This is a genomic window from Brevundimonas sp. AC546, assembly GCF_979258305.1.
Genome location: NZ_OZ409849.1, coordinates 947,419 through 1,001,251, shown reverse-complemented (window position 1 = coordinate 1,001,251; position 53,833 = coordinate 947,419). Strand labels below are relative to the sequence as shown.

The 53,833-nt window shown below is 66.3% G+C and carries 58 protein-coding genes, 2 tRNA genes and 1 pseudogene (1 of these 61 cut by a window edge); 37 read left to right on the top strand and 24 right to left on the bottom strand.

All coding sequences use genetic code 11. The features are described from left to right. Positions 1 to 347, top strand: the final stretch of a protein-coding gene (locus ACZZZD_RS05095; RefSeq protein WP_463433214.1) for a TonB-dependent receptor domain-containing protein. It extends 2,272 nt beyond the left edge of the window; only the last 347 of its 2,619 coding nucleotides appear in the window; the start codon falls outside the window, past its left edge; it ends in the stop codon at positions 345 to 347. A gap of 55 nt (positions 348 to 402) precedes the next feature. Then, on the top strand, positions 403 to 1,119 hold the full coding sequence (locus ACZZZD_RS05090) for a hypothetical protein (RefSeq protein WP_463433212.1): 717 nt from the start codon (positions 403 to 405) through the stop codon (positions 1,117 to 1,119). A 258-nt stretch (positions 1,120 to 1,377) separates the two neighbouring features. Here ACZZZD_RS05090 and ACZZZD_RS05085 read toward each other — a convergent pair whose 3' ends face one another. The 3 genes from ACZZZD_RS05085 to ACZZZD_RS05075 form a co-directional block, all read right to left on the bottom strand. Further along, a complete protein-coding gene (locus ACZZZD_RS05085) occupies positions 1,378 to 1,923 on the bottom strand; it encodes an SgcJ/EcaC family oxidoreductase (protein WP_463433210.1) in 546 nt (181 codons plus the stop codon). 402 nt (positions 1,924 to 2,325) lie between these two features. After that, complete coding sequence (locus tag ACZZZD_RS05080) at positions 2,326 to 2,949, bottom strand: methyltransferase family protein (protein ID WP_463433208.1); 624 nt, start codon at positions 2,947 to 2,949, stop codon at positions 2,326 to 2,328. Positions 2,950 to 2,983: 34 nt separating this feature from the next. After that, complete coding sequence (locus ACZZZD_RS05075) at positions 2,984 to 3,760, bottom strand: COG4705 family protein (RefSeq protein ID WP_463433206.1); 777 nt, start codon at positions 3,758 to 3,760, stop codon at positions 2,984 to 2,986. A 188-nt stretch (positions 3,761 to 3,948) separates the two neighbouring features. Between ACZZZD_RS05075 and ACZZZD_RS05070 the strand changes: the two genes are divergently transcribed. Then, entirely contained in the window at positions 3,949 to 5,388 is a 1,440-nt protein-coding gene (locus ACZZZD_RS05070; protein WP_463432959.1) for an IS1182 family transposase, read from the top strand. Positions 5,389 to 5,509: 121 nt separating this feature from the next. After that, positions 5,510 to 5,857 (top strand): ArsC family reductase, encoded by a 348-nt coding sequence (locus tag ACZZZD_RS05065; protein WP_463433204.1) that lies wholly within the window; start codon positions 5,510 to 5,512, stop codon positions 5,855 to 5,857. Here ACZZZD_RS05065 and ACZZZD_RS05060 read toward each other — a convergent pair. From ACZZZD_RS05060 to ACZZZD_RS05050, 3 genes are read right to left on the bottom strand one after another with little or no spacing between them, the layout of a single operon-like run. Continuing rightward, on the bottom strand, positions 5,850 to 6,659 hold the full coding sequence (locus tag ACZZZD_RS05060) for an endonuclease/exonuclease/phosphatase family protein (protein WP_463433202.1): 810 nt from the start codon (positions 6,657 to 6,659) through the stop codon (positions 5,850 to 5,852). The two genes, ACZZZD_RS05065 and ACZZZD_RS05060, sit on opposite strands and share 8 nt — an antisense overlap. Positions 6,660 to 6,666: 7 nt before the next feature. Beyond that, positions 6,667 to 6,906 carry a DUF2188 domain-containing protein gene (locus tag ACZZZD_RS05055; RefSeq protein WP_463433200.1) on the bottom strand — a complete coding sequence of 80 codons (240 nt, stop codon included), beginning with the start codon at positions 6,904 to 6,906 and terminating at the stop codon, positions 6,667 to 6,669. 19 nt (positions 6,907 to 6,925) lie between these two features. Next, positions 6,926 to 7,423, bottom strand: coding sequence for a hypothetical protein (locus tag ACZZZD_RS05050; RefSeq protein ID WP_463433198.1), 498 nt, complete (start codon positions 7,421 to 7,423; stop codon positions 6,926 to 6,928). Positions 7,424 to 7,651: 228 nt separating this feature from the next. Between ACZZZD_RS05050 and ACZZZD_RS05045 the strand changes: the two genes are divergently transcribed. The 9 genes from ACZZZD_RS05045 (at position 7,652) to ACZZZD_RS05005 (ending at position 14,970) form a co-directional block, all read left to right on the top strand. Continuing rightward, complete coding sequence (locus ACZZZD_RS05045; protein ID WP_463433196.1) at positions 7,652 to 8,041, top strand: DUF6249 domain-containing protein; 390 nt, start codon at positions 7,652 to 7,654, stop codon at positions 8,039 to 8,041. A 24-nt stretch (positions 8,042 to 8,065) separates the two neighbouring features. After that, positions 8,066 to 8,620: an RNA polymerase sigma factor gene (locus tag ACZZZD_RS05040; RefSeq protein WP_463433194.1), complete on the top strand. Its 555-nt coding sequence runs from the start codon at positions 8,066 to 8,068 to the stop codon at positions 8,618 to 8,620. Further along, entirely contained in the window at positions 8,610 to 9,011 is a 402-nt protein-coding gene (locus ACZZZD_RS05035) for a hypothetical protein (protein WP_463433192.1), read from the top strand. Before ACZZZD_RS05040 ends, ACZZZD_RS05035 begins: the two co-directional genes overlap by 11 nt. 59 nt (positions 9,012 to 9,070) lie before the next feature. Then, positions 9,071 to 9,907 (top strand): 3-methyl-2-oxobutanoate hydroxymethyltransferase, encoded by an 837-nt coding sequence (panB, locus tag ACZZZD_RS05030; RefSeq protein WP_159850638.1) that lies wholly within the window; start codon positions 9,071 to 9,073, stop codon positions 9,905 to 9,907. Positions 9,908 to 9,986: 79 nt separating this feature from the next. After that, a complete protein-coding gene (locus ACZZZD_RS05025) occupies positions 9,987 to 10,757 on the top strand; it encodes a tetratricopeptide repeat protein (protein WP_463433189.1) in 771 nt (256 codons plus the stop codon). Between the two features lie 26 nt (positions 10,758 to 10,783). Then, positions 10,784 to 12,163, top strand: coding sequence for a PQQ-binding-like beta-propeller repeat protein (locus tag ACZZZD_RS05020; RefSeq protein WP_463433187.1), 1,380 nt, complete (start codon positions 10,784 to 10,786; stop codon positions 12,161 to 12,163). A 31-nt stretch (positions 12,164 to 12,194) separates the two neighbouring features. Next, positions 12,195 to 13,814 (top strand): ribosome biogenesis GTPase Der, encoded by a 1,620-nt coding sequence (gene der / locus ACZZZD_RS05015; RefSeq protein ID WP_463433185.1) that lies wholly within the window; start codon positions 12,195 to 12,197, stop codon positions 13,812 to 13,814. Positions 13,815 to 13,818: 4 nt separating this feature from the next. Next, a complete protein-coding gene (locus ACZZZD_RS05010) occupies positions 13,819 to 14,286 on the top strand; it encodes an NUDIX hydrolase (protein WP_463433183.1) in 468 nt (155 codons plus the stop codon). A gap of 57 nt (positions 14,287 to 14,343) precedes the next feature. Next, complete coding sequence (locus ACZZZD_RS05005) at positions 14,344 to 14,970, top strand: methyltransferase family protein (RefSeq protein WP_463433181.1); 627 nt, start codon at positions 14,344 to 14,346, stop codon at positions 14,968 to 14,970. On the opposite strand, the gene ACZZZD_RS05000 is transcribed toward ACZZZD_RS05005, so the two are convergent. The 3 genes from ACZZZD_RS05000 to ACZZZD_RS04990 form a co-directional block, all read right to left on the bottom strand. Then, positions 14,967 to 15,782, bottom strand: coding sequence for a LytTR family DNA-binding domain-containing protein (locus ACZZZD_RS05000; protein ID WP_463433179.1), 816 nt, complete (start codon positions 15,780 to 15,782; stop codon positions 14,967 to 14,969). The two genes, ACZZZD_RS05005 and ACZZZD_RS05000, sit on opposite strands and share 4 nt — an antisense overlap. After that, entirely contained in the window at positions 15,779 to 16,459 is a 681-nt protein-coding gene (locus tag ACZZZD_RS04995; protein WP_463433177.1) for a DUF2306 domain-containing protein, read from the bottom strand. The genes ACZZZD_RS05000 and ACZZZD_RS04995 overlap by 4 nt, the downstream gene beginning before the upstream one ends. A 74-nt stretch (positions 16,460 to 16,533) precedes the next feature. Beyond that, a complete protein-coding gene (locus tag ACZZZD_RS04990) occupies positions 16,534 to 17,412 on the bottom strand; it encodes an AraC family transcriptional regulator (protein ID WP_463433175.1) in 879 nt (292 codons plus the stop codon). Between the two features lie 144 nt (positions 17,413 to 17,556). On the opposite strand from ACZZZD_RS04990, the gene ACZZZD_RS04985 reads away from it, so the two are divergent. Then, positions 17,557 to 18,441, top strand: a complete 885-nt coding sequence (locus ACZZZD_RS04985) for an oxidoreductase (RefSeq protein WP_463433173.1) — start codon at positions 17,557 to 17,559, stop codon at positions 18,439 to 18,441. A gap of 9 nt (positions 18,442 to 18,450) precedes the next feature. On the opposite strand, the gene ACZZZD_RS04980 is transcribed toward ACZZZD_RS04985, so the two are convergent. After that, positions 18,451 to 19,206 carry an SDR family NAD(P)-dependent oxidoreductase gene (locus ACZZZD_RS04980; protein ID WP_463433171.1) on the bottom strand — a complete coding sequence of 252 codons (756 nt, stop codon included), beginning with the start codon at positions 19,204 to 19,206 and terminating at the stop codon, positions 18,451 to 18,453. Between the two features lie 186 nt (positions 19,207 to 19,392). Between ACZZZD_RS04980 and ACZZZD_RS04975 the strand changes: the two genes are divergently transcribed. The 3 genes from ACZZZD_RS04975 to ACZZZD_RS04965 all read left to right on the top strand — a co-directional run bounded on the left by ACZZZD_RS04975 (position 19,393) and on the right by ACZZZD_RS04965 (position 21,826). Next, complete coding sequence (locus tag ACZZZD_RS04975) at positions 19,393 to 19,761, top strand: hypothetical protein (RefSeq protein WP_463433169.1); 369 nt, start codon at positions 19,393 to 19,395, stop codon at positions 19,759 to 19,761. Then, on the top strand, positions 19,749 to 20,225 hold the full coding sequence (locus tag ACZZZD_RS04970) for a hypothetical protein (RefSeq protein WP_463433167.1): 477 nt from the start codon (positions 19,749 to 19,751) through the stop codon (positions 20,223 to 20,225). Before ACZZZD_RS04975 ends, ACZZZD_RS04970 begins: the two co-directional genes overlap by 13 nt. 110 nt (positions 20,226 to 20,335) lie before the next feature. Beyond that, a complete protein-coding gene (locus ACZZZD_RS04965; RefSeq protein ID WP_463433165.1) occupies positions 20,336 to 21,826 on the top strand; it encodes a replicative DNA helicase in 1,491 nt (496 codons plus the stop codon). A 24-nt stretch (positions 21,827 to 21,850) separates the two neighbouring features. Here ACZZZD_RS04965 and ACZZZD_RS04960 read toward each other — a convergent pair whose 3' ends face one another. After that, positions 21,851 to 22,177 carry a hypothetical protein gene (locus ACZZZD_RS04960; RefSeq protein ID WP_463433163.1) on the bottom strand — a complete coding sequence of 109 codons (327 nt, stop codon included), beginning with the start codon at positions 22,175 to 22,177 and terminating at the stop codon, positions 21,851 to 21,853. 60 nt (positions 22,178 to 22,237) lie between these two features. Here ACZZZD_RS04960 and alr point away from each other — a divergent pair, with 60 nt between their 5' ends. Further along, positions 22,238 to 23,287 (top strand): alanine racemase, encoded by a 1,050-nt coding sequence (alr, locus tag ACZZZD_RS04955; RefSeq protein WP_463433161.1) that lies wholly within the window; start codon positions 22,238 to 22,240, stop codon positions 23,285 to 23,287. Here the strand turns inward: alr and ACZZZD_RS04950 are convergent. Next, complete coding sequence (locus tag ACZZZD_RS04950) at positions 23,281 to 23,910, bottom strand: Yip1 family protein (RefSeq protein ID WP_463433159.1); 630 nt, start codon at positions 23,908 to 23,910, stop codon at positions 23,281 to 23,283. The two genes, alr and ACZZZD_RS04950, sit on opposite strands and share 7 nt — an antisense overlap. 183 nt (positions 23,911 to 24,093) lie before the next feature. Here ACZZZD_RS04950 and radA point away from each other — a divergent pair, with 183 nt between their 5' ends. From radA to purF, 3 genes are read left to right on the top strand one after another with little or no spacing between them, the layout of a single operon-like run. Next, the gene (gene radA / locus ACZZZD_RS04945; RefSeq protein WP_463433157.1) at positions 24,094 to 25,464 is read left to right on the top strand and encodes a DNA repair protein RadA; all 1,371 of its coding nucleotides are present in this window, start codon (positions 24,094 to 24,096) and stop codon (positions 25,462 to 25,464) included. 31 nt (positions 25,465 to 25,495) lie between these two features. Then, positions 25,496 to 26,092 carry a CvpA family protein gene (locus ACZZZD_RS04940; protein WP_463433155.1) on the top strand — a complete coding sequence of 199 codons (597 nt, stop codon included), beginning with the start codon at positions 25,496 to 25,498 and terminating at the stop codon, positions 26,090 to 26,092. 26 nt (positions 26,093 to 26,118) lie between these two features. Beyond that, positions 26,119 to 27,624 (top strand): amidophosphoribosyltransferase, encoded by a 1,506-nt coding sequence (gene purF / locus ACZZZD_RS04935; protein WP_463433153.1) that lies wholly within the window; start codon positions 26,119 to 26,121, stop codon positions 27,622 to 27,624. A 93-nt stretch (positions 27,625 to 27,717) separates the two neighbouring features. Here the strand turns inward: purF and ACZZZD_RS04930 are convergent, their stop codons facing one another. The 4 genes from ACZZZD_RS04930 to rpsF form a co-directional block, all read right to left on the bottom strand. After that, positions 27,718 to 30,153 (bottom strand): TonB-dependent receptor plug domain-containing protein, encoded by a 2,436-nt coding sequence (locus tag ACZZZD_RS04930; RefSeq protein WP_463433151.1) that lies wholly within the window; start codon positions 30,151 to 30,153, stop codon positions 27,718 to 27,720. 416 nt (positions 30,154 to 30,569) lie between these two features. Further along, positions 30,570 to 31,154, bottom strand: a complete 585-nt coding sequence (gene rplI / locus ACZZZD_RS04925; protein ID WP_135193070.1) for a 50S ribosomal protein L9 — start codon at positions 31,152 to 31,154, stop codon at positions 30,570 to 30,572. Between the two features lies 1 nt (position 31,155). Then, entirely contained in the window at positions 31,156 to 31,434 is a 279-nt protein-coding gene (rpsR, locus tag ACZZZD_RS04920; RefSeq protein WP_008259463.1) for a 30S ribosomal protein S18, read from the bottom strand. A gap of 12 nt (positions 31,435 to 31,446) precedes the next feature. Continuing rightward, the gene (rpsF, locus tag ACZZZD_RS04915) at positions 31,447 to 31,836 is read right to left on the bottom strand and encodes a 30S ribosomal protein S6 (RefSeq protein WP_159851741.1); all 390 of its coding nucleotides are present in this window, start codon (positions 31,834 to 31,836) and stop codon (positions 31,447 to 31,449) included. A gap of 219 nt (positions 31,837 to 32,055) precedes the next feature. Here rpsF and ACZZZD_RS04910 point away from each other — a divergent pair, with 219 nt between their 5' ends. Genes ACZZZD_RS04910 through ACZZZD_RS04900 form a run of 3 tightly spaced genes read left to right on the top strand, consistent with a single transcriptional unit; the run spans position 32,056 to position 34,937 of the window. Further along, positions 32,056 to 33,648 (top strand): carboxyl transferase domain-containing protein, encoded by a 1,593-nt coding sequence (locus tag ACZZZD_RS04910; RefSeq protein WP_463433147.1) that lies wholly within the window; start codon positions 32,056 to 32,058, stop codon positions 33,646 to 33,648. Between the two features lie 4 nt (positions 33,649 to 33,652). Further along, on the top strand, positions 33,653 to 34,048 hold the full coding sequence (locus ACZZZD_RS04905; RefSeq protein WP_463433145.1) for a hypothetical protein: 396 nt from the start codon (positions 33,653 to 33,655) through the stop codon (positions 34,046 to 34,048). Beyond that, positions 34,038 to 34,937 carry an enoyl-CoA hydratase-related protein gene (locus ACZZZD_RS04900; RefSeq protein WP_463433143.1) on the top strand — a complete coding sequence of 300 codons (900 nt, stop codon included), beginning with the start codon at positions 34,038 to 34,040 and terminating at the stop codon, positions 34,935 to 34,937. The genes ACZZZD_RS04905 and ACZZZD_RS04900 overlap by 11 nt, the downstream gene beginning before the upstream one ends. Before the next feature lie 42 nt (positions 34,938 to 34,979). Here the strand turns inward: ACZZZD_RS04900 and ACZZZD_RS04895 are convergent, their stop codons facing one another. Next, positions 34,980 to 35,591 carry a TIGR02466 family protein gene (locus tag ACZZZD_RS04895; protein WP_463433141.1) on the bottom strand — a complete coding sequence of 204 codons (612 nt, stop codon included), beginning with the start codon at positions 35,589 to 35,591 and terminating at the stop codon, positions 34,980 to 34,982. Positions 35,592 to 35,678: 87 nt separating this feature from the next. Here ACZZZD_RS04895 and ACZZZD_RS04890 point away from each other — a divergent pair, with 87 nt between their 5' ends. Beyond that, complete coding sequence (locus ACZZZD_RS04890) at positions 35,679 to 37,685, top strand: acetyl/propionyl/methylcrotonyl-CoA carboxylase subunit alpha (protein WP_463433139.1); 2,007 nt, start codon at positions 35,679 to 35,681, stop codon at positions 37,683 to 37,685. After that, on the top strand, positions 37,682 to 38,077 hold the full coding sequence (locus ACZZZD_RS04885; RefSeq protein WP_463433137.1) for a hypothetical protein: 396 nt from the start codon (positions 37,682 to 37,684) through the stop codon (positions 38,075 to 38,077). Before ACZZZD_RS04890 ends, ACZZZD_RS04885 begins: the two co-directional genes overlap by 4 nt. Here the strand turns inward: ACZZZD_RS04885 and ACZZZD_RS04880 are convergent. After that, positions 38,074 to 38,364, bottom strand: coding sequence for an antibiotic biosynthesis monooxygenase family protein (locus tag ACZZZD_RS04880; protein ID WP_463433135.1), 291 nt, complete (start codon positions 38,362 to 38,364; stop codon positions 38,074 to 38,076). The two genes, ACZZZD_RS04885 and ACZZZD_RS04880, sit on opposite strands and share 4 nt — an antisense overlap. 106 nt (positions 38,365 to 38,470) lie before the next feature. On the opposite strand from ACZZZD_RS04880, the gene ACZZZD_RS04875 reads away from it, so the two are divergent. The 4 genes from ACZZZD_RS04875 (at position 38,471) to ACZZZD_RS04860 (ending at position 42,774) form a co-directional block, all read left to right on the top strand. After that, a complete protein-coding gene (locus ACZZZD_RS04875) occupies positions 38,471 to 38,869 on the top strand; it encodes a DUF1489 family protein (protein WP_463433133.1) in 399 nt (132 codons plus the stop codon). 64 nt (positions 38,870 to 38,933) lie between these two features. Beyond that, complete coding sequence (locus ACZZZD_RS04870; protein WP_463433131.1) at positions 38,934 to 40,280, top strand: MATE family efflux transporter; 1,347 nt, start codon at positions 38,934 to 38,936, stop codon at positions 40,278 to 40,280. Between the two features lie 54 nt (positions 40,281 to 40,334). Continuing rightward, a complete protein-coding gene (metG, locus tag ACZZZD_RS04865) occupies positions 40,335 to 42,038 on the top strand; it encodes a methionine--tRNA ligase (protein WP_463433129.1) in 1,704 nt (567 codons plus the stop codon). 22 nt (positions 42,039 to 42,060) lie between these two features. Next, positions 42,061 to 42,774, top strand: a complete 714-nt coding sequence (locus ACZZZD_RS04860) for a 2OG-Fe(II) oxygenase (RefSeq protein ID WP_463433127.1) — start codon at positions 42,061 to 42,063, stop codon at positions 42,772 to 42,774. Here the strand turns inward: ACZZZD_RS04860 and ACZZZD_RS04855 are convergent, their stop codons facing one another. From ACZZZD_RS04855 to rlmB, 3 genes and pseudogenes are all read right to left on the bottom strand, one after another. Beyond that, positions 42,775 to 43,113, bottom strand: a complete 339-nt coding sequence (locus ACZZZD_RS04855) for a rhodanese-like domain-containing protein (RefSeq protein ID WP_463433125.1) — start codon at positions 43,111 to 43,113, stop codon at positions 42,775 to 42,777. After that, the gene (locus tag ACZZZD_RS04850) at positions 43,110 to 43,931 is read right to left on the bottom strand and encodes a YjbE family putative metal transport protein (protein ID WP_463433123.1); all 822 of its coding nucleotides are present in this window, start codon (positions 43,929 to 43,931) and stop codon (positions 43,110 to 43,112) included. Before ACZZZD_RS04850 ends, ACZZZD_RS04855 begins: the two co-directional genes overlap by 4 nt. A 31-nt stretch (positions 43,932 to 43,962) precedes the next feature. Then, positions 43,963 to 44,846, bottom strand: a pseudogene (rlmB, locus tag ACZZZD_RS04845) (23S rRNA (guanosine(2251)-2'-O)-methyltransferase RlmB). A 148-nt stretch (positions 44,847 to 44,994) separates the two neighbouring features. On the opposite strand from rlmB, the gene ACZZZD_RS04840 reads away from it, so the two are divergent. The 4 genes from ACZZZD_RS04840 (at position 44,995) to ACZZZD_RS04825 (ending at position 48,406) form a co-directional block, all read left to right on the top strand. Continuing rightward, a tRNA-Tyr gene (locus tag ACZZZD_RS04840) sits at positions 44,995 to 45,077 on the top strand. An 80-nt stretch (positions 45,078 to 45,157) separates the two neighbouring features. Beyond that, positions 45,158 to 45,231 (top strand) — tRNA-Gly (locus ACZZZD_RS04835). Positions 45,232 to 45,295: 64 nt separating this feature from the next. Next, positions 45,296 to 46,486, top strand: a complete 1,191-nt coding sequence (gene tuf, locus ACZZZD_RS04830; RefSeq protein ID WP_159844820.1) for an elongation factor Tu — start codon at positions 45,296 to 45,298, stop codon at positions 46,484 to 46,486. A 324-nt stretch (positions 46,487 to 46,810) separates the two neighbouring features. After that, positions 46,811 to 48,406, top strand: a complete 1,596-nt coding sequence (locus tag ACZZZD_RS04825; protein ID WP_463433121.1) for a carboxylesterase/lipase family protein — start codon at positions 46,811 to 46,813, stop codon at positions 48,404 to 48,406. A 3-nt stretch (positions 48,407 to 48,409) separates the two neighbouring features. Here the strand turns inward: ACZZZD_RS04825 and ACZZZD_RS04820 are convergent, their stop codons facing one another. Together ACZZZD_RS04820 and ACZZZD_RS04815 are read right to left on the bottom strand one after the other, a co-directional pair. Further along, on the bottom strand, positions 48,410 to 49,474 hold the full coding sequence (locus ACZZZD_RS04820) for a L,D-transpeptidase family protein (RefSeq protein ID WP_463433119.1): 1,065 nt from the start codon (positions 49,472 to 49,474) through the stop codon (positions 48,410 to 48,412). Positions 49,475 to 49,524: 50 nt separating this feature from the next. Further along, positions 49,525 to 49,686 (bottom strand): hypothetical protein, encoded by a 162-nt coding sequence (locus tag ACZZZD_RS04815; protein ID WP_463433117.1) that lies wholly within the window; start codon positions 49,684 to 49,686, stop codon positions 49,525 to 49,527. 151 nt (positions 49,687 to 49,837) lie between these two features. Between ACZZZD_RS04815 and ACZZZD_RS04810 the strand changes: the two genes are divergently transcribed. From ACZZZD_RS04810 to ACZZZD_RS04800, 3 genes are all read left to right on the top strand, one after another. Further along, complete coding sequence (locus tag ACZZZD_RS04810; RefSeq protein ID WP_463433115.1) at positions 49,838 to 50,998, top strand: GNAT family N-acetyltransferase; 1,161 nt, start codon at positions 49,838 to 49,840, stop codon at positions 50,996 to 50,998. 14 nt (positions 50,999 to 51,012) lie between these two features. Further along, positions 51,013 to 51,927, top strand: coding sequence for a transcriptional regulator (locus ACZZZD_RS04805; protein ID WP_463433113.1), 915 nt, complete (start codon positions 51,013 to 51,015; stop codon positions 51,925 to 51,927). Between the two features lie 84 nt (positions 51,928 to 52,011). Further along, positions 52,012 to 52,899, top strand: coding sequence for a GIN domain-containing protein (locus ACZZZD_RS04800; RefSeq protein ID WP_463433111.1), 888 nt, complete (start codon positions 52,012 to 52,014; stop codon positions 52,897 to 52,899). A gap of 137 nt (positions 52,900 to 53,036) precedes the next feature. Here the strand turns inward: ACZZZD_RS04800 and ACZZZD_RS04795 are convergent, their stop codons facing one another. Next, positions 53,037 to 53,804 (bottom strand): hypothetical protein, encoded by a 768-nt coding sequence (locus ACZZZD_RS04795; protein WP_463433109.1) that lies wholly within the window; start codon positions 53,802 to 53,804, stop codon positions 53,037 to 53,039. Positions 53,805 to 53,833: the final 29 nt, after the last annotated feature.

Genomic DNA, 53,833 nt, shown 5'->3' with positions numbered 1-53,833 from the left:
GGGTCGGCTCGACCAATCTGAACAACATCGGCCGGTCCCTGCCGCGCAATCGCGGGGAGTTCGCCCTGGGCTGGAGCGGCGGCGCGCATGCGGTCACGGCTCTGGTCCACTATACCGACGGCTACGCCAACGACCGCAGCGGGATCACGGACGCCAGCATCGCCAGCCAGACGACGGTCGATCTGCTCTACAGCCGCACCATAGGCGCCGATCTCGATCTGGCGGTCGGGGTGGTCAATGTCGCCGACAAGGCGCCGCCGTTGGCGCAGTTCGCCCTGGGTTACGACCCGGTGGTCGCCGACCCGCGCGGTCGGGTGTTCAGCGTCGGCCTGACGAAGCGGTTCTGATCGTCGGCTTGCGCGGTCAACCGGGCGGTGTATGCATCCCCCTGGGGAGAATCCGATGACCGACGGCGAGACGACGCGCAAACAGGCGATCAAGGACCTGTCGGAGGATACGCTGGGCTTTGGCGGGGCCGAGGTGCGCACGGCGCGCGACCTGCTAGTCCGGCCGCGCCTGGTGCTGCAGGCCTGGATGATCGAAGGGCCGACCGGGGGCGGGCGCTACGCCAAGCCGCTGAAGCTGTATCTGACGCTGAACGCGATCATCATGCTGATCGTCTTTCTGAAGGGCGGGTTGAGCGGCTATCTGGACAGCATGCCGGCGGAGATGCTGAGCCCCCTGTTGGAACAGGCCGGCAAGTCGCGCGACGCCTTCATGGCGGACGCCGACGGATGGATGTCGTTCCTGACCATACCTGTGATGGCCCCCCTCTACGCCTTGGCGGCGATGCCGCTGTTTCGGTTGTGGGACGCTGAAGACCTGGGCCTGCGCCGGGGGTTTCGGGCGTCCTTCGCCTATCTGAACGCCTGGACCGTGCCGATGCTGCCGCTGTCCTGGTTCGTGTTCGGGACGGGGCCGGCCGCCCTGATCGCCAGCCTGCTGATGGTGGTTCTGGGCTTCGCCGCCTTCCTGCGCATGGGACGGGGACGGTGGTATCGCGGGGTCCTGCCGGGCGTCGGCAAGGCCTTGATCCTGTTCGCAGCCATAGGCCTGTCGGGGGCGTTGGGGACGTTGATCGTGACCGTGATCGGTGTGATCGCCGGGGTCGCGGCCTAGGCGGACCACCCCGAAAAAAAGGGTGCAATCTGTGCACTTCGTCTGAAATCGGCGGTGGACGAAATTGCACTGCACCCCGAAAATGAGTGCAAAGTGCAAGAAGGTGCAATTGCCAGAGTGCTGACGTTTCAAAGACCGGCCAAGATTGTAGCGCGATTTGAAGGTGCGTCAGGTCGATTGATGCTGCTGGGTTCCAGGGTTCTGAAAACGCAGCGGATTGGTCGCGGGCTTGGGATGGGAAGCGGCTGCGCCGACCCCTCAGGCGGGTGGCTTTCCCTTGGCCGGATCGAACTGCTGAACGGCCGGGTTAATCTGCACGTTGGCGCCATGGGCGATCCGAAGCCCCGCGCTGGTCCGGTGCAGGACCAGCGACATCCGGTCCTTTGAAGGCGGGACTGCCTGTCCATCCGGCGGCGTGAAGGCGCCCATGTTCCACCGCGCGACGACGATGAGCGCATCGGCGCCCAGGGGCACGATGCTCTCGACCTCTTCGAGGGTCAGCGGCACGCCGCGGAACATCGTCTCCAGATAAATCCGGTGCGCTAGTTCGGCCTGCGGCTTGCCCTGCCAGTGCATGCCGACGATGTTGACCCAGTGAATGTCGTCGGTCGCCAGGCGGAACATTCTGGCGGCGTCGCCGGCGTTCCAGGACGCCTGAAATTCCGTCAGGAGGTCCGTGACCGCCCGCGCGTCATCGGTCGAAGTGGCGGCGGAGGCTGAGGAACTGATCAGTGCGCCCATCGAGGCGATGGCGACGAAGCTGCGGCGATCCATGGCGATCTTCTCCAGGAAAGATTTCACCATACACTGTTATCGACGTGATCCTATTTGCAGAGGGTGCGGTTCGCCGGCCTGACGCGGCGTGGAAAAAACAGGGTGCAATCTGTGCACTTCGTCTGAAATCGGCGGCAGGCGAAGCTGCACTGCAACGGCGAAAAACCGTGCAAGGTGCAAGAAAGTGCACCTCGCAATGGCGTTGACGTTTTCAAAGACCGGCCGGGATTATACGTCGGTTTTGAGGGGTGTCGGGTCGATTGACGATGGTAAGCGTGAAGTGACTGAAAAAGCGGCGGATCGGTTGCAGGACTAGGATGCGAGAGGCGTGAAGGCCGTTGTCGGTATCAACTTGGTCCTATGCGGAATGCGCACCTTAAGACGGACATTTCTAATGTCAGCTAGGGGTGGAAGGCGGCCATTGAAACGCTGTCAGGGTAGCGTGAAGAGCGCCTTAACCCAGCCAACATCTTGCGCGTGTTCCAGGGCCTCGAAGAGTGGAATGACCAGAAGAAACGCGAGCCCATCCCTCAGCGTGGTTAGGAAGAAGGACGGTCGGATCTCCAGAATTTCCTGGTCGCGCCATTTGCTGAAGTCCGGCCAGAAGCGCGGCGTGCGGGCGACATAGTCCGCATAGGGTTCGCCGAAGACCGCACCCAGCCATTCCTCTTCCCGTCGGACCGTTGCGTAGAAGACGGCGTAGGCGATGAGCAGGAAGGTGAAAGACAGGATGATGGAGCCGGTCTGGGCTCCCATGCCGAACGCGCCGATGAAGCTGAATACGTAGAGGGGGTTCCGGCTGATGGAGTAGGGGCCTCGATCAACGATTTCGGCCTTCTTGCGGCCGCCGATGTAGAGCGAGCACCAGGCGCGACCCACGATGCAGACGCCGATCATGGCAAGGCCGACCGCCTCGACGGTTTCATGAAGTCCTTCTTCGCCCTTTAGCGTCCGGGACAGCGCCGCGAGAAGGCAAACGGCGAGGATGCAAGCGGCCAGTACAGCCTTGCGGATCAATTGAACGCGGCGAAGGTGATCGGGATCGACCGTATTCATGAAGGCTCCAGGCTATATCGAAGGGGGCGATAGCTCATTTGTTCGCCACGCTGGTAGCAGAATGATGCCCGGCGCGCTGCGGCAGGACCAGGATCAGAACCACAATCACTGCGGCTAGAACGGCGGAGGCCAGCGGACGGCTGAAGGCCAGACCGCCATGGTCCAGCGGCTTGTCCAGAAAGTCGCCGACTGTGGCGCCCAGCGGCCGGGTCAGGATGAAGGCGGCCCAGAACAGCAGGACCCGGTTCACTTTCGTCCAGAAATAGAGACCCGCAACCACGGTCAGCAGGGCGCCGAATACCATAGCCGCCCCGGCATAGCCCAGCCCGCCCGTATCCGCCGTCCAGTCGCCCAGCGCTGTGCCAAGCGTTTGGGAGAAGGTGATGGTCAGCCAGTAGAACACCTCCTGGCGCGGGGTGCTGATCGCATCGGACGAGATGGATCCTGTGGTCCAGCGCCACGCCGCCAATGAGGCCAGGACACAGGCCAGCAACAGCAGCGAACCGCCGGTATAGCCGATGCCCAACGACCGGGTGGCGAAGTCGGCCAGAGCAGTCCCCGCAGTGGTCGAGGCGATAATGGTCGCCCAATACAGGAAGGGATGGAACCGCTTGGCCGCGATCTGTCGCCAGACCAGCACGGCCAGCATAATCATGAAGATGCCTGTCCCGGCCAGATAGCCCAGCTTCATCGTCATGGTGACGGTGTCGCCCGCCGTCTCGCCCAGGGTGGTGGCGAGGATCTTGATGATCCAGAATCCCAGGGTCACGGCCGGGACCTTGCTTATGAGATCGCGTTCCAGTTGGGACATTCTGAGCCTCCGGCAATGAGTGGGCGCGATCCGGGACTTTGTGAAGGCTAAAGTGCAGAGCTAGGCGCGTGCATCACCCGCTTCCAGGAAGCGGACGCCGCAAGTGTCTGCAATAGGTCGAGGCTGTGTGAAAACGCCTCCCGATCGAGCGAATTAGGTTAGCCTCTTGCGGTCAGCAGGAGGTGGGTATGAGCCGCTTCGTTCAGGGTGCAGATCGCCGGCAGCAGACGCTGCTTCCCGAGTGTCTCGACGACTATGTGGCCGAGGATAATCCGGTCCGGGTGGTCGATGTCTTCGTGGACGAGCTGGATCTGAAGGGTCTGGGCTTTGAGGGCATGACACCGGCGGCGACGGGCCGACCGGCCTATCACCCGGCCATGCTGCTGAAGCTCTACGTCTACGGCTATCTGAACAAAGTGCAGTCGAGCCGCCGTCTGGAGCGTGAGGCGCAGCGCAACGTCGAGCTGATGTGGCTGACGGGGCGGCTGGCGCCGGATCACAAGACCATCGCCGACTTCCGCCGCGAGAATGGTCCGGCGATCCAGGCGGCCTGTGCGCAGTTCGTGGTTCTGTGCCGCCAGCTTGGCCTGTTCGGCGCGGCCTTGGTCGCCATCGACGGCTCCAAGTTCAAGGCGGTGAACACCCGCGACAAGAACTTCACCGTCTACAAGGTGAAGCGGCGGATCGAGCAGGTTGCCGAGCACATCGCCAGCTACCTCGAGGACCTCGATACGGCCGATCGGCACGAGGGGGATGGCGTGGAGGCACGGTCGGTGAGGCTGGTCGAGAAGATCAATCGGCTCCGCGCCCAGATGGCGATGCTCAAGGCCATGGAAGCCGAGGTGGAGGCGTCGCCGGACGGCCAGGTCTCCCTGACCGATCCCGACGCTCGCGCCATGGCGACATCAGGCCGGGGCAGCGGCATCGTCGGTTACAACGTCCAGTCCGCCGTAGAAGGCGAGCATCACCTGATCGTCGCCCACGAGGTGGTGATGACCGGCTCGGACAAGCAACAGTTGGCGAACATGGCGGGTCAGGCCAAGGACGCCATGGGCGTGGAAAGGCTCGATGTGCTGGCGGACCGAGGCTACTTCTCCGGCGAGGAGATCCTGGCCTGTGAGGCCCTGGGCGCGACGCCCTTCGTGCCAAAGACGCTGACGTCGGGCGCAAAGGCGAATGGACGCTTCGGCAAGCAGGACTTCGTCTATCTGCCTGATCAAGACGTCTACCGTTGCCCGGCCGGCTCCCTGCTTCCGTACCACATGACCGTCGTCGAAAGAGGCATGACGCTGCATCGATACTGGGATCGGGCCAGTTGCACAGGCTGTGGCATCAAGGCTCAGTGCACGCCTGCGGTCGAGCGCAAGGTCACCCGCTGGGAGCATGAGGCGGTGATCGATGCCCTGCAAACCCGGATGGACCTGAGGCCCCGAGCCATGCGTGAACGGCGAAGCCTGGTCGAGCACCCGTTCGGCACGATCAAGGCCTGGATGGGTCACACCCACTTCCTGATGAAGCGCCTGCCCAACGTGAAGACCGAGATCGGACTCCATATCCTGGCCTACAACATGAAGCGGGTGATCGCGGTGCTGGGCGTCAAGCCTCTGATGGAAGCGATCAGAGCCTGAAAGAATGGCGCTGCGCGCCTCAATGCCTGCTCTGGTTCAAACCAGGTCCGCGCGTTTTTACACGGCCTCGGTCGAAATCGGCTATGAACTCACTCGCCCAAAAACGACCTTCGAGACACCCATGACCTACACCCTCTACGGCATTCCCAACTGCGACACGGTCAAGAAGGCGCGAGTCTGGCTGGAGCAGCAGGGGGTCGAATATGTCTTCCACGACTACAAGAAGGCCGGGGCCGATGCGGCGCAGCTGGGGCTGTGGATCGACGAGCATGGGTGGGAGACGGTGCTGAACCGGGCCGGGACGACGTTCAAGAAGTTGCCGGATGCGGACAAGGCGGACATCGACAAGGCCAAGGCCATCGCGCTGATGCTGGCGCAGCCGTCGATGATCAAACGGCCGGTGCTGGACCTGGGGGATCGGCGGCTGGTGGGGTTTAAGCCCGAGGTCTATGCCGCCGCGCTTACTTGAGCCGGACGGTCGCGGCGACGCCAAAGTGGTCGGAGGGGTATTCGCCGTTAGTCGGCGTGTCGCCGAAGATGTGGGCTTCGACGGGGGTGAAGAACTCCGGCTCGACGAAGATGTGGTCGATGACGCGGTCGGGGTGACCCTTGGCCGGGTTCAGGGTGGTGGCGACCTTACCGCGGGGCAGGGCGCTGAGGAAGCGCGGGCCGGTCAGGGTCGCAAGGCCTGAATCCTCCTGGGTCGCGTTGAAGTCGCCCATGACGATCAGCGGCACGCCCTCCTGCGGCAGCCAACTGAGCAAGCTTGAGATCTGACGCGCGCGCACCGGGCCGGCGTCGGGCTGCCAGGCCAGATGGGTGACGACGACATCGACGGGGCGTCCCTGAACCGAGACGCGAAGACGTAATGCGGTGCGGAAGTCGTCCAGCGGCTCCAGCTTGATCGAATCCTCGGCCAGCACCGGCAGGCGGGTGAGCAGGGCGTTGCCGTATCGGCGCGGCGCCCCCTCAGGATCGGTCGAGACGAAGGCGACGTGATAGCCGCCCAGCTCGCGCGCCAGCATCCGGGCCTGGTTCTCAAGCCCGACTGCGGCGTCCTCCAGCACTTCCTGAAGGGCGATGACGTCGGCGTCCTGGGCCTTCAGCGCGGCGATCAGCAGCGGGCGACGGGCGGTCCAGTCGCCGAGATTGTGCCAGATGTTGAAGGTGACGAGCCTTAGCCCGGCGGCGGGGCGAGCCGCCGGGACGGTGGCGCAGGCCGCCAGCGGCGCGAACGCTGCGGCCCCCAGAAGCGTGCGGCGCTGGATCACGCCGTGTTCAGCCCTCGACGTCCGTGCTGGGGCGGTCGTGGCCGTCGGCGCTCTCCGTCACCCACTTGCCGTCGGCGGTCTCGTATTCGATGGCGGCGGTCTCGTCCGGGACGCGCTGTTCGCGAGCGACGCGGACGGCGGCCGCCTTGGCGTGGTCATGGGTGGCGAAGGTCTCTGAATAGGTGCCGCCGGACGTATAGGCCCAGCCGCCGTCGTGTTCGACGATGCGATAGGTGACATGGGCCATGGGGTCTCTCCGTTGAAGCTCAGGCCACGACCGTAGCCCGAACCGGCCGCCGCAGGAACAGCAGTTGCAGCGTCACCCCCACGATCAGGATGACCACGAGCGAAAGCTGGAACGCCACCACCAGCGGATCCTCCGGGCTGCCGGCGATCGGGGCGCCGGCGGGCAGGCGCGTCAACGTCTCCGTGACGCTGGGCAGGAAAAGGGTGAAGACCGCGACGCTGAGCGCCAACGTCTCGATCCACCAGCGATGCCGGGCCAGCGGCGTGATGAAGCCGATCGTCGCGCCGACGACCAGCGATCCTAGGCTGAGGATCGAGATGGCGACGCCCGGCGGGCTCTTGATCACCAGCACGCCGGACAGCGCCCCGACGAACATGAAGCCGAGGAAGACCTTGGCGACCATCTTCTCGGGCGGGATGCGGCCATATCGGATGAGAAGGTAGAGCGCCAATGGGACGGCGGGCAGGCTACCCAGGGTGTGAAACCAGCCCAGAGCGGACAGTTGGGGAAGCAGCATCGCGACCTCGCGTGAGAGATTGAACCACGTACGCCAGCGAACTGATCCCGAGAGTCTGCCTAAAGGCTCAGCTTGTCCAGCGGTGTCGGCCGACCTCCGGAAATCTTGATCGCGCGACCTTACGAAGATTTCACGTCCCGCAGCGCATCCGTGAGCGCATCCTGCAGCCTCTTGTGATCAGAAGGCCGCCGCATCAGGCTGCCGCAGGATCACAGAAGAGATTATCCCATGACCCCCGTCGTCGTCGTTTTCATTGTTTTCGCCTCCATCGTCGCCGTGATCATCGGCCCGTCGTTCCTGAAGAACCGCGAGCGTCGCGAGATGCAACTGACCGTCCGCCATGCGGTGGACAAGGGCCAGACCCTGCCTGCTGAACTGATCGACGCCATGACCAAGGATGTGCAGAAGGGACTGCCGTCGCGGACCAAGGATATGCGCAAGGGCGTCCTCAGCCTGGCTGGCGGGATCGGCGTCGGCGCCTTTGGGGTGCTGAGCGATCTGGGCGGCAACCAATGGAACGGCGGAATGGCCAATCCCTTGCTGGGAATCGCCTGCATCCCGATCGCCATCGGCGTCGCCTTCATCATCCTGGGCTTCTTCAACCCGAACAAAGACTGACGTCCGCCGGAAGGGGGAAACGTCATGATCAAAACACTCAGAGACTTCCACGATGCCGAACTGGCCGCCCAGGCGGCGGCCGGCGGGCGGCGCGAATATGGCGAACTGGTCCGTCGGCACGGGTCGGCGGTGCGGGGGTTGCTGCGCCGGATGGGGGCCACGCCGTCCCTGTCCGACGATGTGGCGCAGGACGCCTTTCTGCAAGGGTTTCAGCGCTGCTCGGAGTTTCGGGGGCAGGGGACTTTTGCGGGCTGGATCAAGAAGATCGCCGCGCGGCTCTATCTGAAGCGCGTCGCCAAAGAGGCCCGCTATGTCGCCGAGGTCGAGACGGATCAGGCGGATGTCGTGGTCGATCGCGGCGGCCTGATGGATCTGGACGAGGCGCTCAAGACGCTCAACGAAACCGAGCGGGTGTGCGTGTCCCTGTGCCACGGCGCAGGCATGTCACATCCCGAAATCGCGGCGGCCATGAATTTGCCGCTCGGAACGGTGAAATCCCATGTCAAACGTGGTCTGGATAAACTTCGCGCGCGGCTTCAACCGGCGCAGGGCGACGGGAGGTCGATCCATGTCGGCTGATGAATTCGATCCGATGATCGAGCGGTTGTTCGCGCAAAGCCCGCGATTGGCCGACGAGGCCTTGTTTCTGGCGACGTTGCAGGCGCGGATGGAGAAGCGGTCGCGCTGGCGCGTGCTGGCGTTGACGGGGGCCGGGCTGGTCGGCGGGGCGCTGGCGATTCGCGAGGGCCTGACGGTGAACTTCGCCTCTGGCGGCGAGACGACGCTGGACCAGGGAATTCGCGCGGCGGCGGCGACGGCGCAGGGCGCGGCGCAATCTGGACTGGATGGTTTGGGCGTCGGCTCGGTCGATCTGTCCGGCGGTGCGGGCGTTCTGGCCTTCTGGATCGTAGCCGGCGCCATGGCGGCGTTGCTGGCGGCGGGTGCGGCGCGGTTGTCTCAGGACGTCTGAAGGTGACTTCGCCGGCGGGCGGGCCTATCTGAACCGCGTTCAGACAGGAGGCCCGCCGGATGTCCATTCAAACCCAGGAGACCGTGAAGCGGATCTCCGTTCCCGATATCGCCGGTCGCAAGGGCGGCGAGCCTATCGTCTGCCTGACCGCCTATGACGCGCCGATGGCCGCCCTGCTGGACCCGCACTGCGACGTGCTGCTGGTCGGTGATAGCCTGGGCATGGCGGTTCACGGCCTACCCAATACGGTGGGCGTCACCCTGGAGATGATGATCCTGCACGGGCAGGCGGTCATGCGGGGCGCCAAGCGCGCGATGGTCGTCGTGGACATGCCGTTCGGCTCCTACGAGGGCGGCAAGGAGGTCGCCTACGCCAACTGCGTGCGGGTGATGCAGGAGACGGGCGCCCAGGCGGTGAAGCTGGAGACCAGCATCGAGCTGGCCGAGATCGTCGCATTCCTGGTCAAGCGCGGCATACCCGTCATGGGCCACGTCGGCCTGCGGCCCCAGGCGATCCTGGCCGAGGGCGGGTTCAAGGCCAAGGGGCGCACCGATTACGAGCGTGAACGGGTCATGGCCGAGGCCAAGGCCACGGCAGAGGCCGGCGCGTTCTGCATCGTTATCGAAGGCGTCGCCGAATCGCTGGCCCGCGAGATCACCGAGACCATCGACACCCCGACCATCGGCATCGGCGCCTCGGCCGCCTGCGACGGCCAGGTGCTGGTGATAAACGACATGCTGGGCATGTTCGACTGGACGCCACGGTTCGTGCGCAAATACGCCGATCTGCGCACAGAGATCGACCGCGCGGCCGCCGCTTTCGCCGCCGATGTGAAAACCCGCCGTTTTCCTGCCGAAGTCGAGACCTACTTCTCGAAAAAGCCGGCTTCGCAGTAACGGACGACGTTGCGGGCGAGGAGCCGACCTTCTAGGGTCCGCGCCGGTTTGCTTTTAGCGATTTTGGGGCGACGTTTCAGTGGTTGATGTCTTCGAGCAGGTCGAGGAGGAGCTTCGCTCCGACAAGTTGAAGCGTCTGGCCAAGACCTGGCTGCCCGTTTTCGGCGTGGTTCTGGTGGTCGCCCTGATCGGCGCGTTGGGCTGGTGGGGCTGGGACAGCCTGAACTCCAACAAGGCCGGCAAGGCCGCAGAGGCCTATGATCGCGGCATGGAGGCCCTGAGGGCCGACAAGCCGATGGACGCCCGCGCCGCCTTCGAGGAAGCAGTCAAGGAAGGCAACGGCGCCTACAAGGTCATGGCCCTGCAGCAGCAGGCCGGTCTGGCCGTCAGCGCCAACAAGTTCCCCGACGCCGTCCGCCTGTTCGACGAAGCCGCCAAGGCGTCGCGCGATCCGATCCTGTCGGACCCGCCCGCGCTGAAGGCCGCCTTCCTGATCATGGACACCGCGCCGCTGGCCGATATCGAGGCCCGTCTGACGCCGCTGGCCGAAGACGACCGTCCGCTGCACGCCTTCGCCCAGGAGGCCCTGGCCCTGGCGCGCCTCCAGCACGGCAAGACCAAGGAGGCCCGCGAGGCCTTCGTCCTGCTGCAACTGGGTCAGGATGTGCCGGATTCGGTGCGTCAGCGCGCCCAGATCGCGGTGGAATCGATCGACGCCGGCACCGCAGGCGCGATCAAGCCCATCATCGACGCCGCCGCCAAGGCTCCGCCGCCGGCCGCCGGCGCCGCAAATGCGATGACCCCTTCGGCGCCTGCAGCGGCGGCCGCCGCCGCTCCGGCCGCCCAATAGTGACGACCCCTTACAGGACGCCCCCGATGAACCGAGTTCTGAAAGTCGCGCTGATCTGCGGCGTCGCCGCGACGGTCGCGTCGTGCGGCACCGTGCGCCGCAACCTGCCGTTCGGCCTGGGCGGCAAGGAAGAGGCCGGAGCGACCGCCTCGGCCGGTCAGCGGATTTCCGTGCTGGAGTTCGAACAGACCCTGGCGCCGTCCGCCGCGTTGTCCGGCCGCGACTTCTTCCTGCCGGGACCCCAGGCGATCACGGCCTGGACCCAGCCGGGCGGCACCTCCGAGAACCTGGTCGAGCACGTCATCGCCGCGCCGAACTTCCAGATCGCATGGAAACGCGACATCGGCGAGGGCTCGGCCCATGTCGGCAACGTCATGGCGCCCATCGTGGCCGCCGACGGCAAGATCTTCGTGCTGGACGGCGAATCGACCGTGTCGGCCGTGTCGGCCGACACCGGCGAAGTCCTGTGGAAGGCCAATGTCAAAAACGCCGACCGTGATCGCAACGGCGGCTTCGGCGGCGGCGTCGCCGTGGGCGGCGGCAAGGTGTTCGTCTCCTCGGGCTATCGTTCGATGTCGGCGCTGGACGCCAACACCGGCGCGGTGGTCTGGACCCAGCAGGTGGACGCCCCGATCCACGGCGCGCCGACCGTGTCGGGCAATCGCGTCTTCGTGGTCGATGTGGACAGCCAGCTGTTCGCCTTCGACGCCGCAACCGGCGCCCAGGACTGGACCTATCGCGGCATCGCCGAGCCTGCGCGCGTGATGCGCGCCTCCAGCCCGGCCGTCAGCGGCACGACCGTCGTCGCCCCCTTCGCCTCGGGCCAACTGGTCGCGCTGAGCGCCCTGAACGGTCAGGCCGTTTGGGAAGAAACCCTGTCTCGCACCAGCCGCACCAGCGCCTTGTCGGAAGTTCGCGACGTGGCGGGCCGTCCGGTCATCAGCCGCGGCATGGTCTATGGCGTTAGCCACTCCGGCGTCCTGTCGGCGCTGGACCTGCGTTCGGGCCAACCCAAGTGGCAGCTGCCGGTGACGGGTGTGAACGCGCCTCTGCCGGTCGGCGACGCCGTCTATGTCGTGTCCAAGGCGGGTCAGCTGATCACCGCAAACCGCGATACGGGCCAGATCTACTGGACCCGCGAGCTGAACGAGGGGCGCGTCCGCAAGGAAGGCGGCTTCTTCGGCTTCTTCGACCGCGAACTGACCCCTCAATGGTCGGGTCCGCTGCTGGCGTCCAACCGCCTGGTGATGGTCAACTCGTTCGGCGAGGCCGTGGCCTTCGATCCCAAGACCGGCGCCGCGCAGACGACCCTGAAGCTGGGTGCGCCTGCCTATATCGCGCCTGCCGCCTATAACGGCGCCCTGTACGTGCTGACCGATAACGGCCAGCTGATCTGCATCCGCTGATTTTCAGCCCGAACTAAGCTAGAAAGCCGACATGGCTCTGAAGGTCGCCATCGTCGGCCGCCCCAATGTGGGCAAATCGACACTGTTCAACCGCCTCGTCGGCAAGCGCCTCGCGCTGGTCGACGATCGCCCCGGCGTGACCCGAGACCGGCGCTATGCCGACGGCAACATCGGCGACATGGATCTGACGCTGATCGACACGGCCGGCTACGAGGATGTCACCGACGACAGCCTGGAAGCCCGGATGCGCGAGCAGACCGAGGCCGCGCTGGACGACGCCGAACTGGTCATGTTCATGATGGACGCCCGCGAAGGCGTCACCTCGCTGGACCGGATCTTCGCCGAGCGCCTGCGCAAGGTTCACAAGCCGATCATCCTGCTGGCCAACAAGTCCGAGAGCCGCGAGAGCGGCGGCGGCGTCGGCGAGGCGCACGCCCTGGGCTTTGGCGAACCCGTCGCCATCTCTGCCGAGCACGGCGAGGGCATGGCCGACCTCTACAAGGCCATCCGCGCGGCGTCCGAGGACATCTTCGTCGAAGAGATCGACGAGCCGGACAAGCCGATCCGCATCGCCGTCATTGGCCGTCCGAACGCGGGCAAATCGACCCTGATCAACCGCCTGATCGGCGACGACCGTCTGCTGACCGGACCGGAAGCGGGCATTACGCGCGATTCCATCTCGGTCGATTGGGTGTTCGAGGGCAAGAACATCCGCCTGGTCGACACGGCCGGGATGCGTCGCAAGGCGCGGGTGCAGGAGAAGCTGGAGAAGCTGTCGGTCGCCGACACCATCCGGGCCATCACCTTCGCCGAAGTCGTCATCCTGATGATGGACAAGGACGACGCCTTCGACACCCAGGACCTGCAGCTGGCCGACCTGGTCGAGCGCGAAGGCCGCGCCCTGGTCTATGTCGCGTCCAAATGGGACCTGGAAGAAGAACCCCAGGCGCGCATGGCCAAGCTGAAGGGCATGGCCGAGGACAAGCTTCCACAGTTGAAGGGTTCGCCCTTCGTGGTCCTGTCCTCGCACAGCGGGCGCGGCGTCGAACGCCTGATGCCGGCGGTGCTTCAGGCCTATGACACCTGGTCGGTTAAGGTGAAGACCAAGGACCTGAACACCTGGCTGTCCATGGCCACCCAGCGGCATCCGCCCCCCGCCGTGGACGGCAAGCGCATCAAGCCGAAATACATCGCCCAGACCAAGGCCCGTCCGCCGACCTTCGTGCTGATGGCGAACCGCGCCGAGTCGATGCCCGAGCATTACAAGCGCTATCTGGTCAACTCGATCCGCGAGAGCTTCGACCTGCCGGGCACGCCGATCCGCCTGAACGTCAAGTCCAGCGGCGTGAACCCCTATGCAGAGGGCGGCGCCAAGTCGGGGCCGGAACGCTACAAGGGCGACGCCAAGACCGCGCCGCGCCGCGTCAAGAAGGCGGAGAAGGAAGAGGCGCTGTCCAAGCTGCCCGGCAAAGCGCTGGAGCAGAAGAAGACCCGCAAGCCCCAGCCCAAGGTCCTGGGCGGGCTGAAGTCCAGCGCGTCCAAGAAGGCCGGCTCCTCGGTAGCGGTCCAGAAGGGCGCCCGCGGCGGCGCCCGCCAGGTCTCGCGCTCCGGCCGGGTCCGCACGGGCCAAAAGGGCGGCGCCAAGAAGTGACGGTGTGACCGACGCGGTCGCGCCCGTCCTTCCCGACCGGCCGACCTCGCGGTGGCTGATCCTGGACGGGCAGGGGCGGGTGCTGCTGTTGCATTTCGTCTTTTCCCAGGGTGCTCTGGCCGGTACGGCCTTCTGGGCCACCCCCGGTGGCGGCTGCGAGCCGGGCGAGACCTATGAGGACGCCGCCCGTCGCGAACTGTTCGAGGAGACAGGCCTGATCGTCGATGACCCCGGACCGCAGGTCGCCCAGGTCCGCGTCAGTTTCCGCCTGCCCGACGGTCGGATGGCCGATGTGGACCAGAGGTTTTTCCTGCTGCGCACGGAGGCTTTCGTCCTGTCCTCCGCCGGCTGGACCGAGGAGGAGCGGGACGTCCTAGTGGGCTATCGCTGGTGGAGCCTCGCCGACATCCGCGCCTCGACCGAGACGATCTGGCCGGCGGAATTGGCTGATATCCTGACGCCGCTGATCTAGGCCTTGATCATGTCACGAAAGGCGCGTCAGACTGTCGCACCCAAAGCGGAGCCATTCATGACCACGACCCAGCTCTTCGACCTCCAGGCTGTGCAGAAGGTGCGCAAGGGCGCTGTCCTCGCCGCCTTGCTTGCTCTCGTCGCGCTGACCATGGTGTCCCAATCAGCCAGCGGACTGGACAGCCCGCTGCATGAGGGCGTCGAGGCCGTGGGTCTGGCCGCCATCGTCTTCGCCATCGTCGGCCGCGCCTGGTGCTCGCTCTATATCGGCGGTCGCAAGAAGGCCGAGATCGTCTCGCGCGGTCCCTATTCGATCAGCCGCAACCCGCTCTATATCTTCAGCTTCTTCGGCGCCTTCGGTATCGGCGCCCAGAGCGGCAACCTGACCCTGGCGGTGCTGTTCACCCTGGCGTCGCTGGCGGTCTTTTATCTGACGGTGCGCCGTGAAGAGGCCTGGCTGGGCGCGAGTTTCGGCGCCGACTATGCGGCGTACAGGGGTCGCACGCCGCGCTTCTGGCCCAACTTCGCCCTGTGGCGCGACGAGGCGGAACTGTCGGTGCGGCCGTCCTTCTTCCTGACGACCATCCGCGACGGCCTGGTCTTCCTGCTGGCGATCCCGCTGTTCGAGGCCATCGACCTGGCCCAGGCCGAGGGTTGGCTGCGGGTCCTGGCGCGGCTGCCCTAAGGCGCGCGACCCAGCCGCACCAGAACGGCCTCTCGATAGGTGCGGCTGACCACCAGTTCGGCGCCGCTCTGCATCGTCAGCCGCCATGACCCGTCCGACAGGGGCTGCACACCCTCGACCCGCGCCAGATTGACCAGAGTGGAGCGGTGGATGCGGGCGAACAGGCGCGTGTCCAGACGCGTCTCCAGCGCCTGAAGGGTATCGCGGACCAGGCCCTCGCGCCCGTCCCAGTTCACGACCACATAGTTGCCCGCCGAGGCGAACCATTCCACCGCCCGAAGATCGACCGAGGCGCGGCTTCTGCCGGTCGAGACAAGCAGGCGGGCGTCGTCGGGCTGAACTTGGCGAGCGAGGGCCAGGGCGCGGGTCAGGTGGTCGAGGCGAACCTGAGCCTCGCGCGCCTTGCGCCACTGGGCGGCGGCAAGGCCGACGGCGACGGTCGCGGTATAGAGAAGCAGGGCGACCGGCAGTCGATCAATGATCCGCTCGATCAAGTCGCTTGGCGTTGCGACCAGATGCAGGAAGGTCATGTCGATCCGCGCGCCGAGCGCGGCGATCAGTGGTACGACGGCGATCATCAGCCCGGTCAGGACGCCCGCCGCCTTCCAGCCGGCGCCCCATCGCCGCATCACCAGCCAGACCATCAGGCCGACGGCCAGCCACGGCGCATAGGTCAAACCGGCCCACACCAGGGAGGTCGAAAGGTCCAGTTCCAGCCGGTCCCGCCGAAGATACCAGGCCACCGACGCCACCGTCGCCACATAGGAATAGGCGGCGAACCCCATCATGACGACGGCGACCGACGGCCTCATGCCTGCCCCGTGCGTGTCCTCCGGGCGCGGCGCCGCAGGATCAGGGTCGCCGTCCAGATCACGGCCATGGACTGGAACAGGACGGTCGGCCAGAGCTGGCTCCAGGGCTGCGGCAGGAAGGTCAGGAAGTTGCCGGAAAAGGCGCTGAGCACCGCCGCATGAGCGCTCAGCATCTTCACCAGATGCTCGTATCTCCACAAGTCGGGCGAGAAAGGCCAGTCGCGCGGACGTGAAAATCGCCACAGGTCCCACGCCGCGACCGACAGCGCTCCATAGGCCAGGGCGGTAGACACCACGGGCGGGCCGTCCGAGCGGCCCATGGCGATCAAGGCCAGCACCCAGACGCCGATGCCCAGGGCGCCGAGTGTCGCCGCCCAGTCCAGCGGTCTGGCTCGATCCTGGGGTCGGACATCAGGCCGTTTGCGCCCCAGCACCCGCACGCCCGAAAACAGGGTCAGCGACGCGGTCGCCGACAGCGCCAGGAAATAGGTGTTGAAATGCAAAGCCGTCATCACCCAGGCGCAGGCCAGCAGGATCGTCATCAACACCACGAAGGCGCGGCCCCACAGCCGATGCGCGCGCGACCCCTTGGCGGTCAGCAGCGGAGCGAAGCCGACCAGGACGGCGGCCATGCCGGTCGAGATGTGCAGGACGAGGAAGGGCTGGAACAGGGTCATGTCCGGCCCCTGACCGCTGCGCTCGACCTACAGCAAGGCGTCTGGGACCGGATGCAGGCGTCAGGGACGAAAGGTCAGCCGACCATCAGGGTTTCGCGCATCCTTGCAGCATCCCTGCCCGGAGGCAGGCCGAACTGGCGGGCGTATTCGCGGCTGAACTGGGAGGGGCTGTCATAGCCGACGGCGAAGCCGGTCTCGGCTGCCCCATCGACGCCGGTCAGCAACCGGGCGCGCGCCTCGCGCAGCCGCACCTGTTTGTGGAACTGCAGCGGGCTCATGGTTGTCACGGTGCGGAAATGCCGGTGGAAGGTCGACAGGCTCATGCCCGCCATGTCCGACAGGGCCTCCAGCCGTATCGGCTCGGCGTAGTTGGCGAGGATCCAGCTGATGGCGCGGCTGACACCCGACAGGCGGCTTTCGGCTGAGCCGATCTGACGCACAGTGGCGGCGTGGCGACTGTGGAGCAGCCGCCAGACCAGTTCGCGCTCGATCATCGGCGTCATGACGGCGATCTCGCTGGGTCGGTCCAAAAGGCGCAGCAGGCGCGCCATCGGCTCCAGCAGTTCGTCCTCCAGCCGGGTCACCTGGATGCCGGTCGGCGGCGGCTGATCCGAGGCGTCGGGGGCGTCGATCTCCAGCATCAAGCCGGCGATGGTCGCGGGGTTCAGGTCGAAGCTGAGGGCGCGGTAGGGCGCCTCGACGATGCTGCCGCACACCGGCAGTTCCGCCGACACCACCAGGCAATCGCCGGCCCGATAGGAATAGACCGTCTCGCCCAGGATGGTCTGTTTGGCGCCGCACACCACCAGGCACAGCATGGGATCGTAGGGAACAGCCACCATCCGCGTCGGCGCGTCGCTGCCATACAGGCGCAGGCCCGGCACGGCGGATCGCGACAGATCCGGCGGCGCGTGACGCGCGACGATGTCGGTCAGTTCGGGCAAGAGGCTCATGAATGCATCCAACGCCCGTCTTCGCGTGCGCGCAAGCGGGCGAGGGCGGTTTGACAGGATCGTGCAAGACTTCGCCCGGATCGCCCTAACGCCATTCGCCTGAAACGGCGTCTTCTCCGTCTCGTCAGACAGAGGAGACTTCCCATGACAACGACCACTCAAAAGACCTGGCTCGTCACCGGCGCGGCCCGTGGGCTGGGCGCGGGGATCGCCCGCGCCGCCCTGGGCGCGGGCGACCGCGTCGTCGTCGCCGGCCGAAACCGCGACGCCCTGATCAAGGCCTTTGGCCCTGATAGTGACACGGTCCTGTCCGTGGCGCTGGACGTCACGGATGCGGCCGCCATCGCCGCCGCCGTCGAGGCCGCCGTTGCCCGCTTCGGCCGCATCGACGTGCTGGTCAACAATGCGGGTTACGGCCATCTCGGCATCTTCGAGGAGACGACTTCTCAGGACGCCCGCACCCAGTTCGACACCAATGTCTTCGGGTTGTTCGACATGACCCGCGCCGTCCTGCCGGTCATGCGCGCCCAGCGCTCGGGACATGTGTTCAACGTCTCGTCCGTGGGGGGCATGGTCGGCGGAGCGTCCGGCTCGATCTATTGCGCCTCCAAGTTCGCCATCGAAGGCTTCAGCGAATCGATCGCCCAGGAAGTCAGCCCCTTTGGCGTTCATGTCACCATCGTCGAGCCGGGCTTCTTCCGCACCGACTTCCTGGACGCGACCTCGGTCGTTTATGCCGCCAACCCCATCGCGGACTATGAGCAGGCCTCGGCCGCGTTACGCGACTTCTATGAGGCCCGCAGCCATAACCAGGCAGGCGATCCGGCCAAGCTGGGGCAGGCGCTGGCGGCCTTGGCCAATGCGGAAAACCCGCCGGGGCGATGGGCGGCTGGGACGGACGCCGTGGGCATGATCGAGAGCAAGATCGCCGGGCTGACGACGGAGTTGGAGGCCTGGCGCGACCTGTCTGTGTCGACCGACGGCGACTTCTCGTTCCGCGAGGAACCGGGCGCCAGCGCCTGGGGCTGACCCCCCGATCTAGACCAGCGCTTCCGTCGTCGGTCCGGCCTTCCAGTCGCGGAAGCGGATCGTCAGCGGGGGCGTGGCGTCGCCGCTGGCCAGATCGACGACCAGGGGCCCGATCTCAGACGGGTGGGGCAGACCGGACGGGTCTTCGCCCGGATAGGCCTGGGCGCGCATGGCGGTGCGCATCCTGCCGGGGTCGACGATGCTGACGCGGACAGGCGTGCTCTCGATCTCGTCGGCCCAGGCCTTCACCAGGGCCTCGGCGCCGGCCTTGGTCGCGGCGTACATGCCCCAGAAGGCCTTGGGTGCGCTGGCGATGCTGGTGGTGAAGTGGATGGTGCGACCGGCGTCGGAGGCGCGCAACAGCGGTTCCAGCGAGCGGATCAGGCGATAGACGGCGGTGAAATTGGTCTTCTCGATCTTGGCGAACTCGCGCGGGTCGGCGTGGGACACCGGCGTCAGGCCCGACGGCCCCATGGTGGCGGCGGCATGGACCCAGATGTCCAGCCTTTTGAACCGTTCGAAGATGGCGCCGCCCAGCCGGTCGATGGCCCCGCCGTCCACCAGATCGAACGGGATCAGGGTCGCGTGCTGGCCCGTGGCGGCGAAAATGGCGTCGTCCAGCTCTTCCAGACCGCCCTGTGTGCGCGCAGTGGCGATAACGTGCGCCCCGGCCTTGGCCAAGGCCAGCGCGCTCTCATAGCCGATACCGCGCGAGGCGCCGACGACGAGGGCGATACGGTCGTTCAGGGGCAGGGATTCAGTCATGCCGGGGTGGTAGGAGTGGCGACGCGGCGGGTCAATGTGTTCGACGAACACCCGCTTCGCGCCAACGGCGTTGCACGTTGATCGCAGGGATGGGCTCGCCCGATCCACGCCTTCACAAAGTGCGCCGCAGTTGCGCCACACATGAACGGTCAAGCTTCGACTTCGAGTGTTCGGAAGGGGACCGACATGAAGACCAGAACCATCGCCGCAGGCGTAATCGCGCTTTCGCTCATCGCCGGCGCAGCCAGCGCCATGACGGTGCAGGAGTTCCTGACCACAGCCAACGCCATCCCTCAGAACCCGACGGCCTTGCTGCGCTCGGACACGCGCCGGCTGATGGCCGAGTTCCGCGGCGCCGCCCGCACGGTTCGCGCCGAACAGACCGCCGCCACGACGGCCGGACGACCGCCCGCGACCTGCATGCCGGAAAAGGTCGGCTTCTCGCCGGACCAGATCCTGACCCGCTTCAACACCATCCCCGCCGCGCGTCGCCACATCAGCGTGACCCAGGCGATGCGCGAATGGATGGCGGCGGAGTATCCGTGTCGGTCATGATGCAATGGGCCGCGACTTCCCAGAAGCCGCGCTCGTTCGCGATATTCTTGATCGGCAGCCTAAGCTTGATCGGTGGCATTGTCGGGCTTGGGCTCTTGTCGCCGGGAGAGGGCGCAACACCAGACACCATGCAACGGGCGTCGCCCGTCGCGTTGGCGGCTTTGGGCTTGCTGGTGACGGGATTGGAAGCGGCTTTTTTCACGATCATTCCCATCGAACTAGCTCGACGCTTTCTGAAGAAAGCCTGGATCGGTGCAGGCATCGGCGGCATCGGCTATGTCGTTGTCATGCACTGGGACAATGGGTGGCTGGGGCTGGCGACGTCCGGCTGGATCTGGGCGGTCGTGACCATCGCGTATTTCCTGGATCGCCCGACCTCACTCTTCAGGGCCAGCCTACAGGCCATAGGGCTCAAATGGGTTTTCTGGGCCTTCGCTTTTTCCAGCCTTGTGTCGGCGTCCTGACGAAATCCGTCTGAGGAAATCCGGTTCGTCCCCAGCCCCAACAATCTGTCCACGGCCCATGCGGCGTCCCCGTCTGACGCAGGCGCGTGAGAGGGCTAAAGCGTTAATCGATGAACGCCTTCGCCCCCATGCCCTTCTCGTCCTCGCCCATGGAAAACGGCGGCGTCAGTTCGATGCCGCACAATCTGGAAGCCGAGCAGGCGCTGCTGGGCTCGCTGATGTTCGACAACGCCGTGTTCGAGCGGTTGAACGACCGGCTGCGTGGCGCGCATTTCTACGAACCTTTCCACCAGCGCCTGTTCGAAGCGGTCGAGGATCACATCCGCCAGGGCATGCTGGCCGAACCCACCATCCTGATGGAGCGGTTCAAGCAGGATCCGGCGTTTCAGGAGTTCGGCGGCCTGCGCTACCTCGCCGATCTGGTGGACCGCGCGCCGCCCGCCGCCAACGCGCCCGACTACGCCCGCGTCGTCTATGATCTGGCCCTGCGCCGCGACCTGATCCGGATCGGCGGCGAGATCATCAAGGAGGCGCCCAACCCCGAGACGCCCGCTGACGAACAGATCGAACAGGCCGAACAGACCCTGTATTCGCTGGCCGAGACGGGCAAGCCGTCGTCCGGTTTCGTCAGCTTCTCCCATGCCTTGTCGGGCGCCGTTCAGATGGCGGCCGAAGCCTATCAACGCGAGGGCAAGCTGGCGGGTCTGGCTACGGGCCTGAACGATCTGGATCGCAAACTGGGCGGCCTGCACCCCTCCGACCTGCTGATCCTCGCCGGACGTCCATCGATGGGCAAGACGGCCCTGGCCACCAACATGGCCTTCAACGTGGCCCGCGCCTATCAGTGGGAACCGACGCCGGAGGGCCGCAAGACGGTCAACGGCGGCGTCGTCGCCTTCTATTCGCTGGAAATGAGCGCTGAACAGCTGGCGATGCGTATCCTGGCCGATGCGTCCGGCGTGTCCTCGGACAAGCTGCGGAAGGGCGAGATCGACGCGACCGACTTCGGCAAGCTGCGCGACGCGGCGGTCGAGATCGGCGAAAGCCCCCTCTACATCGACGACACCGGCGGCCTTTCCATGTCCAAGCTGGCCGCACGGGCTCGCCGCCTGAAGCGGACGGAACAGGGGCTGGACCTGATCATCGTCGACTATCTGCAACTGATCACGACCGGCAACACAGGCGGGCAAAAGAACCGGGTGCAGGAAGTGTCCGAGATCACCGGCGGGTTGAAGGCGCTGGCCAAGGAACTGTCGGTGCCGATCATCGCCCTTTCGCAGCTGTCGCGTCAGGTCGAGCAGCGCGAGGATAAACGCCCCCAACTGTCCGACCTGCGTGAATCCGGCTCGATCGAGCAGGACGCCGACTGCGTGATGTTCGTCTATCGCGAGAGCTACTACCTGGGCCGCGCCGAACCGCGCGAGGGTTCCGAAGAACACCTGCAATGGCAGCAGGACATGGACCGCCTGCAAGGCCAGGCCGAGGTCGTCATCGGCAAGCAACGCCACGGCCCCATCGGCATCGTCAAACTGGCCTTCGACGCCGACACCGTCCGCTTCGGCAATCTGGCGCACGGGTATGAAGAGGTCAGTTACGAGTAAGGTGCTTTGACGCCTCCGTGTCTTCTAGCGCGGCATCGAACCGAGAACGCTCAGACCTATAACCGCCGCCCATAGCAATGGTGCAAGGCTCAACCCCAGCGCCAGCCTTGGCTGTCTCAGTCCATAGGCGATCCAGGCCAGGAGCGGCGACACCAGGATGGCGATGGGAAGGGTCAGAACCGTCCAGAAGAAAATCTGCGCCGGGACAGAACGATCAGTCCCGAAGCCCATGAGCGTCGCCGCCGCCACGGCGCCCGCCGGCGCCGTCGCCAGCACACCGCCCACGCTGACGACGATCAGCCATATCAGCAACAACTGGCTGCGCTTCGGCTGATGCGGAACGAAGGTCATGATCAAAACCTAACAACCTTCTCCTCTTCCATCGTCAAAAACTTGGGGCATAACGAGCGGATGTTGACCCCCGCAGTCCTGTCCGTCGATCTCAGCGCCCTGGCGCGCAACTACCATACGCTGGGCGCCGTCAGCGGCCAGCCGGTGCATCCGGTGGTCAAGGCGGATGCCTATGGGCTGGGCGCGCAGGCGGTGGCGACGCGGCTGATGGCCGAGGGCGCGCGGACCTTCTTCGTGGCGCGGGCGGCCGAGGGGGTGCGGCTGCGGGCCGCGTTGGGGCCGCAAGGCTCTGGCGGGCCGGTCATCTATGTGCTCGACGGCTGCCACGGCGACGACGCCGAGAGGCTGAAGGCGGCGGACCTGCGGCCGGTGCTGAACCATCCCACGCAGATGCAGGCCTGGGCGGCGGTGGGCGGCGGGACGTGCGGTCTGCAGATCGACACCGGCATGAACCGGCTGGGCGTCCGGCCTGAAGATGCGCCTGAGGCCTTTGACGGTCTGGCCCTGGTCCTGACCCACCTGGCCTGCGCCGACGAACCGGCAAATCCGATGAACCGACGCCAGCGCGACGCCTTTGCGGGCGTCGTGGATCGCTATCCGGGCGTGATCCGGTCCTTCGCCAATTCCAGCGGCTGTTTCCTCGGACCCGATTTCGCCTTCGACACCGTGCGGCCGGGCATCTGCCTGTACGGCGGCGGGCCCGAGGGGCGGCCCGATCCCCGGATCGCGCCCGTAGGTGCGCTGACGGCACAGGTGCTTCAGGTCCGCGACGTGCCGGCGGGCGAGAGCGTCGGCTATTCGCGCGGATTCATCGCCGATCGCCCGATGCGGATCGCGACGGTGGCGGCGGGCTATGCCGATGGATTGCTGCGGTCCTATTCGCCCAAGGGCGAGGTCTGGATCGCGAACGAGACCCGACCGCTGCTGGGCCGGGTCTCGATGGACGTCTGCGCTGTGGACATCACCGGCCTGGACGTCGCGGTCGGCGATCCGGTTGAGCTGTTCGGCCCGAACCGGCTATTGGACGACGCTGCGGCTGCGGCGGGGACCATCAGCTACGAGCTGCTGACCTCGATCACCCCCCGCGTGCCACGCGTCTATTCTCAGTAGCCGGCGCCCAGGGCGGCCAGACCGGCCGTCGAGGCGACGAACGTCAAGGCGATAGCGCCCAAGATGGCGAACATGACTATGCTCAGCACGATGCCGGCGATCAGGACGACGATGAAATAGACCACCTTCTTGTCTTCCGGGACCTTCATCAGGATCGGCAGGCCCAGGAACAGCAGGACCAGGCTGTAGATGCCCCCGATGATCGACACCCAGCCCAACAGCGGGATCAGGTTGAACACGCCCGCGACCCACGAGGCGGTCGAGGCGTAGACCGCCAGCTTCATCGCCTGCACCGGGCTGGGCGTACCGCCGAAGCTGGACGCCAGGGCGTTGATGATCAGGCCCAGAATGAAGACGCTGGCCAACGACAGGCCATAGGAGACGATGGCGAGGATCAACGCGCTGACGATCGAGGCATGGCCGAATACGATGCCGCCGATCAGGGTCGCGACCGGACCGATGGCGGCCAGGATCATCGCATAGCGGGTGAACAGGCTCTTGTTGGTGGCGAACTCGCCATCGATGCGCAGCCATTCGATCTTGGGCTGCAGCAGGATCCCCTTGACCCTGGCGACCAGGGCCGGATCGACGGCGGGTTGGGAATGGGTCGTCGGATCGGTCATGGCGCACCTTGGCGATGGATAGAGCGGGATGTGACGTTGCGTCGCCTCAAGAAGCAAGGGTGTGCGACAGGTTCTCAATACCTTGTTATGGCAAAGGTTGCGTGTACGTCCGAAACTGTCGTGGAAAACGTGCAAGCGAGATCGCAAAGGCGGTCACGGCCGGCCGATCTGCTAAGGAAGCTCATGGCTCGCGATTCCGCTCTTTATGTCTGTCAGTCCTGCGGCACGGTCCACGGCAAATGGTCGGGCCAATGCAGTTCCTGCGGCCAGTGGAACACGCTGAGCGAAGAAAGTCGTTCGGCCCCGCCCGGCGCGATCAAGCCCTCGGCTGCGGCCTCCGCCCGATCCCGCGGCATTCAGTTCGAGACCTTGCAGTCCGACACGCCCGAACCGCCCCGCATCACCACGGGCGTGGCCGAGTTCGACCGCGTCTGCGGCGGCGGCGTTGTGCCGGGCTCGGCCATCCTGCTCAGCGGCGACCCCGGCGTCGGCAAATCGACCCTGTTGCTGGAGGTCGCGGCCAAGGCGGCGCTGAAGGGATCGCGCGTCGCCTATATTTCCGGCGAGGAAGCCGTCGAGCAGATCAGGGCGCGCGCCAAGCGGATGGGTCTGGCGGATGCGCCGGTCAATCTGGCGGCGGCGACGGCGCTACGCGAAATCCTGGGCACGCTGAAGCGCGAGCATTTCGACATCGTCATCGTCGATTCGATCCAGACCCTGTGGTCCGACGTGCACGAGAGCGGGCCAGGTTCGATCACCCAGGTCCGGGCCTGCGCCGGCGAAATGGTGCGGTTGGCCAAGTCGCAGGGCGTCGCCGTCGTCCTGGTCGGCCACGTCACCAAGGACGGTCAGGTCGCCGGGCCGCGCGTGGTCGAACACCTGGTCGACGCCGTCATGACCTTCGAGGGCGAGCGCGGCTATCCGTTCCGCATCCTGCGCGCCGGCAAGAACCGCTTCGGCGCCACCGACGAGATCGGCGTGTTCGAAATGGGCGACAGCGGCCTGCGCGAGGTCGCCAATCCGTCCGCCCTATTCCTGGGCGAGGGCAAGGAGCGGGCGCCGGGCGCCGCCGTCTTCGCCGGGATCGAAGGCTCGCGCCCCGTGCTGGTCGAGATGCAAGCCCTGGTGTCCAAGTCCGCCTATGGCACCCCGCGTCGAGCCGTGATCGGCTGGGAGACCGGGCGCCTGGCCATGGTGCTGGCCGTGCTGGAGGCCCGCTGCGGTTTCGGCTTCGGCGATCAGGACGTCTATCTGAACGTTGCGGGCGGCTTGCGCATCAACGAACCCGCTGCGGATCTCGCGGCGGCGGCGGCCCTGATCAGTTCGGCGACCGGCGTCTCCCTACCCCAGGGCTGCGTCGTCTTCGGCGAAATCGGCCTGTCGGGCGAGGTCCGCAGCGTCGGCCGGGCCGAAGCGCGCCTGCGCGAGGCGCAGAAGCTGGGCTTCGATCAGGCTCTCAGCCCCACCCTGACGGCCAAGACCAAGGGGGTGAAGGTGACGTCCGTGACGCGGTTGACGGATGTGGTCGAACGAATCTCGCAGAACCGCTATTAGAGCCCGATAACAGCCGCAGGATCCCGCACGCGTGACCGGATACGACGTCTTCGCCATTGTGGTGATTCTGTTTTCCGTCGCCGCCGGCTGGGTGCGCGGCGGGGTGCGCGAGATCATCACCCTGCTCAGCGCGACCCTGGCGGCCCTGGTGGCGCTGATCAGCCTGCCGTGGACCGCCGGCCTCGCCCGGTCGTTCGTGGATCCCGAGTGGGCCGGGTCGATCCTGGCGGCCGTCCTGACCTTCTTCGTCGTCTATTTCGGCCTGCGCCTGATCGGCTCGATGATCTCCAAGAGCGCCAAGGACAATCCGCATCTGGGCGGCGTCGATCGCGTGTTCGGTCTGCTGATCGGCGGCATCCGCGCCCTGGTCCTGATTGGGGCCGTACATCTGGTTATCGTGGCGGCCCTGCCGGGCGAGCGGACGCCACGCTGGCTGACCAATGCGGCCCTCTATCCAGTCAGCGCCATGGGCGCGCGCGCCATCCAGATCGTCCTGCCCAGCCTCGGGCGTGGGGCCGACGCGATCACGCCGGTGGTCGATTCGTCCGTACGCAGGGGGTTTTCGAACGACGAAGCCTTGCCCCGGACGCAATCAGAGCCTAACTCGCGCCGCGAAGCCGCCCCTTAAGTTTCCCCGGTCATCGGAGCCCCACGATGCGCCACCATATCGCCGATCCCGTCGTTCACCGCGAGCACTGGCGCGAGCCGGAGGACGACCAGCTTCGTCTGGAGTGCGGCGTCTGCGGCGTCTGGGGCGCCGACGCGGACGAAGGCTCGGCCATCGTCGCGCTTGGCCTTCACGCCCTTCAGCATCGCGGCCAGGAAGCCTGCGGCATCGCCAGCGTCAAGGACGAGCGTTTCCACACCGAACGCCACCAGGGCCTGGTGGGCGAGGCCTTCGGCGGCGCCGATCTGATGACGCGGATGCCGGGCCGGGCGGCCGTCGGCCATACCCGCTATTCCACCGCCGGCGGCAGCTTCCTGCGCAACATCCAGCCGATGTTCGCCGACCTGGACCAGGGCGGCATCGCCCTGGCGCACAACGGCAACCTGACAAACTTCAAGTTCCTGCACAGCCAGCTGGTCAGCGAAGGCGCGATCTTCCAGTCCACGTCGGACTCCGAGGTGATCCTCCACCTGATCGCGCGCAGCCGCAAAGCCAAGATCGTCGATCGCTTCATCGATGCCTTGGCCCGGATCGAGGGCGGCTATGCGCTGGTGGCGCAGACGCGCACCAAGATGATCGGCGCGCGCGACCCGCTGGGCATCCGGCCGCTGGTTCTGGGTCAGGTCGGCGAGGCCTGGGTGCTGGCGTCCGAGACCTGCGCCCTGGACATGATGGGCGCGACCTTCGTGCGCGACGTCGAGCACGGCGAGATCGTGGTCATCGACGACAGCGGCCTACGCTCGCTCAAGCCTTTCCCGGCCCGCGCGGCCCGCCCGTGCCTGTTCGAATACGTCTATTTCTCGCGCCCGGATTCGGTCGTGAACGGCCGCTCGGTCTATGAGGTCCGCAAGGAAATGGGTCGCGGCTTGGCCCGCGAACTGGGCGTCGAGGCCGACATCGTCGTGCCGGTGCCCGACTCGGGCGTTCCGGCGGCCCTGGGCTATGCTCAGGAGAGCGGCATCCCCTACGAGATGGGCATCATCCGCAGCCACTATCTGGGCCGCACCTTCATACAGCCCAGCCAAGGCGCCCGACAGAAGGGCGTTCGCATGAAGCACAGCCCGAACAAGTCGGCCCTGGCCGGCAAACGGGTCGTGTTGATCGACGATTCCATCGTGCGCGGCACCACCTCGCTGAAGCTGGTTCGCGCCGTGCGCGCCGCCGGCGCGACCGAGGTCCACCTGCGCTCGGCCAGCCCCCAGATCCTGTTCCCCGACTTCTACGGCATCGACATGCCAGAGCGGGCGCAACTGCTCGCCGCCAACAAGACGCTGGAAGAGATGCGCGACATGCTCGAGGTCGATTCGCTGGGCTTCCTGTCCATCGACGGCCTGTATCGCGCCATGGGCGAGGCCGGACGCAACAACGCCCACCCCCAGTTCACCGACCATTATTTCACCGGCGACTACCCCACCCGCCTGCTGGATCGCGAGATCGAAGAAGGCGGCCGCGACTTCGGCGCCAAACAGCTGTCGCTGCTAGTCAGCGCCTGAACAACCCTGACGGCCTGAGGGACGGCTCAGATCGAGTTATGAAAAAGGGCGCTCCGAAGAGCGCCCTTTGCCATAGGCGTTGTCAGCTCCGGCTCACCATTTCACGCTGAGGCGTGCATAGCCGTATCGTCCGTTGAAGCCGAAGGGCGAATAGTAGGGGAAGCCCAGCACGCCGTTGGAGTTCAGCGAAGCCGGCACGAAGTCCGGATATTCGTCGAACACATTGTCCACCCCGATCGCCACGCCGACGCGTTCCGTCAGCTGGAAACGGCCTTCCAGATCGACGACGGTCTTGGCGCCCGTGCTGTAGTCGTTGGCCGGTGTCGATCCGGCCTGCAGCACGTCGCCATAGTATGTGGCGCGGACGGTGGCGCCCCACTTGTCCCGGCTCCAGTCCGCCGCCGCAGAGACCTTCGTGTCCGGCGTGCCGTCCTCGATGGTCAGGATGCGCTGGCGCGAGAAAAGGGTCGGCACCGGATTCAGCACGGATGAGGAGGTCGGCACGCTGGTCACCGACACATCGTTGAAGTTGGCGGCTACCGTGAAGTCGAAGTCGCCGAGCGTGTCCGTGGGCAGACGATAGCGCCCGACGATGTCCACTCCCTCCGTCGAGGTCGAGACCCCGTTCAGGAAGAAGCGGGCGGCTTGCACCCCTTGCGGGTCCAGCAGGTTGGCGACCTGGCCCGAGAAGGTGCGGTTGATCAGTTCCGAAAGAACGATCTGGTCTTCGATGTCGATCTTGTAGGCGTCCACCGTCAGGTCGAACCGACCCAGACGGACAACTGCGCCCAGCGAGTAGTTGGTCGAGGTCTCGGCCTTCAGCGGACGGGCGCCCAGGGCCGCCGCGACGGCGCTGGTGGCGGGGAAGGTGCCGGTTTCGACCACGGCGCCGTTCTGGATCACCGAGGCGGTGGAGGTGAAATACGACTGCTGCAACGACGGCGCGCGGAAGCCTGTCGAGACCGAACCCCGCAGGGCGAAGCTGGGCGTGAAGTCATAGCGGGCCGACAGCTTGCCTGTCTGGGTGTCGCCGAAGTCGGAATAGTCCTCGAACCGCACGGCGCCCTCGACCCGCAGCTTGTCGGTCAGGGGGATTTCCACGTCGGCGTAGGCGGCGAAGTTGTCGCGATCGACGTCGACCGCGTTCGAGGGCTGGAAGCCGACGAAGCCCTGGGCGCCGCCTGCCAGGACGGTCCCATCCACGGGGCTGATGTTGATCGGGCCGCGGTTGTAGCTTTCGGGCTGACCGGCCTCGATCTTGTAGTTCTCCCAGCGCTGCTCAAGGCCCCAGGCGAAGTTCAGCGGGCCGCCCGACAGGCCGACCTCGAACTCGCGGCTGAAATCGGCGCCCAGCACCAGTTGGTCATAGATCAGACTGCCGGAATCGAAGCTGGTCTGAGACGCCGCGCCGTAGGTCGAGTTCAACGAATCCTCGGTGCGGAAGTCCAGGGCGTTGCGGCCGTAGGTCAGGCTGATGTCCGTGTTCCAGCCCGCCAGTTCGCCACGAAGGCCGCCGGCCAACGATGCGTCCTGAGAGTTGATCGCCACCTTGGGCAGGAAGCCGTTGGGATAGATGGAGGCCACATTGTTCGAGTTGTTCGACAGGCGGGGGAAGGCGGCGCCCTCGCTGTCGCGATCCTGGTAGCCGGCCCAGCCATAGGCCTCCCAGCCGTTGCCCAGACCCTTGCCGGCGTTGGCGAAGACCGTCCATTGCTCCACATCCGGGTCGCCGAAGCGGGCGGTGATGCCGCCGTTCGCCGCCGCGCGGGGGTCATAGTCCGAGCGGTTGGTGGATTCGCGGTTCAGATATTCCGCCGACAGGGTCAGGAAGCCGTCGTCGCCCAGGGAGAAGCCCTGCCAGGCCGAGGCCGTCACCGTGCCGCCGTCCTGCTCGTCGCGTTCGCCGCGCGCGGTCTTCACCGTGGTGAAATACTGGCCGTAGGTTACGCTGGCGCCGCCGCCGCTCGAGGCTTCCTTCAGCCGCAGATTGACCACCCCGGCGATGGCGTCTGATCCGTACTGGGCCGAGGCGCCATCGCGCAGCACCTCGACCCGGTCCAGCGCGCCGGTCGGGATGGTGTTCAGATCGACGGCGGCCGAGCCGCGACCCACCACGCCGTTGACGTTGACCAGGGCCGAGGCATGGCGGCGTGTTCCATTGACCAGCACCAGCGTCTGATCCGGCGACAGGCCGCGCAGGGTGATCGGCCGGATCGAGTCGGTGCCATCGTTGGCGGACGGGCGCTGGAAGGTCAGCGACGGCACGGCCTGGGCCAGGGCGGTGGCGAACTCGGTCGTGCCGCGCGTCTGAAGCGCCTGCGCCGTCACCACGTCCACGGGGGCCAGGGTGTCCAGGCGCGAGCGGTTCTGAACCCGCGTGCCGGTGACGACGATGTCGTCCACTTGGGCCGCCTCATCGGCGCTCTGCTCAGCGGTTTGGGCGAAAGCGGGGGCGGCGGTCAGCAGGGAGAGGGTGGAGACCGTGGCGAGCAGGGCCGGAGCGGAGGCTCGTTGAAGAATGATGCGCATTGAGAGATTTCCTGAAGCTTGTTCTTGGCGCGAGCGCGCATCGCCGCCGCGTTGGGCGGTCGGCTTTTGAAGTCGAGGGGAACTGGAAACAGCGTGCGGCCTCAGCCGCAACATCGCCTGTCGGCCGGCCGCATGGCAGTGAGATAGGAGGTCATCGTCATCGCCTTCTCCAACCGCACGGTCGGGGAGATCCCGGCGGTCATGGCCATATCAGGGCGAAGGTGCGGCGGGTCAATCGGCGCGCAACGCTACATTTTCTGGCTGATCGAAGAGAAAATCTATCGCGTTGATCGGCGACAGGGTTCTAGGCGGAGATACGACCGATCAGAGCGGCAGCTTCACACAGCAAAAAGGGCGCGTCCCTTGCGGAACGCGCCCTTGATGTCTTGGCGATCCGGCCCGAAAGCCGGGATCAATCAGGCTTCGTCGCCGAAGCCTTCTTGTTGACCGGCGCCGCCTTCGATCAGTTCCTGGGCCGATTGCTCGGCGGCCTGGCGCTCATCGTCGAACTGGCTGCGGATCACGTCCTCACCCTTGGCCTGACGCTCGGCTTCATCCATCGAACGGGCGATGTTGATCTTGACCGTGGCGCGGACCTCGGCGTGCAGGCGGACCGGCACTTCGTGGACGCCCAGGTTCTTGATCGCCGTGTTCAGGACGACTTGCGAACGCTCGACCTTGCCGCCTTCGGCCTGGATGGCCTCGGCGACGTCGCGGCCGGCGACCGAACCGTACAGGTGACCGGTTTCACCGGCCTGACGGATCATGATGTAGGTCTGGCCGTCGATCTTGTCGGCGACCTTCTGTGCATCGGCCTTGTTCTTGTCGTTGCGTTGCTCGATGGCGACGCGGTCGAGTTCGAACGCCTTCAGGTTCGCGGCGGTGGCCCGACGGGCCTTGTCGCGCGGCAGAAGGAAGTTACGGGCGAAGCCGTCCTTGACGGACACGACGTCGCCGATGGCGCCGAGATTCTCGACGCGTTCAAGCAGAACGACCTTCATCTCACTTCACCACGTAAGGCAGGAGGGCCAGATAGCGAGCGCGCTTGATGGCCTTGGCCAGTTCGCGTTGCTTCTTCTGGGAGACGGCGGTGATGCGCGAGGGCACGATCTTGCCGCGTTCGGAGACGTAACGCTGCAGCAGCTTCACGTCCTTGTAGTCGATCTTCGGCGCATTGGCGCCCGAGAACGGGCAGACCTTGCGGCGACGATAGAAGGGGCGACGGCCGGCGGCGCCGGAGCCCGCCGGTGCGCCCGGGGTCGGGGCGGTTGTATCGGTCATGTTCCGGGTTCCTTATTCGGCGGCGTCGGAAGCGGCGTCGTCGCGCGGGGTGCGCTCGCGCTCACGCTCGCGTTCACGCTCGCGGCGGGCCAGCAGCGGCGACAGTTCCAGGTCGAGTTCCTCGACGCGGACGGTCAGCCAACGCAGCACGTCTTCGTTGATCGACAGCTGACGCTCGACCTCGGCCATGGCGGCCGGGGGGCAATCGACGGCCAGCAGCGAATAGTGAGCCTTGCGGTTCTTCTTCACGCGGTACGTCAGGTTGCGCAGACCCCAGTACTCGATCTTGGCGACGGAACCGCCGCCTTGTTCGATCAAGCCCTTGATGGTGTCGTTCAGCGCTTCGGCCTGTTGCGCCGAGATATCCTGGCGCGACATGACCGTGTGCTCGTAAAGAGCCATGCGGTATTCTCCCTTGTGGGCGTCGGCGTGGAAACGACCGGGTAAGTCGATCCCCACGATGGCTCCTGGCGCGGCGGCCGGACCGAACGTCCAACCCTTTGGTGTTCCGCGACAGGACCGAAGCCCTGGAAAGGCGGGGCCTATAGGGGAAAAGGGGCGGGGAGGCAAGGATGGCGGCAGGCGCTTGTGACGCCTCGCGACCCCGCCTAAACCAACCCCATGCCGAAGCTGACGTCAGCGGTCGATCCGCAAAGCCCCAAATACAAGTCCCTGCATGCGCACAACAGCGCCCTGGTCGCCGAACTGCGCGATCATGTGGCCAAGGCCGCGCGCGGCGGGTCCGACAAGTCGCGCGAGCGGCATGTAGCCCGCGGCAAGCTGTTGCCCCGTGACCGGGTCGAGCGCCTGCTGGACCCTGGCTCGCCCTTCCTTGAGGTCGGGCAACTGGCCGCCCATGGCATGTATGACGGCGAGGCGCCGGCCGCCGGCGTCATCGCCGGGATCGGCCGGGTCTCGGGGCGCGAGGTCATGATCGTCTGCAACGACCCGACGGTGAAGGGCGGCGCCTACTTCCCCATGACGGTGAAGAAGCATCTGCGCGCCCAGGAGATCGCCGAGCAGAACCGCCTGCCGTGCGTCTATCTGGTGGACTCTGGCGGGGCCAACCTGCCGCACCAGGCCGAGGTCTTCCCTGACCGCGACCATTTCGGCCGTATCTTCTTCAACCAGGCCCGGATGAGCGCCAAGGGCATCGCCCAGATCGCCTGCGTCATGGGCCTGTCCACCGCAGGCGGCGCCTATGTGCCGGCCATGTCGGACGAAACGATCATCGTGCGCAATCAGGGCGCCATCTTCCTGGCCGGCCCGCCCCTGGTGAAGGCCGCCACCGGCGAGGTGATCTCGGCCGAGGAACTGGGCGGGGCCGAGACCCACGGCCGTCGCTCGGGCGTGGTCGATCATGTGGCCGAGAACGACGAGCATGCGCTGGAGATCGTGCGGTCCATCGTCGCCAATCTGAACACGACCAAGTCCGTCGACATGGATGTGCGCGATCCCCGCGCACCGGCCTTCTCGGCCGAAGAGCTGTATGGTCTGATCCCTGACGACGTCCGCGCGCCCTATGACGTGCGCGAGGTCATCGCCCGGCTGGTGGACGGGTCAGAGTTCGACGAGTTCAAGACCCTGTACGGCTCGACGCTGGTCTGCGGCTTCGCCCGCATCTGGGGCTATCCGGTCGCCATCCTGGCCAATAACGGCGTCATCTTCTCCGAAAGCGCCCAGAAGGGCGCGCACTTCATCGAACTGGCCTGCAAGCGAAAGATCCCGCTGCTGTTCCTGCAGAACATCAGTGGCTTCATGGTCGGCGGCAAATACGAGGCGGGCGGTATCGCCAAGGACGGCGCCAAGCTGGTCACCGCCGTCGCCTCGGCCGAGGTGCCCAAGTTCACCGTCCTGATCGGCGGGAGTTTCGGGGCCGGAAACTACGGCATGTGTGGTCGGGCCTATTCGCCGCGCTTCCTCTTCACCTGGCCCAACAGCCGGATCGGGGTGATGGGCGGCGAACAGGCGGCTTCGGTCCTGGCCACCGTCCACCGCGACGCCGAGACCTGGAGCGCGGACGACGCCGAAGCCTTCAAGGCGCCGATCCGTCAGAAGTACGAGGACGAGGGCAATCCCTATTACGCCACCGCCCGCCTGTGGGACGACGGCATCATCGACCCAGCCCAGACGCGCGACGTGCTGGGCCTGGCCATCAGCGCCAGCCTGAACGCCCCGATCCCCGACACGACCTTCGGCCTGTTCAGGATGTGATGAGATGAAATCCGTTTACGCCATCGCCGCCCTGATGCTGTCCGCCCCGTTCGCCGCCCCCGCCTTAGCCCAAACTGCGCTGAAGACCATTCCCGCCGAATATCAGGGGGAATGGAGCAGCGTGCCGGAAGCCTGTGGCAACCGCGAAAGCGGCGAGCGTTTCGTCATCAGCGACAGCTCGATCTCCTATTTCGAGGAGGGCGACAGCGTCGTCGAAGTGACCCGCATCGATGCGAACTCGATCCACCTCGTCGTCGATTACGAGGATTATGATGGGATCGAACGGCTTCAACGCACGCTCATCCTGTCCGACGACCGACAGACGCTCAGCTTCTATTATGGCGATGGCCCCGAGAACGTGAGCCGCCGCTGCCCCCAAGGAGACCTCCATGGCGAATGAAAACACCCCGACGGACATCGACGCCCTGGACGTGACCGACGCGGAGGCGGCCGAGATCAATTCCATCGCCCATCCGCTGGTCGCCGACCCTGCGCCGGATGCGAACGACGACCTGGTGCAGATCGATTCGACCACCGACGGCATCGTCTTCATCACCATCAATCGGCCCGAGAAGAAGAACGCCTTCGACGCCGCGACCATCGCCGCGCTGCACGAGACATTCGAGACCTTGCACGGCGCCGACCGCGTGCGCGCCGTTTTCATTCGCGGGGCGGGCGGCACCTTCAGCGCTGGGGCCGACCTGAACTGGATGCGCGACGCCGCCGGCTGGTCCGAGAGCGACAACCGCGACGACGCCATGGGCCTGGCGAAGATGCTTAAGGCGCTGCACGACATTCCCGCCCTGACGGTGGCGGTGGTCGAGGGCAATGCGATGGGCGGCGGCGCCGGCATCGTCGCGGCCTGCGACATGGCCGTGGCGGTCGAGGGTGCGCGTTTCGCCTTCTCCGAGGTTAAGCTGGGCCTGATCCCTGCGACTATCGCCCCCTATGTCGTCGAGGCCATCGGCGCCCGCCGCGCCCGCCAACTGTTCCTGACCGGAAACAGCTTCGACGCCGACTACGCCGCCCATACCGGCCTGATCGACCTGGTCCTGCCCGAGGGTTCGGTGGACGAGTTCATCTCGATGCTGACCGACAGCCTGACCGGCAATGCGCCCGGCGCGATGGGCGAGGCCAAGCGCCTGGTCAACGACATCGCCCACCACAAGATCGACTCGGGCCTGCTGGACGAGACCGCCAAACGCATCGCTCGCGCCCGCGTGTCCGACGAAGGCCGCGAGGGCGTCCTGGCCTTCCTGGAAAAACGCAAGGCTAGCTGGACTGTCTGATCATATTCGAGCCGGCCGTCAGCGACGGCCGGCTCAACTTTATCAGGCGTAGTTGAAGCTGATCGAGATGCGGTCGGCCTTGGCCAGGTTGGTCGGCACCTCGTGCCGCAGCCAGCTTTCCCACATCAGCACCGTGCCCGCCTGGGGCTTCAGATAGACGAACGGGCGTTCGGCCTCCGACGCCTCCTCGGTCACCGAGGGGCGGGCCATCATGAAGGGAAGGCGAGGGTCTTCCAGCTTTAGCGACGAGGCGCCGTCCGGGATGTCGATATAGACGGTGCCCGACAGGAAGGCGTGCGGGTGGATATGGCCGGTATGGCCACCGCCGGGCTTGAGGATATTGACCCACAGATTGTCTAGACGCGGCTTCCTCGCCAGGTCGAAGTTCAGCGCCTTGGCGTAGGCGACGGCGTGACGGTCCAGGTGGCGTTTCAGCTCCGCGAACTCGGGGAACCGCTGCGGCAGGTCGTTCAGCGAGCCGTAGGAAGTATAGCCGCGATAGGCGTTGTCACGACACCAGCGACGACCGGCCGCGTCCTCCTCGGCCATCATGCGGATGACGTCGATCAGCTGTTCGTTGAAGTCGGGCCAGCCTCGGCCGTCGGCGAGGGAGGCCTCATAGACCTGGGTGACGAAGAGGGGGCGCAGGGACATGGGATTGGCTTAACGCCTGCGGGGGCGGCTGAGAAGGGTCGTGCGCAGCCTCTCGCCTGCCTCGCACGATCCGGCTAAGAACGCTTCATGTTCAAGTCCGTCCTTGTCGCCAATCGTGGCGAAATCGCCTGCCGTGTCTTCCGTACCGCCAAGCGGATGGGATTACGCACCATCGCCGTCTATTCCGAGGCCGACGCCGACGCCCTGCATGTGCGCGAGGCCGACGAGGCGGTGCTGATCGGCCCGGCGGCGGCGCGTGAAAGCTATCTGGACGGCGCCAAGGTGTTGGCGGCGGCAAAGGCGACGGGGGCGGAGGCGATCCACCCCGGCTATGGCTTCTTGTCTGAAAATGCCGAGTTCGCCGAGGCCGTGGCGGCGGCGGGCCTGATCTGGATCGGGCCGGACCCGTCCTCGATCCGGGCCATGGGTCTGAAGGATGCGGCCAAGGAGTTGATGATCCAGGCCGGGGTGCCTGTGACGCCGGGCTATCAGGGCGCGGACCAGTCGGAGGCGACCCTGACGGCCGAAGCCGCGCGGATCGGCTATCCGGTGCTGATCAAGGCGGTCGCGGGTGGCGGCGGCAAGGGGATGAAGCGGGTCGATGATCCGGCCGATTTCGCCGCCGGTTTGGCCAGCGCCAAGCGCGAGGGCGCGGCGGCCTTCGGCGACGACCGGGTGCTGATCGAACGCTACATCACCCGGCCGCGCCATATCGAGGTTCAGGTGTTTGGCGACAAGCACGGCGAGGTCGTTCACCTGTATGAGCGCGACTGTTCGCTGCAACGCCGCCACCAGAAGGTGATCGAAGAGGCGCCGGCGCCGGGCATGAGCGAGGCCGTGCGCGCCGCCGTGACGGGTGCGGCGATCAAGGCGGCCAAGGCGGTGAACTATGTCGGGGCCGGGACCATCGAGTTCATCGCCGACGCCTCGGACGGGCTGAAGGCGGACGGCATCTGGTTCATGGAGATGAACACCCGGCTTCAGGTCGAGCATCCGGTGACCGAGAGCGTGACTGGCGTCGATCTGGTCGAATGGCAGTTCCGCGTCGCGGCGGGCGAGCCCCTGCCGTTGAAACAGGACCAAATCAAACTCAACGGCTGGGCCATGGAGGCGCGTCTCTATGCCGAGGATCCCGCGAACGGCTTCCTGCCGAGCATCGGCCGGTTGGAGCATTTCGTCATGCCGGACGGAATTCGGGTCGACACCGGCGTGGAGCAGGGCGGCGAGGTCAGCCAGTTCTACGACCCGATGATCGCCAAGCTGATCGTGCATGAGGACACCCGCGAGGCGGCGGCGACGCGGTTGGCCGAGGCGGCCGGCGAGGTCGAGATCTGGCCGGTCAAGGCCAACGCCGGCTTCCTGAAACGCTGCCTGGAGCACCCGCGCTTCGTGGCGGGGGATGTGGATACAGGCTTCATCGCGGCGGAAGAGGCGGACTTGTCGGGTCTGGCCGACAAACCTTCGCTGGCAGCCGCAGTCGCTGGCCTTCTGGCGTCACATGCGCAGTGGGCTGAATATTCCTCCTGCCAGCCTTCACCTTGGGATTCGAAAGGCGAAGCCTTGTTCGGCTTCCGGTTGAATGCGCCCAATACCGCATGTGCCGTTATTTCGATAAATGGGGAGCAATCCGCTGCTAGGCTGAAACCGCTAGATGGATATGGTTTCGACGTGGCCATCGGAAACGATGACTTCGTCGTTGAGGTGCATCCTGGTAGCGGTCTTCGCGACATCAGGAGCCGTATCGACGTCAATGGTCGCGACTCGGAGGTTCGCTTCCGCAACGCTGACACGCCGGACCTCGTCTTCCGCAACGGCGAAGCCTTCGAAATCGGTTGGTTCCGAGCCAGCGGACAGGGCGCTGCTATGATTGCCGACGGCTCCCTTCGCGCGCCCATGCCGGGCAAGATCGTCGCCACGCCGGTCAGTGCGGGCGACATCGTGACCAAGGGCCAGCCCGTCGTGGTGCTGGAAGCCATGAAGATGGAGCACGCCCTGACCGCGCCGTTCGACGGGGTTGTTGAAAGCGTGAATGCCTCGGTCGGGGAACAGGTCGTGGATGGCTTCGAACTGGCGCGCATAAAGAGCGAGGCTTGATCGTGGGCTTGGGAGGCTTTGCGGCTCTTGCGCTGCTGACAGGCCTGGCGGGCGAGCCGCGAACGCAGACTGTGCGGATCGAGCCGGACGATCTGGCGGACATGCAATGTGTTGTCATGCTGATGGAGGGGATCGGCGAGGACGAGGCGCAGAACCAATCCTTGCTGTCCACCATGTCCTATTTCATGGGCAAGGTCGCCGGACGTGGACGGATCGAACGATGGGACAAGGCGCTCCTCGCCTACAGGACTGGCCTCAATGAGGCGGCCCGCACCAAAATGGCCGAGGACCACGGTGCACGTTGCATGATGGAAGGTCTGGGCCCGACTGCTGTCTTCGCGCAGATCACGATGACAGATGCGGTGGCGGCCTTGACCGCCTTGCCCGACTAAAGCCCCACGCCGCCGATGGGGCGGGTGAAGACGGTGTCGCCGAAGGTGGCGATCAGGCTGAGGACCGGCAGCAGTTCGTGGGTCTCGCGGATATGGGTGGACCAGGCGTCATGCGTGGCCTGGCTCATCCAGACCTCGGTGACCCACAGCGCGTCGGCGTCGTTCAGGTCGTGGGCAAGAACGTAGCTGTGGCAGCCTGGGCGCTTCAGATTCGGGTCCAGCAGGCACAGCCCAAGTTCGTCGCGACGACCGGGATGGGCCGTCAGGCGGGTAATCAATCCGTACATTCTGGTCCTGTGTCGCGCCTGACGAGGGGAGATGGCGCGTGATCATCCTTAGGCCCTGTAGATTAAGAATCTGGCCAATGCGCCTAAGGGCCACTACGTGGGCGCCATGCCGCTTCACATGATCAAGCTGGGCGTCGGGGTGCCGGACGTCGAATGGCTGGAGGCCCGCGCCGCCAAGGGCGGGCCTCTGGTGGTCCACACGCGAATGACGCCGAAACGTGCGCCCGAGATCGAGGACGGCGGGTCGCTGTACTGGGTGGTGAAGGGGACCATCGTCTGCCGTCAGCGCGTGCTGGACATCGCCACCCTGGGCGAGGGTAAAGAAAGCCGCTGCGAGATCACGCTGGAGCCCAGGGTCATCCGCACCGCGCCGATGGCGCGACGCCCGTTCCAGGGCTGGCGCTATTTCGAGCCCAAGGATGCGCCGGTGGATATGACCGAGCTGGATGCGGGCGAGGCGCCGGAGGACCTGGTGCGGCAACTTCGCGAACTGGGCGCCTGGTAGGGCCAAACCCACAAAGTTTTTGGGAGTTGACCCCGGCGGGTCCGCATGGCCTGTGCCGCCTCCGATGATCGCGCTCAGCCCCCAGACCCGTTCCGCCTTCCGCGACCTGCTCAACCTAGCATGGCCGGTGATTCTGGCGCGGATCGGCATCATGACCATGGGGCTGACCGACGCCATCGTGGTGGGCAACTTCTCCAGCAAGGAACTGGCTTTTCATTCGCTGGCCTGGGCGCCGACGTCGATCGTAGTGACGACGGCGGTGGGCCTGATGCTGGGCGTGCAGGTGATGACGGCGCGGATGTTGGGCGAGGGGCGTCGGCACGCCGTCGGCTCGGTGCTGCGCCGGGGCATGACCTATTCGTTGCAGATCGGCGTGATCTCCATGATCGCCCTGATCGCCATCGGCCCTTGGGGGCTGGGCAAGCTGGGGCTTGAGGACGGACTGGCGGAAGGCGCGGGCCCGGCCCTGGTCGTGTTCGCCCTGTCCATGCCCTTCTATCTGATCTCGGTGACGGGGCAGTTCTTCCTGGAGGCACTGGGCCGGCCCAAGCCCGGCATGGTCGCCATGTGGGTGGCGAACGGGGTCAATCTGGCGCTGAACATCGTGCTGGTGCCCGACCTGCTGGGCATCGGTTTCGACGGCGCCTTCGCCTCGGCCTGGGCGACGTTCGGCGCGCGGGCGGCGTTGGCGATCTTCCTGGTGATCTACATCCTGCGCCTGCCCGAGGCCCGGTCGCTGGGTATTTTCGACAAGCCCGAGCGCGACCCCAAGGCGGCGCGCGAACAGGTCAAGGTCGGCCTGGGCGCCGGCGCATCCTATTTCATCGAGGTCGGGGCCTTTTCCGGCTTCACCTTCTTCGCCGGCCAGATCGGCACGGCGGAGACGGCCGCCTGGGCGGTGGTGCTGAACGTCTCGGCCATCGTCTTCATGCTGCCCATGGGGCTGTCGTCGGCGACGGCGGTGCTGGTGGGGCGCAGCTATGGCGCCGGCGACGGGCGAGGGGTGTTGCGCGCGGGACTGGTCGGGCTGGGGGTGGTCACGGCCCTGACCCTGGTCGTGGCGCTGTTGGTCTGGCCCAGCGCCCATCTGATCGTCGGGGCCTACAACCGCGACCCGGCGCTACTTGCCATCGCGGCGCCAGCCCTGGTTCTGGCGACCCTGTTCTTCGTGGCGGATGGAATACAGGTCGTGGCGGCGCAGGCGAACCGAGCCGCAGGGGATGTCTGGTGGCCCACCATCATGCATTTCGCGGCCTATGGGGCGGTGATGATGCCGCTGGGCTGGGTCCTAGCGCACCAGATGGGCATCGACGGCCTGGTCTGGGCGGTGGTGATCGCCAGCCTCGCGTCCTCGACCCTGCTGACGGGGCGTTTCGTGCGGGTGGCGCGTCGTTTGCCGCAAGGTGTTTGAGGAAACGGCGCCGCCGCTCTATATCCCTGCGCTCCCCCGAACTCTTGGACGATCATGGCCCGCATCCTCATCACCTCGGCGCTGCCCTACATCAACGGCATCAAGCACCTGGGGAATCTGGCGGGCTCGATGTTACCGGCCGACGTCTGGGCGCGGTTCAAGCGGGCCCAGGGCCATGAGGTCCTCTATATCTGCGCCACCGACGAGCACGGCACCCCGGCCGAGCTGGCCGCCGCCGCCGCCGGCCAGGACGTGCGCACCTATTGCGACGAACAGCACGAGATCCAGAAGGCTGCCGGCCAGACGTTCGGCCTGAGTTACGACTGGTTCGGCCGGTCCTCGAACCCGCAGAACCATCGCCTGACCCAGCATTTCGCCGAGGCCCTGGAGAAGAACGGTCTGATCGAGGAGCGGGTGGATCGGATGATCTATTCGATCGACGACGCGCGTTTCCTGCCCGACCGCTATGTCGAGGGCACCTGCCCCCATTGCGGCCATGTCGGCGCGCGCGGGGACCAGTGCGACAACTGCGGACGGCTGCTGGATCCCACCGACCTGATCGATCCCTATTCCTCGGTGTCGGGGTCCAGGAATCTGGAGGTGCGCGATACGCGCCACCTCTATCTGTTGCAGACGAAGATCGAGCCCGAGATCCGCGCCTGGGTTGATGGAAAAAGCGGCTGGCAGCTCCTGGCCAAGTCCATCGCCTACAAGCATCTGGACGAGGGGCTGATCGACCGCGGCATCACCCGCGACCTGGCCTGGGGCGTGCCGGTGCTGAAGGACGGATTCCCGCGTCCGGGCATGGAGGACAAGGTCTTCTACGTCTGGTTCGACGCCCCCATCGAATATATCGCCGCGACCGAGGAATGGGCCGAGGCGACCGGCGGTTCCTGGCGCGACTGGTGGCGTCTGGACGAGGGGGCGGAGGACGTTCGTTATGTCCAGTTCATGGGCAAGGACAACGTCGCCTTCCACACGGTCAGCTTCCCGGCGACCATCATCGGCTCGGGCGAGCCGTGGAAGACCGTGGACCAGCTGAAGGCCTTCAACTGGCTGAACTGGTATGGCGGCAAGTTCTCGACCAGCCAGAAGCGCGGCGTCTTCATGGACCAGGCTCTGGAACTGCTGCCGGCCGACTATTGGCGCTGGCGCCTGACGGCCTATGGCCCGGAACACGCGGACTCGGCCTTCACCTGGGAGGATTTCCAGGCCTCGACCAACAAGGACCTGGCCGATGTGCTGGGGAACTTCGTCAACCGAATCGTCAAGTTCGCTGAATCGAAGTTCGACAGCGTCGTGCCCGAGGGCGGCGAGGCCGGTCCGGTCGAGATTCAGCTGGAGGCCGACATCAAGGCGGGGATCGCCGAGGCGACCGAACAGTTCGAGGCCATGGAGTTCAGGAAGGCCGCTTCCGCCCTGCGCGCCGTCTGGGTGCTGGGCAACGAATATCTGCAGGTCGCGGCGCCCTGGACCGCGCTGAAGACCGACCGCGACCGCGCGGCCGTGGGCGTGCGGACGGGTCTGAATCTGGTGGCCCTGTTCGCGCGTCTTGCGGCGCCGATCCTGCCGTTCTCGGCCGAGAAGATCGCCGCCTCGGTGGGCGTCAGCGACCTTTCATGGCCCGGCGCGGACGAGGATGTGCTGAACGTCCTGACCGTCGGTCAGCCGGTCGCCGCCCAAGGGGTGCTGTTCGCCAAGATCGAGGACGCGCAGGTGGCGGAATGGTCCGAACGCTTCGGCGGCGCGGACGCCTGATGGGGCGGGTGGGGGATATGCGATGACGTTGACCCTGACGCCCCCGAACGACGAACGGCGCGACGCGATTCGCGAGCGATTGGCGCGCACAGGCCGGACGCAGATCGACGGCGTCCTGGCCCCGGCCGACGCTCAAGAACTGTATGAGGCGGCGACGACCGCCGACTACAATGTCGTGACGCGGCGTGGGACGGGGCATGTCGATCTGCCCGCCGCCTGGCTGGCGTCTCTGTCGCCGGATCAGAAACAGGGGCTGGGTCAGGCGGTGCAGGTCTCGGCCCAGACCGACTTTCAGTATCTTTACGACAACCACCCGATCTACGATCTGGTCGAGGCAGGGCAGGCGGCGCCGGTGTGGTCCGACCTGTTGGCCTTCCTGAACGGCGAGGCCTTTCTGGACCTCATGCGGGACGTGACCGGCGAGCCGCGCATCGCCTTGGTGGATGCGCAACTGACCCGCTATCGCGCCGGACATTTCCTGACCGAGCATGACGATCACGCAGACGGCAAGAACCGCTTCTTCGCCTATGTGCTGAACCTGACGCCCGCCTGGCGGATCGAGTGGGGCGGCCTGTTGGCCTTTCACGGAACCGACGGCAATGTGACCGAGGCCTTCACCCCGCGTTTCAACACCCTGAACCTGCTGAAAGTGCCGACGCCCCATTCGGTGACCCAGGTCGCCCTGTCGGCTGCGGCGGATCGGATCTCCGTCACGGGGTGGCTGAGGGGCCTCTGATCAGGCCTGTTCCGCGAACACCACCGGCAGGCCCGCCGCGTGCCAGGCCTGGATGCCGCCGGTCAGGTTGAACAGGGGTTGGCCGTCGGGGCCGGTCGGGCCGACGAAGGCGCAGACCTGATGGCTGCGGCCGCCCTTCAGGCACTGGACGATGATCTTCTTGTCGGCAGGCAGGTCCAGCGCTTCCCAGGCGGCGGGCATCTGGCTGAGGGGCGCCAGGATCGCGCCGTCGATGCGGGCGGCGGCGAACTCGTCCGGCTCGCGCACGTCGATCAGGATCGCCTCGCCGGCTTGCAGCCAGGCGGCGGCCTCCTCGACCGTGACCGTGGCGACGGTCATGTCGCGGGCGCCGAAGCAGGGGCGGTCGGCGCGGCGGGCGCCGGCGTCGGGCTGTCCTCGGTGCGCTTCTGCCCCAGGTGTTTGGCGGCTTCCTTCTCGCTGATGTCGAGGAAGGCCGGGGCCGAGGCGTTGAACTGCTCCATATGGCCGGTGCGAACCACCACCTGACGTGCGCCGTCCCAGATCATGTGCAGGGCGACGTAGAGCACGACGACCAGGCCGATATAGCCGATCCAGGCGAAGCGGTGCAGCAGCTTGGCGATATAGGTGGCGGCGATGCCCATCAGGGCGATCGACAGGATCAGGCCAAAGACCATGATCCACGGGTGTTCGTGCGCGGCGCCCGCGACGGCCAGCACATTGTCCAGCGACATGGTGATGTCGGCGACCATGATCTGCAGCAGGGCCGCGCCGAAGGTCTTGCGCTTGACGTCCAGTTCCTCGGGCGAAGGACCCGTGCCATGTTCAATGCTCATGGCCAGTTGAAGCTCGGCTTCAGCTTCCGCCTGGTTATGCGTGCGCTGCTCCTGCAGTTCGCGCCACATCTTCCAGCACACCCACAGCAGCAACAGCCCCCCGGCCAGCAGCAGGCCGACCAGGGCCAGAAGCTGGACCGTGATCAGCGCAAAGCCGATGCGCATGACGACGGCGGCGGCCAAGCCGATCAGGATGGCCTTCTTGCGTTGGTCCTGGGGCAGGGCGGCGGCGGCCAGGCCCACGGCGACGGCGTTGTCGCCGGCCAGGACCAGATCCATCAGCAGGACCTGGCCCAGAGCGGCGGCCTGGCTGGCGAATTCGGGAGACGAGAAAAATTCCATTTCCGCTCTCTAACGCCGGTGCGACCTTCTGTCAGCCGCGTTGCGCGCGCGCCGCCTCATAAAGCGCGACGGCGGCGGCGTTTGAGACGTTCAAGCTCTCGAAACCGCCCGGCATGGGGATCTTGGCCAGGACGTCGCAATGTTCGGCGACCAGGCGGCGGATGCCGTCGCCCTCGGAGCCCATGACCAGGACGGTCGGCTGGCGGTCCAGCGCCTCTTCCAATGTCTGTTCGCCCGTCCCGTCCAGACCCACGGCGCGCCAGCCCAGGTCAGCCAACCGCTCCAGCGCGCGCGACAGGTTGGTCACCCGTGCATGGGGCAGGCGTTCGGTCGCGCCAACCGCCGCCTTGGCCAATGCGCCGGCAAGAGCCGGGGCGTGACGGTCCTGAACGATGATTCCCCGCGCGCCAAAAGCCAGGGCCGAGCGGAAGATGGCGCCGACGTTCTGGGGATCGGTCAGCTGATCCAGCATGACGATGACGCCCTGGGCCGGATCGGCCAGCTCTTCCAGCGACACGCCTTCCAGCGGCTGGACCTTGAAGGCCAGGCCCTGGTGCACGGCGCCGGGGGGAGCATCCGGGTCAGGGCCTGCACCTCGACGACCTCGATCTTGTGGCCGTGGGCCAGTTTGCCGTCCTCGATCTCGGCGGCGCGTTCGGCGGTGGCCAGCAGGCGCCCCGTGCCGCGACGCGCGGGATTCGCCAAAGCGGCCAGGACCGGGTGACGGCCCCACAGAAAATTATCGGCGTCCGACTTGTTACGATCCGGCGCACGGGGCGGGCGGGGCGCGTCGTCGCGCCCGCCAAACCCTTGCGGAGCGGGCTTTTGACCCTTCTCGCGCGGCCCCTCGGGCCGGTTTCCGAAGACTGGTTTTTTACCGCTTCTACGGTCGTTGCGTTCTGTTTTCGACGACACTATAAGACGCCCTCCGATTTGGAGCCCCAAGGGCTTTCGGGTCTGGGCGCCCCCTCTATCCTAGAGGAGGCGACAAGCCGAAGGCTTTTGTTTCGTCCCGCTTCTTTATGGCGGAAACGAGGGGTCCGACGGTTCGACAAGGCGCGCTGGGGGAATGTCCCGAGTGGCAAAGGGGGGGACTGTAAATCCCCTGCGTAAGCTTCGTAGGTTCGAGTCCTACTTCCCCCACCACGCGCCTTGACGGATACGACGGATCAGGACCCGAAGAGGATCGGCTGCGGCGTTCCCTCGCGAACTTCCGCAGTCTCCGCGCGGGTATAGCACAATGGTAGTGCAGCAGCCTTCCAAGCTGAGGATGTCGGTTCGATCCCGTCTACCCGCTCCAGGTTTTTAAAAAGATCAGCATCGCGCCCCTCCGCTGACGGACCCGGGCCATCAGGAGTTTGGCCATGGCCAAGGAAAAGTTCGAACGGAACAAGCCGCACTGCAACATCGGCACGATTGGTCACGTTGACCATGGCAAGACGACGTTGACGGCTGCGATCACGATGACGCTGGCGAAGGCCGGCGGCGCGAAGGCCATGGCCTATGCGGACATCGATGCGGCGCCGGAAGAGAAGGCTCGCGGCATCACGATCAACACGGCGCACGTGGAATATGAGACGGCCAACCGTCACTATGCGCACGTCGACTGCCCCGGCCACGCCGACTATGTGAAGAACATGATCACCGGCGCGGCGCAGATGGACGGCGCGATCCTGGTGGTTTCGGCCGCCGACGGCCCGATGCCGCAGACGCGCGAGCACATCCTGCTGGCCCGTCAGGTCGGCGTGCCGGCCCTGGTGGTCTTCATGAACAAGGTCGACCTGGTCGACGACGAAGAACTGCTCGAGCTGGTCGAGATGGAAGTGCGCGAGTTGCTTTCGTCGTACCAGTTCCCCGGCGACGACATTCCGATCACCAAGGGCTCGGCCAAGGCCGCGACCGACGGCGTGAACCCGGAAATCGGCGAAGAGCGCGTTCTGGCCCTGATGGAAACCGTCGACGCCTACATCCCGCAGCCGGAACGTCCGGTCGACCTGCCCTTCCTGATGCCGGTCGAAGACGTGTTCTCGATCTCGGGCCGCGGCACCGTGGTCACGGGCCGCGTCGAGAAGGGGATCGTCAAGGTCGGTGAGGAAGTCGAGATCGTCGGCATCCGTCCGGTTCAGAAGACGACCTGCACGGGCGTGGAAATGTTCCGCAAGCTGCTGGACCAGGGTCAAGCCGGTGACAACGTCGGCGTCCTGCTGCGCGGCACCAAGCGTGAAGACGTCGAGCGCGGCCAAGTGCTGTGCAAGCCGGGCTCCATCACCCCGCACACCAAGTTCCTGGCCGAAGCCTACATCCTGACCAAGGAAGAAGGCGGTCGTCACACCCCGTTCTTCACGAACTATCGCCCGCAGTTCTACTTCCGCACGACGGACGTGACCGGCATCGTTCACCTGAAGGAAGGCGTCGAAATGATCATGCCCGGCGACAACGCCGAGCTGAACGTCGAACTGATCACCCCGATCGCGATGGACCAGGGCCTGCGCTTCGCCATCCGTGAAGGCGGCCGCACCGTCGGCGCCGGCGTCGTCGCCAAGATCGTCGAGTAGTCGACACACGATCCGGCCTTAGGGCCGAACAGTAAGCGTAACAGAGCGGCCCTCGGAGTGATCCGGGGGCCGTTTTGCTTTGTCACATTGATCTTTTCCCTTCTCGCATGGGGGAGAAGGTGGCTCGCAAAGCCGCATGAGGGGTACAGTGCGGGCCGGGTTAAACATCGTAACCCCTCACCCTTTCGCGCTAAGACCGATCGCTACGCTCTCGGGCGCTCAAGCCCTCTCCCAATAGGAGAGGGAAGGGGGGCGGGGAGGCGTTTGGGAAACGTCGTCCTGCTTCAGGCGTTAGGATCGTCTGCCGAAAAGCCAAGGTTCCCGATGCGTCTGATCTCGTTGCTTGCCTGCCTTGTGGCCCTGTCGGCCTGCGCGACCCATCCCGGCAAGGTCGATCATGTCCGGTTCGCCGGCGATGGGACGACGGTGCTGGCGACGACCGAGGATGGGGCGGTGCGCGGCGTGGACGGGGCGGGGACGCGGGCGTTTCTGGGCGTGCCCTTCGCCGCGCCGCCTGTGGACGAGCTGCGCTGGCGCGCGCCGCAGCCGGTGGAGGCGTGGAGCGGTGTTCGGGATGCGACGCGGATCGCCAAGGACTGCACCCAGGCGATCGGGCGGCGCTCGATCCTGGGCGGCGGCGGCGGGATCGTGGTGGGGTCCGAGGATTGTCTTTACCTGAACATCTATGCGCCGGGTGGCGAGGCGGCCGAGGCCAGGCCGGTGATGGTCTATATTCCTGGCGGCGCCTTCACTGTGGGGTCGGGGGCCAACTACGATCCGTCGAAACTGGCGCGCGATCAGGGGCGGGTGGTCGTGACGATGAACTATCGGCTGGGGGCGCTGGGGTGGCTGGCGCATCCGCAGTTTCAAGGCACTGGCGAGGGATTCGGTGGCAACTTCGGCCTGATGGACCAGCAGGCGGCGCTGCAGTGGGTTCATCGCAATATCGCGGCCTTCGGCGGCGATCCGTCCAATGTCACCCTGTTCGCCGAGAGCGCGGGGGCGTGGACGGCCTGCTACCTGATGACTTCGCCGCAATCCGAGGGGCTGTATCAACGAGTCATCATGCAGAGCGGCGGGTGTCTGGAGCCGTCGTCGCTGGTCAGCGCGCAGGATGCGGCCCAGTCCGGGCCGATGTTCGCCGAGCGGCTGGGCTGCACGGGCGAGGATCAGATCGCCTGCCTGAAGGCCCTGCCGGCGTGGCGGCTGTCGCGCGCGGCGTCGCTGAGGGCGGGCATCAACGGGCCGGGGTCGTGGGGGCCGGTGCATACGGATGCGACCGTGCCGGAAAATCCGGCGGCAGCAATCCGCGAGGGGCGGTTCACGCGTGTGCCGGTGATCGTGGGCACGAACCTGGACGAGGGGCGGCTGTTCGCCAACGAGGTGCAGGACATGGACCGCTATCGCAAGGAGACGATCTGGATGTACGGCGACCAGGGCGAGCGGGTGCTGGCGCGGTATCCGGTCGGCGAGGACGGACCGGCCTACGCCATCGCGACCAACTTTACGGACCAAAGGTTCGCCTGTCCCTCACAGGCGTTGCGTCGGGTGCTGGCCCAGCATGTGCCGGTGTGGGGGTATGAGTTTGCGGATCGCAACGCGCCGTTCATGCTGCCGGACTGGATCGTCGGTCTGGATCTGGGGGCCTATCACGCCAGCGAACTGGCCTATGTGTTCGGAACCAGTTGGGTGTTCGCGGACGTGAAGAAATTCACGCCGGAGCAGAAGGCGCTTTCGGAACGGATGCAGCGGCTGTGGGCCCGGTTTGGCGAGGCGGACTTCGCCGCCGAATGGCCCCGCGTCGAGGATGCGGGGCCGGTGCGGGTGTTCAAGCCGGAAGGTGACGAGATGGACGCTGAGTTCTTCGCGCGCCATCACTGCGACTTCTGGGACGGGACGCCGTTCGGCGCGGTTCACTGATCCTTAGGTGAAGCGGACCGTGACGCCGGGCTTGACCTTGTCGGCCAGGGTCCAGGCGTCCCAGTTGGTCAGGCGGACGCAGCCGTGCGAGGCGGTCTTGCCGACCAGGTGCGGGTCAGGCGTGCCGTGGATGCCGTAGCTGGGCTTGTTCAGGTCGATCCAGACCACGCCGACCGGATTGTTCGGGCCGGGTTTGACGATGACCTTCTGCTTGCTGTCGCCATAGCTGAGCTTTGACGGATCGTAGGTGTAGTCGGGATTTCGGGCGACGCCGTTGACCTTGACCGTGCCGGTCGGGGTCGGGTTGTCGCCGCTGCCGATGGTGGCGGGGAAGTAGGCGATCAGCTTGCCAGCCGCGTCGAAGGCCTTGACCGAGCCTTCGCTCTTGTCGACGTCGATATGATCCACCTCGGCGGGCAGGGGCGTGGTGTTGATCGCCGGGACCAGCAGCGATTGGCCGACGCGGTTGAAGTCGGCGCCGGGGTTCATGGCGCGCAGCAGCGCCTCGGTGACGTGGAAACGTTCGGCCAGGGCCTCGACGATATTGGCGTAGCCCATGTGTGCGGCCTGGCCCTGAATCTCCAGATCCGTGGGGACGACGCCGAGATAAGGACCGGCGATGTCCTGCTGGGTGATGGCGTAGGTGGTGGTGATCGCGCCGGGACCGGCAGCGGCGCGCAGCCGGCCGAGCACGTCGGCGTCGAGCTCGCCGGTCACGGTCATGGCGTTGGCCTCCTGGAAGGCGGAGATGGCCTGACGCATGTTCGAGCCCGCCAGACCGTCGATGGCGCCCGGCGAAAAGCGGGCGCGTTCGAGCAGCACCTGGGCGCGGATCAGAGCGGGTTGAGGCTGGACTTGGGCGGCGCCCGGCTGAGCCGACTGACCGGCTTGGGGCAGCGGCTGGACGGGTGGCGTATAGGCGGTGTTCTCGATGGCGTCGCGCGAGAGGGGGCCAGTCGCGCCCGCCTCGACCGCCGGGGTCTTGGCGGTGTCTTCCTCCTTGGGCGAGCAGGCGGACAGGGACAGGGACAGGACGGCGAAGGCGGCGAGGCAGGCGGATCGGTTCATTGCGGACTTTCGAGGCAGGCGGGCCAGACGGGCAGAATTGGCGGGCGAGATCAGTTCTGTTCGCCGGTCGCGGGGTCGGTCTCGGTCTCGCCGGAGTTTGACGAGCCTTCCGAGCCCCTGGGTTCGGTGGCGGGGCGCGGCGGTTCGCCGTCTGCGTCCGGGCGCAGGTTTTCGTTTTCGACGCTTTTGCTGTCGGGGCGTTGGTCGGTCATGGTCGTCTCCCTTTGGATCAAAGCAACGCGCAGGGAGCGGGGCGGCTCCGTCAATGCGCGTTCACCATGCCGGTGAACCCTGATGAAACGCGCGTGGTGCAGGGTGCGGTCTGGAATGGACCTTGCTGCACGGGGTTCAATGAGGATGCATATGGCCGGAATGCTGCAGGTCGAGATCATGGATGCGGGGGCGCTGGACGCCGCCGCCGTCGCCCTGTGGCGTGCGTGGACGGACGGCAATCTGGAGCTGGCCAGCCCCTATTTCCGCTGGGAATATGCCGAAATCGCCTCGCGGGTCTGTCCCGGCGCGGCGATCGCGGTGTTTCGGCGGGACGGCGAGATCGTCGGCTTCTTCCCGCATCAGCGGCGGGGTGGGGCGGTGCAGCCGCTGGGCGCCCCGATGAACGACTATCACGGTGTCATTGCACCGGTGGGCGAGACGATCACGCTGGAAGAGGTGGCGCGGCTGCTGAAGGCCAAGCGGCTGAACGTGCCCGGCTGGATCGGCGCCGGCGAGACGGGGCAGGCGCGCGAGACGGTGCAGGTCGTCATGCCCGAGCCGGGGTATGACGCCTGGTATGCCGAGCGACGCTCGGCCTTCGGCAAATATTTCAAGGACAAGGAGCGGGCGCGTCGCAGCCTGGAGGCCGAACTGGGGCCGATCCGGGTGGAGCGCGGGCTGCGGGATCCGGCGCTGCTGGATCACCTGATCGCATTGAAAGCGGCGCAGTATCGGCGCTCGGGCTTGCACGACATCTTCGCCTGCGGCTGGACGCGGGATCTGCTGCACGCGCTGATGGTCGAGCCGCGCGCGGACTTCGGCGCCTCGATGGCGTCGATGCACGCAGGCGACAAGCTGGTGGCGGTGGAGTTCTCGCTGCACGCCGGGCGGCATTACCATTTCTGGTTCCCGGTCTATGAGCCTGCGCTGGCGCGCTGTTCGCCGGGCATCCTGCTGAGCATGGACACGATGCGGCTGGCGGCGGTCGAAGGCTTCCGGGTGTTCGACTTCGGGTTCGAGGGCGAGACCTACAAGAAGTATTTCATCAACGCCCGCCAGACGGTGCGCGAGGCCGTGGTTATGCGGCCCGGCGTGAGCCAGGTGCTGGGCGACGTGACGGTGGCTGCGCTGAACCGCGCCGGCGGACGCGGCGAGGCGGTCAGGTCGTCGCTGCGCCGACGCTGGGCCACCATCGAAGCCTGCGAGGCCACGTCGGTCGGGCGACTGAGGGGTGCTGCGGTCGCGGCGCGATCCGCCGTCCAGAAGGTCGCCGCCAAGAAGAAGACGCCGGCGCGCGTCGCCCACGTCTGAAGGAGAAGGTTGCCATGACCGAACGCCGCACCCGCTATCCGGGACCGATCGCCGAGGCGAAGACCCACGCCCACACCCTGATCGATCAGGGCTTCGCCGAGGATGCGGCGCTGGCCGGCGTGCTGGATCGCTATCCGGCCGAGCTGTTCGACATCAACCTGTATGACTACGACGACGAGGGGCAGGTCAGCTTGCGCACCGGCGCGCGCGGTCGGTTGTCGGGCGAGGAGTTGCTGGAGGCTATCAAACAAGGTCGGCTGTGGGTCAATCTGCGCGGGGTCGAGACGGGCTGGCCCGAGCTGTGGGCGGCGGCCATGAAGGACTTCGCCGCGATCCAGGCGACTTATCCGGGGATGCGGGCGGTGCGGAATGCGGGCCAGCTGATCCTGTCGTCGCCCAAGGCGCGGGTGCCCTATCATTTCGATGCAGCGGGGGTGGTGCTGTTCCACCTGCGCGGGCGCAAGCGGCTGTTCGTCTATCCGGGCGACGAAGGGCATCTGCCCGAGCGCAACATGGAACAGGTGGTGGCGCGCCAGACGACCGAGGAACTGCCCTATACGATGGCGTTCGAGAACGACGCGCAGGTCATGGATCTGGAGCCGGGGCGGGCGCTGACCTGGCCGCTGTATGCGCCGCACCGGGTCGAGAATCTGGACCGGTTCTGCGTCAGCCTGTCGATGGATTTCCAGACCTGGCCGTCGCGGTTCAGGAATGGGGCCCTGTTCACCAATGCGGTGATCCGCAGCCGGGGCGGCCGGCCGCGCTTCACGGACGGCATGACGACGCCGGAGCTGGCGGCCCGCTGGGCCGCATCGCTGGCCTTGAAGAAGGCGGGTGCGATGAAGAGCAAGATCGCCAACTTCGAACGCGACTTCGAACCCGAGCTCGGGGCGGCGGACGGCGCAGGGGCACTGAACACAGCGCGTTAATTCGAGTTCATGACCTCGAGTTAAAATGACTTGGGCGCGGGCGGCGCGCACCTTCCCCTGACATTCGGGAAAGGGAAGCCGCACATGAAGACCGCACTGATCGCCGCCGCCGCTGTCGCCGCACTGACAGGACTGGCCGCCGCGCCCGCATCGGCCGCCGAGGTCGAGATCCGCAACGCCGTGGCGCGCGTGGTCGTCATCGTCGAGGATCGCCAGGATATCGGCGTGGAGGTGACGCAAGGCGGTTCACGTCTGCCGGCTATCCAGGTGCGCCGCGAAGGCCGGGACGTGAAGATCGACGGAGGCTTGCGTCGCAACGGCCTCTGGGGCGGCAATGACGGCATCCGCAGCTGCAACTCGGGTCGATCCGACGCGGCCCAGCCAGGCGCGGGCGCGACGGTCGAGGTGCGCGACCTGGGGCGGATCCGCCTGGAAGATGCGCCGCTGATCGTGCTGCGCACGCCGCGTGACGTGGAACTGAGCGCGGGCGGCGCGGTGTTCGGCTCGGTCGGGCGCGGCGCGCGGTCCATCGACCTGAACAGCGGCGGCTGCGGCAACTGGAACATCGCCAATGTGGACGGCGATCTTGAGTTGGGCCTCGGCGGATCGGGGTCGATCCGTGCCGGCACGTCGCGTTCGCTGGAGGCCAACGTCGGCGGCTCCGGTTCCATCGCCGCCGGGCCGACCGGAAACCTGAAGGCGGCGGTGGGCGGATCTGGCAATGTGGACGTGGCCAGCGCCAGCGGCCGGGGCGAACTGTCCATTGGCGGCTCTGGCGGGGTGAACGTGCGTCAGGGCCGGATGGACAAGCTGTCGGTCGCCATCGGCGGCTCGGGCGATGTCCGCTACGGCGGCGCGACCCGCGATCTGGATGTCGCCATCGCCGGGTCGGGCAGCGTCCGCGTCGCCTCGGCCACAGGTTCGGTGTCTCGTTCCGTCGTCGGATCGGGAACCCTGCATATCGGGCGTTAAGACCCGTTTCTCCGCCGCGAGAGGAAAGACCCCCGGTCGTGGAACCCCGGGGGTCTTTTTCGTGCGGGCTTAGGCCAAGAAAAAGCCCCGGCGGATGGCTCCGCCGGGGCTCTTCGTCTTGGTTCAACGATCGCCGATTAGGAGACGTTGCCGCGGAACAGCGACGACAGGACGCTGTTGACGTTGCGGCCCAGGTTGGCGCCGGCGCGGTCACGCGCTTGCAGACCGCCACCGAAGTTGTAGCGGACGCCGACTTCGAAGGCGTCAACGGTGACGTCGAAGTCTTTCAGTTCCGAGCGGTCGTAGCCAGCGTAAACGCTGTAAGGCGACGCGGCGAAGGCGTATTCGGCGTTGACGCCGGCCGACCAGCCGTCGGTGCTCGAACCGTTGACGTCCAGGTCGGAGTACGAGGCGCGAGCGGCCAGGCGCAGAGCCGGCGTGGCGTAGAAGGCGGCTTCACCACCAACGGTCCACAGGTCGGCGTCCGAGAAGGTGCCGTACGAAGCGACGCCGGTCAGGGTGGCGCGGTCGAAGTACTTCTGGCCTTCGGCGCCGAAGGTCACCAGCGTTTGACCGGCCGGCAGTTCTTCACCGGAGACGAAGCCGCCGAAGCGCATGTCTTCGATGGCCTTGGTCAGGTGCACGGCGCCCGACAGAGCGGTTTCGTCACCCAGGTCCGAGTCGGAGTAGGTGCCGGCGGCGTTGAAGGTCACAGTCCAGTCGCCGAAGGCAGGGGTGGCGACAACGCCGTCGATCTTGGCGCCGTCCAGATCCGTGTCGAACGGGCCGAACTCGGTCTTGGCGTGGTCATACGCAACGCCGACCGAACCGATGGCGTCTTGAGCGAACGCCGGAGCGGCGAACAGCGTAGCAGCGGCGGCGGTGGCGAGAAGGATCGTCTTCATTTTCTTTTGTCCTTAGCAGTCTGTGCCCG

Coding starts and splice junctions, on each gene's coding strand:
- ACZZZD_RS05090 (WP_463433212.1), top strand. CDS start 403: ATGACCGACGGCGAGACGACGCGCAAACAGGCGATCAAGGACCTGTCG.
- ACZZZD_RS05085 (WP_463433210.1), bottom strand. CDS start 1,923: ATGGTGAAATCTTTCCTGGAGAAGATCGCCATGGATCGCCGCAGCTTC.
- ACZZZD_RS05080 (WP_463433208.1), bottom strand. CDS start 2,949: ATGAATACGGTCGATCCCGATCACCTTCGCCGCGTTCAATTGATCCGC.
- ACZZZD_RS05075 (WP_463433206.1), bottom strand. CDS start 3,760: ATGTCCCAACTGGAACGCGATCTCATAAGCAAGGTCCCGGCCGTGACC.
- ACZZZD_RS05070 (WP_463432959.1), top strand. CDS start 3,949: ATGAGCCGCTTCGTTCAGGGTGCAGATCGCCGGCAGCAGACGCTGCTT.
- ACZZZD_RS05065 (WP_463433204.1), top strand. CDS start 5,510: ATGACCTACACCCTCTACGGCATTCCCAACTGCGACACGGTCAAGAAG.
- ACZZZD_RS05055 (WP_463433200.1), bottom strand. CDS start 6,906: ATGGCCCATGTCACCTATCGCATCGTCGAACACGACGGCGGCTGGGCC.
- ACZZZD_RS05050 (WP_463433198.1), bottom strand. CDS start 7,423: ATGCTGCTTCCCCAACTGTCCGCTCTGGGCTGGTTTCACACCCTGGGT.
- ACZZZD_RS05045 (WP_463433196.1), top strand. CDS start 7,652: ATGACCCCCGTCGTCGTCGTTTTCATTGTTTTCGCCTCCATCGTCGCC.
- ACZZZD_RS05040 (WP_463433194.1), top strand. CDS start 8,066: ATGATCAAAACACTCAGAGACTTCCACGATGCCGAACTGGCCGCCCAG.
- ACZZZD_RS05035 (WP_463433192.1), top strand. CDS start 8,610: ATGTCGGCTGATGAATTCGATCCGATGATCGAGCGGTTGTTCGCGCAA.
- panB (WP_159850638.1), top strand. CDS start 9,071: ATGTCCATTCAAACCCAGGAGACCGTGAAGCGGATCTCCGTTCCCGAT.
- ACZZZD_RS05020 (WP_463433187.1), top strand. CDS start 10,784: ATGAACCGAGTTCTGAAAGTCGCGCTGATCTGCGGCGTCGCCGCGACG.
- der (WP_463433185.1), top strand. CDS start 12,195: ATGGCTCTGAAGGTCGCCATCGTCGGCCGCCCCAATGTGGGCAAATCG.
- ACZZZD_RS05005 (WP_463433181.1), top strand. CDS start 14,344: ATGACCACGACCCAGCTCTTCGACCTCCAGGCTGTGCAGAAGGTGCGC.
- ACZZZD_RS05000 (WP_463433179.1), bottom strand. CDS start 15,782: ATGAGGCCGTCGGTCGCCGTCGTCATGATGGGGTTCGCCGCCTATTCC.
- ACZZZD_RS04995 (WP_463433177.1), bottom strand. CDS start 16,459: ATGACCCTGTTCCAGCCCTTCCTCGTCCTGCACATCTCGACCGGCATG.
- ACZZZD_RS04990 (WP_463433175.1), bottom strand. CDS start 17,412: ATGAGCCTCTTGCCCGAACTGACCGACATCGTCGCGCGTCACGCGCCG.
- ACZZZD_RS04985 (WP_463433173.1), top strand. CDS start 17,557: ATGACAACGACCACTCAAAAGACCTGGCTCGTCACCGGCGCGGCCCGT.
- ACZZZD_RS04980 (WP_463433171.1), bottom strand. CDS start 19,206: ATGACTGAATCCCTGCCCCTGAACGACCGTATCGCCCTCGTCGTCGGC.
- ACZZZD_RS04975 (WP_463433169.1), top strand. CDS start 19,393: ATGAAGACCAGAACCATCGCCGCAGGCGTAATCGCGCTTTCGCTCATC.
- ACZZZD_RS04965 (WP_463433165.1), top strand. CDS start 20,336: ATGAACGCCTTCGCCCCCATGCCCTTCTCGTCCTCGCCCATGGAAAAC.
- ACZZZD_RS04960 (WP_463433163.1), bottom strand. CDS start 22,177: ATGACCTTCGTTCCGCATCAGCCGAAGCGCAGCCAGTTGTTGCTGATA.
- alr (WP_463433161.1), top strand. CDS start 22,238: ATGTTGACCCCCGCAGTCCTGTCCGTCGATCTCAGCGCCCTGGCGCGC.
- ACZZZD_RS04950 (WP_463433159.1), bottom strand. CDS start 23,910: ATGACCGATCCGACGACCCATTCCCAACCCGCCGTCGATCCGGCCCTG.
- radA (WP_463433157.1), top strand. CDS start 24,094: ATGGCTCGCGATTCCGCTCTTTATGTCTGTCAGTCCTGCGGCACGGTC.
- purF (WP_463433153.1), top strand. CDS start 26,119: ATGCGCCACCATATCGCCGATCCCGTCGTTCACCGCGAGCACTGGCGC.
- ACZZZD_RS04930 (WP_463433151.1), bottom strand. CDS start 30,153: ATGCGCATCATTCTTCAACGAGCCTCCGCTCCGGCCCTGCTCGCCACG.
- rplI (WP_135193070.1), bottom strand. CDS start 31,154: ATGAAGGTCGTTCTGCTTGAACGCGTCGAGAATCTCGGCGCCATCGGC.
- rpsR (WP_008259463.1), bottom strand. CDS start 31,434: ATGACCGATACAACCGCCCCGACCCCGGGCGCACCGGCGGGCTCCGGC.
- rpsF (WP_159851741.1), bottom strand. CDS start 31,836: ATGGCTCTTTACGAGCACACGGTCATGTCGCGCCAGGATATCTCGGCG.
- ACZZZD_RS04910 (WP_463433147.1), top strand. CDS start 32,056: ATGCCGAAGCTGACGTCAGCGGTCGATCCGCAAAGCCCCAAATACAAG.
- ACZZZD_RS04905 (WP_463433145.1), top strand. CDS start 33,653: ATGAAATCCGTTTACGCCATCGCCGCCCTGATGCTGTCCGCCCCGTTC.
- ACZZZD_RS04900 (WP_463433143.1), top strand. CDS start 34,038: ATGGCGAATGAAAACACCCCGACGGACATCGACGCCCTGGACGTGACC.
- ACZZZD_RS04895 (WP_463433141.1), bottom strand. CDS start 35,591: ATGTCCCTGCGCCCCCTCTTCGTCACCCAGGTCTATGAGGCCTCCCTC.
- ACZZZD_RS04890 (WP_463433139.1), top strand. CDS start 35,679: ATGTTCAAGTCCGTCCTTGTCGCCAATCGTGGCGAAATCGCCTGCCGT.
- ACZZZD_RS04880 (WP_463433135.1), bottom strand. CDS start 38,364: ATGTACGGATTGATTACCCGCCTGACGGCCCATCCCGGTCGTCGCGAC.
- ACZZZD_RS04875 (WP_463433133.1), top strand. CDS start 38,471: ATGCCGCTTCACATGATCAAGCTGGGCGTCGGGGTGCCGGACGTCGAA.
- ACZZZD_RS04870 (WP_463433131.1), top strand. CDS start 38,934: ATGATCGCGCTCAGCCCCCAGACCCGTTCCGCCTTCCGCGACCTGCTC.
- metG (WP_463433129.1), top strand. CDS start 40,335: ATGGCCCGCATCCTCATCACCTCGGCGCTGCCCTACATCAACGGCATC.
- ACZZZD_RS04860 (WP_463433127.1), top strand. CDS start 42,061: ATGACGTTGACCCTGACGCCCCCGAACGACGAACGGCGCGACGCGATT.
- ACZZZD_RS04855 (WP_463433125.1), bottom strand. CDS start 43,113: ATGACCGTCGCCACGGTCACGGTCGAGGAGGCCGCCGCCTGGCTGCAA.
- ACZZZD_RS04850 (WP_463433123.1), bottom strand. CDS start 43,931: ATGGAATTTTTCTCGTCTCCCGAATTCGCCAGCCAGGCCGCCGCTCTG.
- tuf (WP_159844820.1), top strand. CDS start 45,296: ATGGCCAAGGAAAAGTTCGAACGGAACAAGCCGCACTGCAACATCGGC.
- ACZZZD_RS04825 (WP_463433121.1), top strand. CDS start 46,811: ATGCGTCTGATCTCGTTGCTTGCCTGCCTTGTGGCCCTGTCGGCCTGC.
- ACZZZD_RS04820 (WP_463433119.1), bottom strand. CDS start 49,474: ATGAACCGATCCGCCTGCCTCGCCGCCTTCGCCGTCCTGTCCCTGTCC.
- ACZZZD_RS04815 (WP_463433117.1), bottom strand. CDS start 49,686: ATGACCGACCAACGCCCCGACAGCAAAAGCGTCGAAAACGAAAACCTG.
- ACZZZD_RS04810 (WP_463433115.1), top strand. CDS start 49,838: ATGGCCGGAATGCTGCAGGTCGAGATCATGGATGCGGGGGCGCTGGAC.
- ACZZZD_RS04805 (WP_463433113.1), top strand. CDS start 51,013: ATGACCGAACGCCGCACCCGCTATCCGGGACCGATCGCCGAGGCGAAG.
- ACZZZD_RS04800 (WP_463433111.1), top strand. CDS start 52,012: ATGAAGACCGCACTGATCGCCGCCGCCGCTGTCGCCGCACTGACAGGA.
- ACZZZD_RS04795 (WP_463433109.1), bottom strand. CDS start 53,804: ATGAAGACGATCCTTCTCGCCACCGCCGCCGCTGCTACGCTGTTCGCC.